At 39.4% G+C, this 57,671-nt stretch carries 49 protein-coding genes and 2 rRNA genes (1 of these 51 running past the window's edge); 35 read left to right on the forward strand and 16 right to left on the reverse strand.

Annotated features, from left to right (window positions below; genetic code table 11):
* Window positions 1-138: 138 nt before the first annotated feature.
* Window positions 139-250, forward strand: a 5S ribosomal RNA gene (rrf, locus tag HDF25_RS00005).
* 59 nt (window positions 251-309) lie between these two features.
* On the opposite strand, the gene HDF25_RS00010 is transcribed toward rrf (HDF25_RS00005), so the two are convergent.
* Complete coding sequence (locus HDF25_RS00010) at window positions 310-1,575, reverse strand: retropepsin-like aspartic protease (protein WP_184621468.1); 1,266 nt, start codon at window positions 1,573-1,575, stop codon at window positions 310-312.
* A gap of 262 nt (window positions 1,576-1,837) precedes the next feature.
* Here HDF25_RS00010 and rrf (HDF25_RS00015) point away from each other — a divergent pair.
* The 19 genes from rrf (HDF25_RS00015) to HDF25_RS00105 all read left to right on the forward strand — a co-directional run bounded on the left by rrf (HDF25_RS00015) (window position 1,838) and on the right by HDF25_RS00105 (window position 22,703).
* Window positions 1,838-1,949 (forward strand): 5S ribosomal RNA (gene rrf / locus HDF25_RS00015).
* A 181-nt stretch (window positions 1,950-2,130) separates the two neighbouring features.
* The gene (gap, locus tag HDF25_RS00020) at window positions 2,131-3,123 is read left to right on the forward strand and encodes a type I glyceraldehyde-3-phosphate dehydrogenase (protein WP_184621477.1); all 993 of its coding nucleotides are present in this window, start codon (window positions 2,131-2,133) and stop codon (window positions 3,121-3,123) included.
* The gene (locus HDF25_RS00025) at window positions 3,116-3,547 is read left to right on the forward strand and encodes a GNAT family N-acetyltransferase (protein ID WP_184621479.1); all 432 of its coding nucleotides are present in this window, start codon (window positions 3,116-3,118) and stop codon (window positions 3,545-3,547) included. Before gap (HDF25_RS00020) ends, HDF25_RS00025 begins: the two co-directional genes overlap by 8 nt.
* 119 nt (window positions 3,548-3,666) lie before the next feature.
* On the forward strand, window positions 3,667-4,860 hold the full coding sequence (locus tag HDF25_RS00030; RefSeq protein ID WP_184621481.1) for a phosphoglycerate kinase: 1,194 nt from the start codon (window positions 3,667-3,669) through the stop codon (window positions 4,858-4,860).
* A 192-nt stretch (window positions 4,861-5,052) separates the two neighbouring features.
* Complete coding sequence (gene mraZ, locus HDF25_RS00035) at window positions 5,053-5,520, forward strand: division/cell wall cluster transcriptional repressor MraZ (protein ID WP_184621483.1); 468 nt, start codon at window positions 5,053-5,055, stop codon at window positions 5,518-5,520.
* Window positions 5,510-6,415 (forward strand): 16S rRNA (cytosine(1402)-N(4))-methyltransferase RsmH, encoded by a 906-nt coding sequence (gene rsmH, locus HDF25_RS00040; protein ID WP_184621485.1) that lies wholly within the window; start codon window positions 5,510-5,512, stop codon window positions 6,413-6,415. Before mraZ ends, rsmH begins: the two co-directional genes overlap by 11 nt.
* Complete coding sequence (locus tag HDF25_RS00045; protein ID WP_184621487.1) at window positions 6,412-6,834, forward strand: FtsL-like putative cell division protein; 423 nt, start codon at window positions 6,412-6,414, stop codon at window positions 6,832-6,834. Before rsmH ends, HDF25_RS00045 begins: the two co-directional genes overlap by 4 nt.
* Window positions 6,824-8,923, forward strand: coding sequence for a penicillin-binding protein (locus HDF25_RS00050; protein ID WP_184622583.1), 2,100 nt, complete (start codon window positions 6,824-6,826; stop codon window positions 8,921-8,923). The genes HDF25_RS00045 and HDF25_RS00050 overlap by 11 nt, the downstream gene beginning before the upstream one ends.
* A gap of 1 nt (window position 8,924) precedes the next feature.
* The gene (locus HDF25_RS00055) at window positions 8,925-10,382 is read left to right on the forward strand and encodes a UDP-N-acetylmuramoyl-L-alanyl-D-glutamate--2,6-diaminopimelate ligase (protein ID WP_184621489.1); all 1,458 of its coding nucleotides are present in this window, start codon (window positions 8,925-8,927) and stop codon (window positions 10,380-10,382) included.
* On the forward strand, window positions 10,382-11,629 hold the full coding sequence (gene mraY / locus HDF25_RS00060; RefSeq protein ID WP_184621491.1) for a phospho-N-acetylmuramoyl-pentapeptide-transferase: 1,248 nt from the start codon (window positions 10,382-10,384) through the stop codon (window positions 11,627-11,629). The genes HDF25_RS00055 and mraY overlap by 1 nt, the downstream gene beginning before the upstream one ends.
* Window positions 11,629-12,972 (forward strand): UDP-N-acetylmuramoyl-L-alanine--D-glutamate ligase, encoded by a 1,344-nt coding sequence (gene murD / locus HDF25_RS00065; RefSeq protein ID WP_184621493.1) that lies wholly within the window; start codon window positions 11,629-11,631, stop codon window positions 12,970-12,972. The genes mraY and murD overlap by 1 nt, the downstream gene beginning before the upstream one ends.
* A gap of 2 nt (window positions 12,973-12,974) precedes the next feature.
* Entirely contained in the window at window positions 12,975-14,183 is a 1,209-nt protein-coding gene (locus HDF25_RS00070; RefSeq protein ID WP_184621495.1) for an FtsW/RodA/SpoVE family cell cycle protein, read from the forward strand.
* 10 nt (window positions 14,184-14,193) lie between these two features.
* On the forward strand, window positions 14,194-15,306 hold the full coding sequence (gene murG / locus HDF25_RS00075) for an undecaprenyldiphospho-muramoylpentapeptide beta-N-acetylglucosaminyltransferase (protein WP_184621497.1): 1,113 nt from the start codon (window positions 14,194-14,196) through the stop codon (window positions 15,304-15,306).
* Window positions 15,306-16,661, forward strand: coding sequence for a UDP-N-acetylmuramate--L-alanine ligase (gene murC, locus HDF25_RS00080; protein ID WP_184621499.1), 1,356 nt, complete (start codon window positions 15,306-15,308; stop codon window positions 16,659-16,661). Before murG ends, murC begins: the two co-directional genes overlap by 1 nt.
* Entirely contained in the window at window positions 16,654-17,658 is a 1,005-nt protein-coding gene (locus HDF25_RS00085) for a cell division protein FtsQ/DivIB (RefSeq protein WP_184621501.1), read from the forward strand. The genes murC and HDF25_RS00085 overlap by 8 nt, the downstream gene beginning before the upstream one ends.
* A gap of 65 nt (window positions 17,659-17,723) precedes the next feature.
* Window positions 17,724-19,085, forward strand: a complete 1,362-nt coding sequence (gene ftsA, locus HDF25_RS00090; protein ID WP_184621502.1) for a cell division protein FtsA — start codon at window positions 17,724-17,726, stop codon at window positions 19,083-19,085.
* A 129-nt stretch (window positions 19,086-19,214) separates the two neighbouring features.
* A complete protein-coding gene (gene ftsZ, locus HDF25_RS00095; protein WP_184621504.1) occupies window positions 19,215-20,849 on the forward strand; it encodes a cell division protein FtsZ in 1,635 nt (544 codons plus the stop codon).
* 170 nt (window positions 20,850-21,019) lie between these two features.
* Complete coding sequence (locus HDF25_RS00100; RefSeq protein ID WP_184621506.1) at window positions 21,020-22,261, forward strand: aminotransferase class I/II-fold pyridoxal phosphate-dependent enzyme; 1,242 nt, start codon at window positions 21,020-21,022, stop codon at window positions 22,259-22,261.
* A gap of 262 nt (window positions 22,262-22,523) precedes the next feature.
* Window positions 22,524-22,703 (forward strand): histone H1, encoded by a 180-nt coding sequence (locus HDF25_RS00105; protein ID WP_184621508.1) that lies wholly within the window; start codon window positions 22,524-22,526, stop codon window positions 22,701-22,703.
* Window positions 22,704-22,755: 52 nt separating this feature from the next.
* Here HDF25_RS00105 and dapA read toward each other — a convergent pair whose 3' ends face one another.
* The 3 genes from dapA to HDF25_RS00120 all read right to left on the reverse strand — a co-directional run bounded on the left by dapA (window position 22,756) and on the right by HDF25_RS00120 (window position 26,440).
* On the reverse strand, window positions 22,756-23,637 hold the full coding sequence (gene dapA, locus HDF25_RS00110) for a 4-hydroxy-tetrahydrodipicolinate synthase (protein WP_184621510.1): 882 nt from the start codon (window positions 23,635-23,637) through the stop codon (window positions 22,756-22,758).
* Window positions 23,638-23,641: 4 nt separating this feature from the next.
* Window positions 23,642-25,660 carry an NAD-dependent DNA ligase LigA gene (gene ligA / locus HDF25_RS00115; RefSeq protein ID WP_184621512.1) on the reverse strand — a complete coding sequence of 673 codons (2,019 nt, stop codon included), beginning with the start codon at window positions 25,658-25,660 and terminating at the stop codon, window positions 23,642-23,644.
* A gap of 90 nt (window positions 25,661-25,750) precedes the next feature.
* Window positions 25,751-26,440, reverse strand: coding sequence for a hypothetical protein (locus HDF25_RS00120; protein ID WP_184621514.1), 690 nt, complete (start codon window positions 26,438-26,440; stop codon window positions 25,751-25,753).
* A 181-nt stretch (window positions 26,441-26,621) separates the two neighbouring features.
* Here HDF25_RS00120 and tyrS point away from each other — a divergent pair, with 181 nt between their 5' ends.
* Window positions 26,622-27,908 carry a tyrosine--tRNA ligase gene (gene tyrS / locus HDF25_RS00125; protein ID WP_184621517.1) on the forward strand — a complete coding sequence of 429 codons (1,287 nt, stop codon included), beginning with the start codon at window positions 26,622-26,624 and terminating at the stop codon, window positions 27,906-27,908.
* Window positions 27,909-27,911: 3 nt separating this feature from the next.
* Here tyrS and HDF25_RS00130 read toward each other — a convergent pair whose 3' ends face one another.
* The 3 genes from HDF25_RS00130 to HDF25_RS00140 are packed head-to-tail and all read right to left on the reverse strand — an operon-like array spanning window position 27,912 to window position 31,718.
* Window positions 27,912-28,895: an acyl transferase gene (locus HDF25_RS00130; RefSeq protein ID WP_317618177.1), complete on the reverse strand. Its 984-nt coding sequence runs from the start codon at window positions 28,893-28,895 to the stop codon at window positions 27,912-27,914.
* 30 nt (window positions 28,896-28,925) lie between these two features.
* Window positions 28,926-29,276, reverse strand: a complete 351-nt coding sequence (locus tag HDF25_RS00135; protein ID WP_184621521.1) for a hypothetical protein — start codon at window positions 29,274-29,276, stop codon at window positions 28,926-28,928.
* A gap of 3 nt (window positions 29,277-29,279) precedes the next feature.
* Complete coding sequence (locus tag HDF25_RS00140; RefSeq protein ID WP_184621523.1) at window positions 29,280-31,718, reverse strand: penicillin acylase family protein; 2,439 nt, start codon at window positions 31,716-31,718, stop codon at window positions 29,280-29,282.
* Window positions 31,719-32,012: 294 nt separating this feature from the next.
* Between HDF25_RS00140 and HDF25_RS00145 the strand changes: the two genes are divergently transcribed.
* The 3 genes from HDF25_RS00145 to HDF25_RS00155 all read left to right on the forward strand — a co-directional run bounded on the left by HDF25_RS00145 (window position 32,013) and on the right by HDF25_RS00155 (window position 37,044).
* Complete coding sequence (locus HDF25_RS00145) at window positions 32,013-34,484, forward strand: glycoside hydrolase family 31 protein (protein ID WP_184621525.1); 2,472 nt, start codon at window positions 32,013-32,015, stop codon at window positions 34,482-34,484.
* A 66-nt stretch (window positions 34,485-34,550) separates the two neighbouring features.
* Window positions 34,551-36,512 carry a 1,4-alpha-glucan branching protein GlgB gene (gene glgB / locus HDF25_RS00150; RefSeq protein WP_184621527.1) on the forward strand — a complete coding sequence of 654 codons (1,962 nt, stop codon included), beginning with the start codon at window positions 34,551-34,553 and terminating at the stop codon, window positions 36,510-36,512.
* 4 nt (window positions 36,513-36,516) lie between these two features.
* Window positions 36,517-37,044 carry a GNAT family N-acetyltransferase gene (locus tag HDF25_RS00155; RefSeq protein ID WP_184621530.1) on the forward strand — a complete coding sequence of 176 codons (528 nt, stop codon included), beginning with the start codon at window positions 36,517-36,519 and terminating at the stop codon, window positions 37,042-37,044.
* Here HDF25_RS00155 and HDF25_RS00160 read toward each other — a convergent pair.
* The 3 genes from HDF25_RS00160 to HDF25_RS00170 all read right to left on the reverse strand — a co-directional run bounded on the left by HDF25_RS00160 (window position 37,010) and on the right by HDF25_RS00170 (window position 40,932).
* A complete protein-coding gene (locus HDF25_RS00160) occupies window positions 37,010-38,107 on the reverse strand; it encodes a PepSY-associated TM helix domain-containing protein (protein ID WP_184621532.1) in 1,098 nt (365 codons plus the stop codon). The genes HDF25_RS00155 and HDF25_RS00160 overlap by 35 nt on opposite strands.
* A complete protein-coding gene (locus tag HDF25_RS00165; protein ID WP_184621534.1) occupies window positions 38,104-40,467 on the reverse strand; it encodes a TonB-dependent receptor in 2,364 nt (787 codons plus the stop codon). Before HDF25_RS00165 ends, HDF25_RS00160 begins: the two co-directional genes overlap by 4 nt.
* A 147-nt stretch (window positions 40,468-40,614) precedes the next feature.
* Window positions 40,615-40,932 carry a hypothetical protein gene (locus HDF25_RS00170; protein ID WP_184621536.1) on the reverse strand — a complete coding sequence of 106 codons (318 nt, stop codon included), beginning with the start codon at window positions 40,930-40,932 and terminating at the stop codon, window positions 40,615-40,617.
* A gap of 203 nt (window positions 40,933-41,135) precedes the next feature.
* Here HDF25_RS00170 and HDF25_RS00175 point away from each other — a divergent pair, with 203 nt between their 5' ends.
* The 5 genes from HDF25_RS00175 to HDF25_RS00195 all read left to right on the forward strand — a co-directional run bounded on the left by HDF25_RS00175 (window position 41,136) and on the right by HDF25_RS00195 (window position 45,061).
* On the forward strand, window positions 41,136-42,134 hold the full coding sequence (locus HDF25_RS00175; protein ID WP_184621538.1) for a hypothetical protein: 999 nt from the start codon (window positions 41,136-41,138) through the stop codon (window positions 42,132-42,134).
* 32 nt (window positions 42,135-42,166) lie between these two features.
* Window positions 42,167-43,225, forward strand: coding sequence for a sensor histidine kinase (locus tag HDF25_RS00180; protein ID WP_184621540.1), 1,059 nt, complete (start codon window positions 42,167-42,169; stop codon window positions 43,223-43,225).
* Entirely contained in the window at window positions 43,197-43,961 is a 765-nt protein-coding gene (locus HDF25_RS00185) for a LytR/AlgR family response regulator transcription factor (RefSeq protein WP_260409291.1), read from the forward strand. Before HDF25_RS00180 ends, HDF25_RS00185 begins: the two co-directional genes overlap by 29 nt.
* A 169-nt stretch (window positions 43,962-44,130) precedes the next feature.
* Window positions 44,131-44,376 (forward strand): hypothetical protein, encoded by a 246-nt coding sequence (locus HDF25_RS00190; protein ID WP_184621542.1) that lies wholly within the window; start codon window positions 44,131-44,133, stop codon window positions 44,374-44,376.
* A gap of 67 nt (window positions 44,377-44,443) precedes the next feature.
* On the forward strand, window positions 44,444-45,061 hold the full coding sequence (locus HDF25_RS00195; protein WP_184621544.1) for a DUF5025 domain-containing protein: 618 nt from the start codon (window positions 44,444-44,446) through the stop codon (window positions 45,059-45,061).
* Between the two features lie 66 nt (window positions 45,062-45,127).
* Here HDF25_RS00195 and gap (HDF25_RS00200) read toward each other — a convergent pair whose 3' ends face one another.
* The 3 genes from gap (HDF25_RS00200) to pfkA are packed head-to-tail and all read right to left on the reverse strand — an operon-like array spanning window position 45,128 to window position 47,965.
* On the reverse strand, window positions 45,128-46,129 hold the full coding sequence (gene gap, locus HDF25_RS00200) for a type I glyceraldehyde-3-phosphate dehydrogenase (protein ID WP_184621546.1): 1,002 nt from the start codon (window positions 46,127-46,129) through the stop codon (window positions 45,128-45,130).
* 5 nt (window positions 46,130-46,134) lie between these two features.
* Complete coding sequence (locus HDF25_RS00205; RefSeq protein WP_184621548.1) at window positions 46,135-46,977, reverse strand: hypothetical protein; 843 nt, start codon at window positions 46,975-46,977, stop codon at window positions 46,135-46,137.
* A gap of 1 nt (window position 46,978) precedes the next feature.
* Complete coding sequence (pfkA, locus tag HDF25_RS00210; protein WP_184621550.1) at window positions 46,979-47,965, reverse strand: 6-phosphofructokinase; 987 nt, start codon at window positions 47,963-47,965, stop codon at window positions 46,979-46,981.
* Between the two features lie 117 nt (window positions 47,966-48,082).
* On the opposite strand from pfkA, the gene HDF25_RS00215 reads away from it, so the two are divergent.
* Window positions 48,083-48,772: an NUDIX hydrolase gene (locus HDF25_RS00215; protein ID WP_184621552.1), complete on the forward strand. Its 690-nt coding sequence runs from the start codon at window positions 48,083-48,085 to the stop codon at window positions 48,770-48,772.
* A 57-nt stretch (window positions 48,773-48,829) separates the two neighbouring features.
* On the opposite strand, the gene HDF25_RS00220 is transcribed toward HDF25_RS00215, so the two are convergent.
* Window positions 48,830-49,696, reverse strand: a complete 867-nt coding sequence (locus HDF25_RS00220; RefSeq protein ID WP_184621554.1) for an N-acetylglucosamine kinase — start codon at window positions 49,694-49,696, stop codon at window positions 48,830-48,832.
* Window positions 49,697-50,290: 594 nt separating this feature from the next.
* Here HDF25_RS00220 and HDF25_RS00225 point away from each other — a divergent pair.
* The 3 genes from HDF25_RS00225 to HDF25_RS00235 are packed head-to-tail and all read left to right on the forward strand — an operon-like array spanning window position 50,291 to window position 53,415.
* Window positions 50,291-51,331 carry a threonine aldolase family protein gene (locus HDF25_RS00225; RefSeq protein WP_184621556.1) on the forward strand — a complete coding sequence of 347 codons (1,041 nt, stop codon included), beginning with the start codon at window positions 50,291-50,293 and terminating at the stop codon, window positions 51,329-51,331.
* Between the two features lie 8 nt (window positions 51,332-51,339).
* Window positions 51,340-52,824, forward strand: coding sequence for an acetyl-CoA carboxylase biotin carboxylase subunit (gene accC / locus HDF25_RS00230; protein ID WP_184621559.1), 1,485 nt, complete (start codon window positions 51,340-51,342; stop codon window positions 52,822-52,824).
* A gap of 6 nt (window positions 52,825-52,830) precedes the next feature.
* Entirely contained in the window at window positions 52,831-53,415 is a 585-nt protein-coding gene (locus tag HDF25_RS00235) for a riboflavin synthase (RefSeq protein WP_184621561.1), read from the forward strand.
* Window positions 53,416-53,423: 8 nt separating this feature from the next.
* On the opposite strand, the gene HDF25_RS00240 is transcribed toward HDF25_RS00235, so the two are convergent.
* Window positions 53,424-54,572: a tetratricopeptide repeat protein gene (locus HDF25_RS00240; RefSeq protein ID WP_184621563.1), complete on the reverse strand. Its 1,149-nt coding sequence runs from the start codon at window positions 54,570-54,572 to the stop codon at window positions 53,424-53,426.
* Window positions 54,573-54,737: 165 nt separating this feature from the next.
* On the opposite strand from HDF25_RS00240, the gene HDF25_RS00245 reads away from it, so the two are divergent.
* The gene (locus HDF25_RS00245; protein WP_184621565.1) at window positions 54,738-55,040 is read left to right on the forward strand and encodes a hypothetical protein; all 303 of its coding nucleotides are present in this window, start codon (window positions 54,738-54,740) and stop codon (window positions 55,038-55,040) included.
* Window positions 55,041-55,087: 47 nt separating this feature from the next.
* On the opposite strand, the gene HDF25_RS00250 is transcribed toward HDF25_RS00245, so the two are convergent.
* Window positions 55,088-56,854 carry a histidine kinase N-terminal 7TM domain-containing protein gene (locus HDF25_RS00250; RefSeq protein WP_184621567.1) on the reverse strand — a complete coding sequence of 589 codons (1,767 nt, stop codon included), beginning with the start codon at window positions 56,852-56,854 and terminating at the stop codon, window positions 55,088-55,090.
* Between the two features lie 229 nt (window positions 56,855-57,083).
* Here HDF25_RS00250 and HDF25_RS00255 point away from each other — a divergent pair, with 229 nt between their 5' ends.
* Window positions 57,084-57,671 carry the 5' portion of a porin family protein gene (locus HDF25_RS00255; protein WP_184621569.1) on the forward strand. Its footprint extends 3 nt past the window's final position, so only the first 588 of its 591 coding nucleotides appear in the window; the start codon lies at window positions 57,084-57,086; its stop codon lies off the right edge, out of view.

Consider the following 57,671-nt stretch of genomic DNA (forward strand, 5'->3'; position numbering starts at 1 on the left):
GAGCAATAAACTGTTGTTTGTTCTTCATACTAACTTCTTTCAATAATATGTCATCGTTTGACAGGGCAGGCTCAGGATGAGCAAAGCCATCAGACAAATTACAATACTGATCAATGCAATAACAATTGATAAAGACATTTAGGTGCCTATATCGGTGGTGTCCACCTCTTCCCATTCCGAACAGAGAAGTTAAGCCCACCAGAGCCGATGGTACTGCGGTAACACGTGGGAGAGTAGGTCGGTGCCAAATCTTAAAGAAAGCCTGTAGGAAACTACAGGCTTTTCTTGTTTATAACCTTTTTGGAAATCTCAGATCCGTTTTTTAAGTCTCAGCAGGATAATATGTTTCTCATTATCTCTAAGGAATTCCATTAATATCTGTTTTCCATCGTGATCTTTAAGTAGTTCAGTCAGGTCATTTAAAGTATACTGCTGGATATTGTTGAAATTAATGCCGACAATCTCATCATTGGGCTGTAATCCGGCTTCATCTCCCGGTGATCCTTCCTCTATTCTGCCGATATAATACCTGTTTTTTATCCCCTGCACCACATAAATTTCCAGACCAGACATATCGTGTTCAAATTTTACCTCCTGATCACTGGTTCTTTTAAGGTACATTGCACTGTTTGGATAATCGAAAGTAACCAGGAAATGCCGCAGTACATCTGCTCCTAAGCTTCCATTCCGGGATTTTCCTTCAAGTGTTGAACGCTCAATGTTGAAATCAGGAAAGCCAGCCAGGACGTCGTGAAAACTATACTCGCCAAGACTGAGTGTAGGTATTCTTCCCATTACGCCATTGATAATACCATTAATTCCAACACCCAGGTTAGCAGGAATCGTGGTTGCAGGTAAAGGAAAAGGATCATTGCCCAATGACTCCATCATCAGAGGATGACTCGAGCCATTATCAATCAGCAGATCAACTTTTATCTTTCCTAACCCGGCAGTTTCTATTTCAGTGTTCAGATAAGGTTTTCCATTTACAATCTGGATGGGAATTTTACTACCCTTACGTTCTGTTTTTTTGTCAGGATCATAAAAAGTAAGCCTACCGGCGTAATAATTAATTTTTACCACGAAACTATTGAAGAAATAATAGCCCATAATACCATGGATTTTGATACCAAGGTAGCTGGACAAATCGAAGATATCCTTTTTGAATATAGCAGTAGGGATATTCTTAATGGTGGCTTTACCAATTCGAGCTGTGATATCCCTGGTTACTACAGCTTCTATATTATCTCCAAAACCATAACCCTGTACTTTGACTGTCTGATAATTCTTGAGTGTCAGCGTCTGGAGAAAGGTCGTATCGGTTATAATCATTTGTGCTACGCCTGTATCCAGCAAAAAATTATAAGGTCCCTTACCATTGATATAGACAGGAATAACTATCAGATTTTTGACCATCGTGAAGCCAATGGTTTGCTTTTTCCGGTTTCCGCCAAAGTCAAATAATTGGGCTGAGACACGACCTGGAAACAAAAAGAGGAGCAATAGCACAAACAGCGCTCCGCGAAGTGAAAAATAAGGATGGTGAATTGGCTTGGAGAGGCGTAGGATCATCATAATCAGGGTTGTAATTTCCAATATGATATACCCTTTGAAAAGTATAAGACGAATACGTCCCCTGAAAATCTGGGGCGTTAGACTTAATCGTAAGAAGTATATTTGGTTAGAAACTCTTTATATTAAATGTACAAAAAAATATTGTTAAGCGAATGCTAAAATAATATGGGATATATAACCTGAATACCGGATTTTTAGCTATATTTGTATCATCAAAACGATATAAAAACACTTTACATGGTATTGTAAAGTTTCAAAATATTCAGGTGCCTATATCGGTGGTGTCCACCTCTTCCCATTCCGAACAGAGAAGTTAAGCCCACCAGAGCCGATGGTACTGCGGTAACACGTGGGAGAGTAGGTCGGTGCCAGATCTTAAAGAAAGCCTGTAGGAAACTACAGGCTTTTTCTATTTAAAACCCTGTCATTCAATCCTTCTGTAATTTGACGTAAAACAATCAAATATCATAGGCTAACTCTGAAGAATATAGCTAGTTTTGTGCCGTCGATTCAAAACAAAATGGATCCGGCATGATAAACAATAGATATAAACAGATGAAATTAGCAATTAATGGATTTGGTCGGATAGGCCGTATTTTTTTGCGTGCGGCACTCGAGAAAAATATCAATGTAGTAGCCATTAATGATCTTGGTGATCCGGGAACTTTAGCACATCTTTTTAAATACGATACTGTTCACCGGGGTTTTAAAGGTGAAGTTACTTTTGATCAGGAAGCACTGATTATCAATGGGAAACGTATCCGGGTTTATAAAGAGCCCCATCCAGAGAATTTACCCTGGAAGGATATGGAAATTGATGTTGTACTGGAATCTACAGGTAAGTTTACTTCCAGAAAAGGTGCTGGACAACATTTGCTGGCAGGTGCAAAACAAGTATTGATTTCTGCGCCGGCGGATAAAGATATTCCTATGTTTCTATTGGGGGTTAATGATTCTACGATTGATTTAAGTGCAGAAATCATTTCTAATGCTTCCTGTACAACGAATAATGTAGCACCTATGGTAAAGATCCTCGATGATAAGTGGGGGATTCTGGACGGTTATATTACGACCGTGCATTCCATGACCGGAGACCAGAACCTGCATGATGCACCTCATAAAGATTTAAGAAGGGCAAGAGCAGCTTCAGCTTCTATTATACCGACCAGTACGGGAGCTGCAAAGGCTATCACTAATATATTTCCCCATCTGGACGGAAAATTAGGTGGAGCAGGTATCAGGGTTCCTGTACTCAATGGATCACTGACTGATTTTACCTGTATCCTGAAAGAAAAAGCTACCATAGAAGAAATTAATGCTGCTTTTAAAGCTGCTGCTGAAAACGAAATGAAAGAAGTACTGGAATACACTGAGGATCCGATTGTATCCGTGGATATTCTGGATAACACGCATTCCTGTATTTTTGATGCCCAACTAACCTCTATAGTGGGAGATTTGGTTAAAGTGGTAGGCTGGTATGATAATGAATCCGGATATTCAGCAAGATTAGTAGATTTGGTACTTAAAATTTCGGCCCGTTATGATTAGAAGAATTTCCGCTGAACAGACGCTGCCTCTACGCAGTGCTGTGCTAAGGAACAATATGTCCTTCGCTCAATGCGTTTTTCCTACAGACGATATCGCGGGTGTTTTTCACTTGGGCTATTTTGTAAATGAAGAGCTGGTTTGTATCGGAACTTTTTTTCCTGAAGATTATAAAGAAATGGGACCGGGTGGGTTCAGGTTACGCGGAATGGCTACTGATCCGGCTTATGCAGGTAAAGGATTTGGCGGCGAACTGATAAAATTTTGCTTTAATGAACTCAGATCAGTACAGGCTGCTTATATTTGGTGTAATGCAAGGAGTGCTGCTGTAGGTTTTTACAACAGGCTGGGATTTGAAGTTATTTCTGAAGAATTTGAGATTCACGGAGTTGGGCCACATTATGATATGTATTATCAGTTAAACTAAGCTCCATAGCTGCCAGAATAAAGGTTCCGGAGAAATTAAATATACATGAACGGCTCTGGTTCATTCCCGTTAACCGGAATGGTACAGACCTGATTTAACACCTAAAAACAAAATATAAAATGAAGACAATTGACCAATGTGATTTCAAGGATAAAAAGGCTTTAGTACGGGTAGATTTTAATGTGCCTTTAGATAAAGACTTCAATATCACAGATGATAAAAGGATGCGTGCGGCATTACCAACAATCAATAAAATTTTGAATGATGGCGGATCCGTGATTTTAATGTCACATTTAGGCCGTCCGAAAGGAGGTCCGGAAAATCAATTTTCACTGAAACATATCTTAGGTGATTTGTCAAGAATGCTTGATCTTGAAGTGAAATTTGCGGATGATTGTATAGGTGAATCTGCTGTTGATAAAGCGAAAAACCTGGTTCCCGGACAAGTTTTATTACTGGAAAACCTTCGTTTCTACAAAGAAGAAGAAAAAGGAGATAAAGAATTTGCAGCTAAACTGGCAAAATTAGGAGATGTTTATGTAAACGATGCTTTTGGTACAGCTCACCGTGCACATGCTTCAACTTCTATCATCGCAGAGTTTTTCCCTACAGAAAAATACTTTGGTTACCTAATGGCAGAAGAACTGAAAAATGCAGAGAAAATCAATCATCATGCTGAAAAACCATTCACTGCAATTATGGGTGGAGCTAAAGTATCTGATAAGATTTTACTAATTGAAAGTTTACTGGAAAAAGTTGACAATCTGATTATTGGTGGTGGTATGGCTTATACCTTCAGCAAGGCACAGGGAGGCGAAATTGGTACTTCTTTACTTGAAGCAGACCGTATGGAGCTTTGTCTGCAATTACTGGAAAAAGCAAAATCTAAAGGAGTGAATATTTTGCTGCCTTTAGATACTGTTATCGCTGATAAATTTGATAATAATGCGGCAAAGAAAAATGTAGATGCTGGTCATATCCCTGCTGACTGGATGGGCCTGGATATTGGTCCTAAGTCTGTTGAGCTTTTTTCTGATGTCATTAAAAAATCAAAAACCTTATTATGGAATGGTCCGATGGGTGTTTTTGAAATGGCTAATTTCGAACAGGGAACACGCGCAATTGCAGATGCTGTTGTAGCTGCTACAAAAGAAAACGGAGCTTTCTCTTTAATTGGTGGAGGTGACTCTGCAGCAGCTATTGCTAAATTTAATCTGGAAGATCAGGTGAGTTACGTTTCTACAGGTGGTGGTGCTTTACTGGAATATATGGAAGGTAAAGAACTACCTGGTGTAAAGGCTATTAACGATTAAGCTACGAAAACAACAAAAATAGTATAAAGGATTTTGTTCCTTTCAGAAGGCCGCTTGAAAAAGCGGCCTTTTTGCGTATCTGGTGGTGAAATGTGGGGGTAAATATATGTTGAAAACTTTTTTGTGGTAGATTGTGGTAAAAAGTGGTAGAAGTGTCTATTTTTACACTACATAAAATGTGTAGATACTAGAATGGTTCAACTACTGGGAGAATTTGATTGTAAATTGGATACGAAAGGCCGTATGATGGTCCCGTCGAATCTAAAAAAACAATTGCCAAACGTTGAGCAAGAGGGACTTGTGATAAACAGGGGCTTCGAAAAACATTTAGTGATCTATCCAAAAAAAGTATGGGAAGGTATAGTAGAGGAGCTGAGTAAACTGAACCAGTACGAGAAGAAAACGAGAGAGTTTATCCGGTTTTTTACTCGCGGTGCGACAGAATTGACGCTTGACGCTTCCGGAAGGGTTAATCTTCCGAAGTCATTATTGGAATTTGCGGGTATAGATGGAGAAGTAATCCTGTCTTGTCAGTTTGATAAAATAGAACTCTGGTCTAAAGCTGCATACGATAATTTACTGGATAGTGAGCCTGAGGATTTTGCGAATCTGGCTGAAGAAGTGATGGGAAATAAAAACAGGGGGGAAGATGGAAAATAATTATCATGTACCGGTACTTTTGAAAGAATGTATTGATGGTTTGAATATCAAACCGAATGGTGTATATGTCGATGTTACTTTTGGCGGAGGTGGCCATTCAAGAGAAATCTTGTCTAAGCTGGGAAAAGACGGTGTGCTTATCGCCTTTGATCAGGACCCTGATGCGCAAAGAAATAAGATCAATGACCCTCGCTTTGTATTTGTTGATCAGAATTTTGCTTTCCTGAAAAATAATCTTCGTCTGTTGGGCTACAAACAGGTAGATGGCATCCTGGCCGACCTGGGTGTTTCATCTCATCAGTTTAATGAGCCTGAGCGTGGTTTTTCGACAAGATTTGAATCTTCTCTGGATATGCGTATGGATAAACAGGGTAAGCTTACTGCTGCCGATGTTTTGAATACTTATACTGAAGATAAACTGCATAAAATATTTGGGATTTATGGTGAGGTGAAGAATGCGAAATCATTAGCCAGAGCTATAGTTACTTTCCGCGCAGGACAGCCTATTGTGACGCTTGCAGATTTTAAAACTGCTGCCGGTGCACATATCCCTAAAGGAAAAGAGAATAAATACATGGCACAGGTATTCCAGGCGTTGCGCATCGAGGTTAATGCCGAGATCGAGGTGCTGGAAAGCTTTTTATTACAGACTGCTGAAGTGTTAAGTCCCGGAGGCAGGTTAGTTGTGATGTCTTACCATTCGCTGGAAGACAGGCCTGTGAAGAATTTTATTGCAAAGGGTAAGATCAGGGGAGAAGCGGATAAAGACTTTTTTGGTAATGAAGAAAAACCATATAAAGTAATTACCCGTAAAGCTGTGATTGCTGAAGAGGATGAGCTGGAAAGAAACAGCAGGTCCAGAAGTGCGAAATTGAGAATTGGAGAAAAGATATGAACAACCAGTTCAGGGAAGAGTTAGAGGAAGAAGAGGAATTACCAGAAGAACCGGTAATCCGCTTAAAAAAGCCTAAAAAAGAAAAGGAGTCTGAAAATGCTAATCTTTTCTTCAAAAAGCTTTTTACAGAAGGGGTAGTGACCAAAGAAGCCGCTACCGCTATGTTGCCTTTTCTGATTTTTCTGTCGCTGTTAACGATGCTTTATATCGCGAACAGCCACATGGCGGTTAAGAATATCAGAGATATAGATAAATTAAATAAAGAAGTAAAAGAGCTGAGCTGGGAGTATAAATCGCTTAAGGCAGATTTGATGTTCAAAAGCAAGTTAACAGAAGTAGCTAAAAAAGTAGATACGTTAGGTATTAAGGAGTTGACAGAACCTCCTCATAAAATTATCATAAATAATGATGAACATTAGAGCTAACATATTATTACGTGTTTATCTGTCCTTCGGGCTGATTGTACTGCTTGCCGTGGCAGTATTAGTCAGGTTATGCGATGTACAATTTGTAGAGGGGCATAAATGGCGTGCCATGGCCGATAGTCTCTCTACAAAGTATATCAATGTAGATGCAGCACGTGGTAATATTTATTCTAATGATGGAAGCCTGCTGGCTACCTCGGTACCAGAGTACGAACTGCGTATGGATTTGTATGCTGGTGGGATAAGTGATAACAAAGTTTTTTATGGTAAGGTGGATTCACTGGCCATGAAACTTTCTCAGTTCTTTACAGATAAAACACCAAAAGAATACTCGCGTATTCTTCGTTCTGCAAGAGCTGATAGTGTCAGATATTTATTGATTAAACGTAAAGTAAATTACCAGGACCTGAAAGCTATCCGGAAATTTCCATTGTTTAATATCGGGAAATACAGTGGCGGGTTGATGGCTATTCAGCAGAATAAAAGAATTTTGCCATTTAAATCTCTGGCAGCAAGAACAATCGGATATAAAAATGAGAATGTATCCAATGGTGTAGGACTGGAAGGTGCCTATGGCAATTATATTAATGGTGAAAGTGGAAAAAGGTTAGTACAGCGAATTGCCGGTGGTGTCTGGATGCCTGTAAATGATGAGGCTGAAATTGCACCAAAAGAAGGTGCTGATATTATTTCTACCATAGATATCAATATGCAGGACCTTGCACAAAGTGCACTGGAAAAACAGCTGATCAAAAGTGATGCTGATCACGGTACAGTGATTCTGATGGAAGTGGAAACAGGAGAAGTGAGAGCTGTAGCGAATTATACCAGAGAAAGTGAAGGTGTATATAAAGAGATGTTCAACTATGCGATCGGCGGAAGCCAGGATCCTGGTTCAACTTTCAAACTGGCCTCTTATATGGCATTGCTGGAAGATAAAAAAGTAGATACCAATACGATGGTCGAAACCGGAAATGGTGAATTCAGGGTTTTTAATCATACCATCAGGGATTCGCACGGGGGCATTGGGAACGTAACGGTGAAAAAGGCCTTTGAAATGTCTGCCAATACTGCGGTCGCAAAACTGGTCTATAACCATTATAAAGATAACCCGGCACAGTTTACGGATCATTTATACCGGATCCATATGAATGAGCGGCTGAAATTACAGATTCCCGGGGAAACCAAACCGGTCATTAAAAATCCCAGTTATAAATCCTGGAGTGGTTTAACCTTGGCACAGATGGCTTATGGTTACGAAATGCAGATAACCCCTCTGCAAATTTTGTCGTTTTATAACGCCATTGCAAATGACGGGAAATACATTTCACCGATTTTTGTAAAAGAAATCAGGAGACTGGGAAACCCTGTTGAACAGTTTCAGGCCAGGGTGATCAGTGAAAAAGTATGCTCAGAGGTAACAGTGAAAAAATTACAGGCTATGCTGGAAGGTGTGGTTACTGAAGGTACGGGTAAACTGATGGGTTCTCCTTTTTATCGCGTTGCCGGTAAAACGGGTACTGCACAGGTAGCCGATGGTAATAAAGGATACAAAGCCAAGAGAAGTTATCAGGCTTCTTTTTGTGGGTACTTTCCGGCTGATAAACCCAAGTATTCTATCATGGTGTCCATCAACGGGCCTAAAAATGGATATTATGGGGCTACGGTAGCCGGACCGGTATTTAAAGAAATAGCAGACCGTATTTATGCGAGTGATATGCAGATGTACAATAATGTAACAGATCATCTGGTAGGGAATACAAAAAGTCCGGAAGCGAAGGCCGGACAGAGTAAAGCGGTAAAGAGTGTTTATAATGCCCTGGGTATAAAAGCCCTTTATGCTGCTAAATCTGACTATTTCAATAGTGTGGATACCAGCAACGGAGTTGTTTATGAAGAGTACAATTCTGTCAAAGGTATGATGCCGAACGTAAATGGAATGGGCCTGAAAGATGCACTTTATCTTTTAGGGAATGCAGGGTTAAAGACTCAGGTTAAGGGAAGTGGAAAAGTAGTAAGCCAGTCGATTCCTTCAGGAATGAAGATTGGAAGAGGATTATTGGTACAATTAGAATTGAAATAAGATGCAATTGCAGGATATTTTATATGGAGTAGCGATTAAGAACCTGGTTGGAAAAACCAACAGGGTAATTAGTGCGCTTACGTTTGATTCACGTGAGGTAGAGAAAGGTGCGGTATTTTTTGCCGTAAGGGGGACTTTATCAGATGGACATACTTTTATTAATCAGACAATTGCCGCAGGAGCAACAGTGATTATTTGTGAAGAGTTACCAGCAGAAATTAATGCGGATGTGACTTATATCGAAGTAGAGAATACAGCAGTAGCTTTAGGGATTATGGCTTCCAATTATTACGGAAACCCTTCTTCAGGTTTGAAACTCGTGGGGGTTACCGGAACAAACGGAAAAACAACCATAGCCACTATCTTATTTAAATTATTCAGAGGGCTGGGTTTTCATACCGGACTGATCTCGACTGTACAAAATCAGGTCAATGAAGAGATCATTCCTGCTACACATACTACACCAAATCCACTGGCTTTAAACAAGCTCTTGAAACATATGGTTGAACTGGGCTGTACTTACTGTTTTATGGAAGTAAGTTCGCACGCAGTTGTACAACATAGAATAGAAGGATTGACTTTTGCAGGAGGTGTTTTCTCTAACATCACGCATGATCATCTTGATTTTCACAAAACTTTCGATAATTATATCAAGGCTAAAAAAGGATTTTTTGACGAGCTTCCGAAAGGGGCTTTTGCCCTGACCAATGCTGACGACAAAAATGGTCTGGTGATGCTGCAGAATACGAAGGCATCCAAAAAGACTTATGCATTGAAACAACTGGCCGATTATAAAGTGAGCATTATCGAAAACAGGTTCAGTGGATTAAATCTGGAAATAGATCATACAGACGTATTCTTCAAGCTTGTGGGCTCATTTAATGCCTACAATCTGGCAGCTGTATATGGCACAGCGATGTTACTGGGACAGGATAAACTGGATGTGCTGACCCTGTTGAGTAACCTGACAGGAGCAGAAGGACGGTTTGAAGAAGTTGCCAATTCAAAACAGATTATTGGCCTGGTAGATTATGCACACACGCCAGATGCTGTTCAAAATGTATTGAGTACTATTCACGATATCAGAAAAGGTACCGAACAGGTAATTACGGTAATAGGTTGCGGAGGGGACAGAGATAAAACCAAGCGCCCTGTAATGGCCCAGGTAGCCTGCGACTGGAGCGATAAGGTAATTCTGACTTCGGATAATCCGAGAACGGAAGATCCGCATCAGATTCTGGCCGATATGGAGGCTGGTGTATCACCTACTAACAGAAGAAAAACATTAACCATTGCCGATAGAAAAGAGGCGATAAAAACTGCCTGTCATTTAGCCAGACCAGGGGATATTATCCTGATTGCAGGTAAAGGACATGAAAAATACCAGGAAATCAATGGAGTAAGGTATCATTTTGATGATAAAGAAGTGTTAATGGAACAATTAAACTTAATCAGCTAATGTTATACTATCTGTTTGAATATTTAAATGCTCATTATGAATTCCCTGGATTAAGGTTATTCCAGTACATTACTTTCCGTACTGCACTGGCGATTATCATTTCTTTGATTATTACCACTGTATACGGCAGAAGGATTATTAACTATCTGCATAAAATGCAGGTGGGTGAAACAGTGAGAAACCTGGGGCTGGAAGGACAAATGCAGAAACAGGGAACGCCGACTATGGGTGGTATCATGATTCTGATGGGTATCCTGATCCCTACTTTATTGCTGGCTAACCTGACCAATGTCTACGTATTACTGATGATCGTAACTACGGTCTGGATGGGAGCGGTGGGTTTTGTAGATGATTATATCAAGGTTTTTAAAAAGAATAAAGAAGGACTTGCCGGAAGATTTAAAATTGTAGGACAGGTTGGTCTTGCGCTGATTATTGGCTGGACGATGTATTTTAATCCAAACATAGTCGTGAGACAAACAGTTGATGAAACTGCCATGAGTAAAAATACAGCACCCATGGTCCTGAGACAAAAAGGAGAGAAGTTCTATTATACACAGGATGTTAAATCAACGATTACCAATATCCCTTTCTATAAGAATAATGAGTTTGATTATGCCAAAGTTCTTAAATTTTTAGGGCCTGGTTATGAGAAATATGCAGTTTTTGTTTTTATCCTTTTCGTTGTAATTATTATTACTTCAGTATCAAACGGGGCAAATCTGACTGATGGGATTGACGGACTGGCTACGGGTACGTCCGCAATTATAGGAATTACCCTCGGTTTATTAGCATATGTATCGGGTAACACGGTTATTGCTGATTATCTGAATATATTATATATCCCCAATTCCGGAGAGCTGATGATTTTTGCGGGTGCATTTGTAGGGGCCTGTGTAGGTTTCCTATGGTATAATTCGTACCCGGCTCAGGTATTTATGGGAGATACCGGAAGTCTGGCTATCGGTGGAATTATTGCTGCACTGGCTATCATGATCAGAAAAGAGTTACTGATCCCGATTTTATGCGGGGTATTCCTGATCGAAGTGATGTCGGTAATGATCCAGGTAACTGTTTTTAAATATACCAAAAAACGATTTGGGGAGGGCAGAAGGGTATTCCTGATGTCTCCGCTGCATCATCATTATCAGAAAAAAGGATATCACGAAGCTAAGATCGTTACGCGTTTCTGGATCATCGGAATTTTACTGGCTATTATTACCATAATCACTTTAAAACTGAGATAATGGAAAAACAGAGAATAGTTATACTTGGAGCTGGAGAAAGCGGTGTAGGTGCAGCAATACTGGCGCAAAAGCAGGGTTTTGATGTTTTTGTTTCAGATTTTGGTGCAATCGCTGACCGTTATAAAGAAACACTGGTTACCTTAAATATCGCATTCGAAGAGAAACAGCATACCGTAGCGGAAATTATTAATGCCACCGAAGTTATTAAAAGTCCGGGGATTGCCGATTCAGTTTCGATCATCAGGGAGCTTAAAAAGAAAAATATTCCGGTAATCTCAGAAATTGAGTTTGCCAAACGGTACACGACAGCAAAAACGGTCTGTATTACAGGTTCTAACGGTAAAACGACAACGACCATGCTGACGTACCATATTTTGAAGAAGGCAGGTTTAAACGTGGGCCTTGCGGGGAATATAGGACATAGTTTTGCTGCACAGGTAGCAACCGAGGAATTTGACTGGTATGTACTGGAGATATCCAGCTTTATGCTGGATGATATGTATAAATTCAGGGCTGATATCGCTGTGCTTTTAAATATTACGCCTGACCATCTGGACAGGTATGATTACAAAATGACAAATTATGCAGCATCAAAAATGCGCATTACACAGAATCAGAGGCCGGAAGATCATTTTATCTACTGTGCGGATGATGCTGAAACCCTGAATGCTTTAAAAGGTGTTAAGGTAAATTCACAGCGGTGCCCATTCTCTATCCGTAAAAAGGTAGATGGAGGGGCTTACCTTGAAGGCAACAATATTCATATCAATATAAATCCAAAAGATCAACTAACCATGTCTATATCAGAGTTAGCCTTACAGGGCAAGCATAATATCTACAACTCTATGGCTTCGGGCATAGTCGCTAAAGTACTGGATATCCGCAATGCGACTATCCGTGAGAGTATGGGGGATATTAAAAACATTGAACACAGGTTGGAGCATGTGGCGAAGATTTCGGGTGTGGATTATATCAATGATTCAAAAGCCACCAATGTGAATTCGACCTGGTATGCACTGGAAAGTGTGAATACAGATGTTATCCTGATTATGGGTGGGGTTGATAAAGGAAATGATTATGATATGTTAAAAGACCTGGTTAAGCAAAAAGTGAAAGCTATTGTTTGCCTGGGCAAAAATAATAAAAGGATTCACGAAGCTTTTGAAGACGATGTAGAGATAATAGTCAATACATTTTCGGCACACGAAGCGGTACAGGTAGCTTATCATCTGGCGACTAAAGGAAATACAGTTCTTTTGTCACCGGCCTGTGCAAGTTTTGATTTGTTCAAAAACTATGAAGATCGTGGTAACCAGTTTAAAATGGCTGTAAAAGAATTATAAAAATGGGTACAGTACAGGCGCTTTTAGAAAAAACCAAAGGGGACCGCTGGATATGGCTGATCATTATCCTGCTCTCTTTGATTTCTATTTTCGCCGTTTATAGTGCAACGGGTACGCTGGCTTATAAACAGGGGAAAACAGTAGAGAAAATATTACTCACCAAACACTTGATTTTTGTGGTGATGGGGATTGGTATGATCTATATTGCGCATTTAGTTGATTATAAATACTATGCGGGAATTTCTAAAATCCTGATGATTATTACCATACCCCTTTTGTTTTATACATTGGTTTTTGGGGCGAGTCTGAATGATGCTTCGCGCTGGGTAAAAATCCCTATTATCGGGTTGACCTTCCAGACTTCCGATTTAGCCAAATTGTCACTGATTACGTTTTTAGCGCGGATGCTGACCAAAAAGCAAGAGAACATTAAGGATGTGAAGACCTCTTTTATCCCGATTATGGGCTCTGTTTGTGTGGTTTTCGTTTTAATTGCACTGGCCAATTTATCTACAGCACTGATGTTGTTTGGGGTAAGTATCCTGCTGCTGATTATCGGAAGGATCAGTATCAAACAGATCATGATTGTTTGTGCGGGTGGTTTTGTACTGCTGATGTTTGTGTTTTTCCTCGGACCAAGAAGGGAGACTTATAAATCACGTATCAATTCTTACCTGCATCCGGAGAAACAACATTCTGATAAAACATTCCAGGCCGACCAGTCAAAGATTGCGCTGGCAACGGGCGGGCTTTTTGGCAAGGGACCAGGGAACAGTACGCAACGTAACTTTTTACCTCACCCTTACTCGGATTTTATATTTGCCATCATTGTTGAAGAATACGGTTTATTCGGAGCGATGATCATTATTATTTTGTACCTGGTACTACTATACAGGTGTGTCAGGATTGTCACGCAGAGCCCGAAAGCTTTTGGGGCATTGCTGGCGGCAGGTTTAAGTTTTAGTTTGACTATACAGGCCTTTGCAAATATGGCAGTAGCTGTTGGTCTTGGACCAGTAACCGGAGTTCCGCTTCCACTGGTAAGTATGGGGGGGACTTCGATGATCTTTACCAGTATCGCTTTCGGAATCATCCTCAGTGTGAGCAGGGATGTGGAAGAGAATGGTAAAAGGGCATTGAATGATGAAACAATTAAATCGGAAAAAAATACTAAAAAAGTAATTGTAGGTGAGTTACCGGCAATGACATAAAATATAAAGGATGAATCCAACAAAAATAATTATTTCAGGTGGCGGTACTGGCGGACATATTTTTCCGGCTATTGCTATTGCTAATGCGCTGAGGCGCATAGAGCCGGGCTGTGAAATATTATTTGTAGGTGCTGCAGGTAGAATGGAAATGGAAAAGGTTCCCGCTGCCGGTTACAAAATTGTAGGGTTGAACATCAGTGGGATACAAAGAGGTTCAATACTCAAAAACCTGACTTTACCCTTCAAATTGGTTGACAGTATGAAGAAGGCATTGAACCTGATTTCTACTTTCCAGCCCGATGTAGTGGTTGGGGTAGGAGGTTATGCTTCAGGACCTGTTTTATTTGCTGCTTCCTGGAAAAAGGTTCCGTACCTGATTCAGGAGCAGAATTCCTATGCCGGGATGACGAATAAAAAACTGGGCAAAAATGCTTCTAAAATTTGTGTTGCTTTTGATGGAATGGAACAGTTCTTTCCAGCCGACAGAATTTTAAAAACGGGCAACCCGGTAAGAAAAGAAGTAGTGGATATTTATAATAAGCGTTTTCACGGATCGGAATTGCTTAAGCTGGACCCGCTCAAGAAAACTGTCCTGGTAACAGGCGGAAGTCTGGGCGCAGCTACATTGAATAAAAGTATAGAAAAACATTTGCAGGATTTTATTGACCAGGATGTACAGCTGATCTGGCAAACAGGAAAATATTATTATGCAGGGATCATGGAGCGTCTGGGAGCTAATTATCATCCGAACATCCGCATACTTGAATTTTTGAATCAGATGGACCTGGCTTATGCAGCAGCTGATGTCATTATTTCAAGAGCTGGTGCAGGGACAATTGCAGAACTTTGTCTGATTAAAAAACCGGTTATCCTGGTGCCTTCTCCGAATGTCGCAGAAGACCATCAGACTAAGAATGCCATGGCCCTGGTTCACAAAAATGCAGCAATACTGATTAGTGACCGTGCTGCAGAAGATACATTGGTTCGGGCAGCGCTGGAATTATTAAATGATAAAAACCGATGTGAACAGCTTGCAGAGAACATCGGAAAAATGGCCTTGCCTGAAGCAGATGAGCTGATAGCAAGAGAAGTATTTTATTTAGCAGGAAAGAGAGATATATAATGGAACTGGAATTAATCAAACGCGTTTATTTTATTGGTGCCGGTGGTATCGGAATGAGTGCGCTTGCGCGTTACTTTAAAAAACGCGGCTGCCTGGTTGGCGGATATGATAAAACCAGGACGGTATTAACAACTACATTGGAAGCTGAAGGTATACTGATTTCTTATGCAGATGAGCTGAGCACGCTGCCTGCAGGATTTGAAGTGCATGCTGAAGATACACTGATTGTATATACACCCGCTATACCTGCTGATTCGGTACTGCTGAATTATTTCAGAAATAACGGATTTAATTTACAAAAACGCTCGCAGGTGCTGGGGATTATCAGTAAAGGGCAATTTTGTATTGCAGTTGCCGGTACACATGGTAAAACAACAACTTCATCCATTATTGCGCATATACTGACCAATACTGGTTATGGATGTACTGCTTTCCTGGGGGGGATTACGACAAACTATCAGAGTAACTTCCTGCTGGGTGATAATAATGTAGTGGTGGTGGAAGCTGATGAATATGATCGTTCTTTCCTGACGCTTCATCCGGATATTGCAGTAATTACTTCGATGGATGCAGATCACCTGGATATTTATGGTGATGCAGCACATTTACAGGAATCTTTCCATTTGTTTGCCAGACAACAGAAAGATGGAGGTACTTTATTCTTTAAAGAGGGATTACCGATTACTGAGGGGATAAGTTATGGTGCAGGTACTGATGCTGTAGTACAAGCTTTAAATATCAGGGTAGAAGAAGGGAATTTTGTGTTTGACTATCAGGATGACCAGGTTAATATCAGCAATATAGCATTGATGCTGCCTGGAAAACACAATGTCGAAAACACAACTGTCGCTATTGCTGCTGCTTTGAAGCTGGGTATTGATCCTGAGCAAATAAAGATAGCTATTGCTGCCTTTAAAGGGGTTAAAAGAAGATTTGAATATATCGTTCGTGAGGACAAACATATTTATATAGATGATTACGCACATCATCCGGAAGAATTACGTGCCTGTTTTGATGCTGTCAGACAGTTGTATCCGGATAAAAAAATGACTGTTGTTTTTCAACCACATCTGTTTAGTCGTACACGTGACTTTGCAGATGGGTTTGCTGAGGTTTTAAGTACTGTGGATGAATTGCTGCTACTGGATATATATCCGGCAAGAGAACTGCCTATGGAAGGTATAGATGCTGCATTCCTGCTGAACAAAATCACTTTGAAAAACAGCAATGTATACAAAAAAGAAGATGTACTCACACATATTCAGCAAATTCAGCCGGAATTGCTGATTACTGTGGGTGCCGGAGATATAGATACTTTAATACAACCGTTAAAAAATATTTTAACCAATGCTTAAAAGGATCAACTGGAAACTGCTGTTTAAATGTTTTGCCTGGATAGTTTGTCTGGTCGGAATAGTTACCCTTATGAGCTTTGTATCGGTAAAGAAACATACAGTGAAGGTTACGAATATTAAAATTCTTATTCCTGGAGCAGATAATTTTATCGAGAGAGAAGAAATTGATGCGATATTGAAACAGAGTGAGGGCCAGTTGATTGGCCGTAAACTGGAGGAGATCAATTTGCATGATATTGAGACTAAAATCAAGGCAAATCCTTACATCGCACTGTCTACTGTTTATGCCGATATGGATGGGGTAATTCATATAGAAATTAATCAGAGACAACCTTTATTAAGAATAATCAGCTCTAGTGGACAAGATTTTTATATTGATAAAAATGGATTGAAAATGCCTGTGTCTCCGAACTTTACGGCAAATGTAGTGGTGGCAAACGGACATATTCTGGAACACTTTAGCGGCAGGGTGGATACCTTGATTACCAAGATGGCAATGGATCTGTATAAAACGGCATTGTTTTTGAAAAAGGACACGCTTTGGGATTCACAGATTGAACAGATATTTGTTAATGATAAGGATGATATAGAATTGATACCCAGGGTAGGTAATCAGCGTATCATTTTAGGTAATGCGGATTCTCTTCAGACGAAAATGACCAACCTGCTGACTTTTTATAAAGAAGCAATGCCAAAGGTAGGCTGGGACACTTATAAAACTATAAACATTAAATACACCAATCAGGTTGTTTGTGAAAAAAACAAACCAGATTCTATTGTGGGATCTGTGTCCAGGTCTAAAGTAACCAAGCCGACTATTGCTTCTGCAAAGAAAGTAATGGACTCGCTGGTAAAGGCTGAAATAGCAGCCGAACTGAAGAATAATCCAGAAGAAAATGTAGTACGTAAAGTGCCGGAGAAAAAGAATAATCCTCCGGTCAGAAAAATTATACCAAAAGTAGCTAAACCGGTAAAATCTGCGGTGAAGCAGCCTTAAAACCAAAATATTAACAGATACCAGAAAAACAAAATAGTATATAATTCGACAAATAAGATATAGTTATGGGCAAAGAGAAAACCACCGTTCAGTCTCCGATAGTAGTGGGGCTGGACATCGGTACCACAAAAATCTGTGTGATAGTTGGTCGCAGAACACAGCATGGCAAGATTGAGGTTTTGGGTATTGGGAAAGCAGAATCGGCGGGCGTAACCCGTGGTGTGGTTTCCAACATTCAAAAAACTGTACAGGGTATTTCACAAGCTGTTGAGCTGGCCAGTGGTCAGTCTAACGTGGAAGTACGTGTCGTAAACGTAGGTATTGCTGGTCAGCATATCAAAAGTTTACAGCACCGTGGAATCCTGACAAGAAGAGAACTGAATAATGAGATCAGTAAAAAAGATCTGGATAAGTTAATTGATGATATGTTCAAACTGGTTATGCCCCCGGGAGAAGAAATCATTCATGTACTGCCCCAGGAGTTTACTGTCGATAATGAACCAGGTGTAAAAGATCCGATTGGTATGGCAGGTGTTCGTTTAGAAGCGAATTTCCATATTATTTCTGGTCAGGTAACAGCTGTGAAAAATATTATGAGATGTGTGACCAACGCAGGTTTACAAACTCAGGAATTAATTTTAGAACCACTGGCTTCTTCAGAATCTGTATTGAGCGACGAAGAAAAAGAAGCCGGTATTGCTTTAGTTGATATTGGTGGTGGTACTACTGATATTGCTATTTTCCACGAAGGTATTATCCGTCATACGGCAGTTATTCCTTTTGGTGGAAATAGTGTAACTGAAGATATTCGTGAAGGTTGTTCAGTGATGAGAAATCAGGCTGAACTTTTGAAAACACGTTTCGGTTCTGCTTTAGCTGAAGAAAATAAAGAAAATGAAATTATTTGTGTTCCTGGTCTTCGTGGCAGGGAGCCTAAAGAAATTTCCGTAAAAAACCTAGCTTATGTGATCCAGGCCCGTATGGAAGAAATCATTGAGCATGTTTATTACGAGATTAAATCTTCTGGTTATGAGAAAAAACTGATTGGTGGTGTAGTGATTACCGGCGGTGGAGCGTTATTAAAACATCTTTCTCAGCTGGTAGAATATGTTACAGGACTGGATTGTCGTGTAGGTTATCCGAACGAACATTTGTCGAAGTACGAGGATATGCCTAAAACTATTTATGATGACTTGAAAAGCCCGATGTACGCGACCAGTGTCGGCCTGCTGATTAAAGGAATCCAGAAAGCTGAAGAACTGATTGAAGAACTGAAACAGCCAGGTGTGTATGTCGAAAGACCTGCAGCTGTAAAGGATAAAGTTAAGCGTCCGGGTGGTGGACTTTTTGATAAATTATTAGCAAAAACTAAGGATTTTATCAAGGACGACATGAACGTAAGTGATGAGGATTATATAAAACCGTAGTATTTATCCACAATGGACGATTTTTCCACATTCTAAACACTTGTGGAAAACGTGTGTTGAAAAAGTGTTAATATTACAATGAGAGATGAACAGGTAAAACCAATTTTTAAGTAACTGATTCATAAATATATGTATTTTGAAATGTTAAAAGATAAGTCATCAATCATCAAGGTAATTGGTGTTGGTGGCGGTGGTGGTAATGCGGTTAACCATATGTACCGTCAAGGAATAGCAGGTGTAGACTTTATAATCTGTAATACTGATGCGCAGGCATTGGAGTTCAGCCCTATACCTAATAAAGTACAGCTAGGTGCAAGTTTAACCGAAGGAATGGGTGCAGGCTCAATTCCGGAAGTGGGAAAAAATTCGGCTATTGAAAATATAGACGATATCAAAAGCATGTTAGGCAGTACGACAAAAATGCTGTTTATTACTGCGGGTATGGGTGGTGGAACAGGAACTGGTGCCAGTCCGATCATTGCTCAGGCAGCGAAGGAACTGGACATTTTAACTGTTGCTATTATTACCACTCCTTTCTCTTTCGAAGGTAAAAGACGTAAAATGCAGGCCGAAGATGGTCTGGATGAATTAAAGAAATACGTAGATTCTTACCTGGTAATTTCAAATGATCGTTTACGTGAAATATTCGGTAACCTGACGCTGGGCTCTGCTTTCGCACAGGCGGATGATATTTTAACTACAGCAGCAAAAGGTATTGCTGAGATTATAACTGTTCCGGGATATATCAACGTGGATTTTAAGGATGTACGTACGGTAATGAAGGACAGTGGTGTTTCTATCATGGGTAGTTTTGCCTGTGAAGGAGAGAACAGAGCGCTGAATGCCGTAGAAGGTGCATTGGCTTCTCCATTGTTGAAAGACAATGAGATTGAAGGTGCAAGATACATCCTGCTGAACATCAGTTCTGGTTTACAGGAAGTAACCATGGATGAAGTAGCTATTATTACGGATTATATCCAGGATAAAGCTGGTTTATCTGCAGATCTGATCTGGGGTAACTGTATTGATGAAAACCTGGGTGAAAAGCTCTCAGTAACGATTATTGCAACTGGTTTCCAGACCACAGAACAACGTGCTCAGGATAAAAAGAATGTAAAGAAAATTTCTTTGCTGACTCCGGAAGAAGCGCCATTGGTAAAACCATTGGAACCTGTAAACTCATTCATTGAGCCAAAGGCAGGTGCTTACACGAATGAGCCGGTGATGAAACTGAAAGACGACATTAAACAGTCGGATCTTTTCGGTGACATGTACAGTGGCAATAAAAACAGAAAAGAAGATTCTGATAATGGAATCATCAGACATACACTGGTAGAGGAAGAAAACCTGCAGGCCAAAAATGAGCAGGAATCGGGAATCGATTTTGAATTGAAGGTATCAGAAACTGATTTTGTTTTTGAAACACCAAAATCAGGATATAATGAACAGGCTGCCTTACCACAACAGGAAGAGATAGTAGAACCTGGATTGGATGATGATAAAAATGATGAGTCAATTGAAGATCAGCTGAAAAAATCAAAAGAGCGGATCATGAGACTGAAAGATCTGAGTATGAAATTGCGTACAACCAATGGATTACAGGAACTGGAAAATGAACCTGCTTATAAACGTAAACAAACACAATTACAGCAGGTGCAGCACTCTTCTGAATCGCAGGTATCGAGGTTTACACTGAGCAATGATGAAGAAGGTGGTACTGAAATCAGACCTAATAATTCCTTCCTTCACGATAACGTTGATTAATTAATCTATATAAGATATGTAAAAAGCCTTAACAATTTGTTGTTAAGGCTTTTTTGGCATAATAATCGTAGGTATGCCAAAAAGATTGCCGCTTTTTGGCCAATCTTGTAATTGAGCCGTAGAAAGCTTAAATTTGCACAAAATAATAAGACAACTTAAATACAGATACATTGGATATTTTTGAAAAGATAGCAAAGCATATGGGCCCGCTTGGGCAACACCAAAAATGGTCGCATGGATATTTCTCCTTTCCGAAACTGGAAGGCCCCATCGCGCCGCATATGAATTTCCGGGGTAAAGAACACTTAGTCTGGAGCTTAAATAATTATCTTGGATTAGCTAACCATCCTGAAGTAAGAGAAGCTGATTTAAAAGGAGCTACAGATTTTGGTATGGCTTATCCTATGGGAGCCAGAATGATGTCCGGAAATTCCAAGTACCATGAGCAGCTGGAACAGGAACTTGCAGAATTTGTAGGGAAACCTGATGCATTTCTGCTGAATTATGGTTACCAGGGCATGTTATCTATTATTGACTGTCTGGTAGACAGAAATGATGTAATCGTTTATGATGGTGAATCTCATGCCTGTATTATCGATGGTTTACGTCTTCATCTGGGTAAACGTTTTGTTTATAAACATAATGATATTGAAAGTGCCCGTAAACAACTGGAACGTGCTACCAAACTGGTAGAAAGTTCTGGCGGAGGGATCCTTGTAATTACTGAGGGGGTTTTCGGTATGTCTGGTGCACAGGGGAAATTAAAAGAACTGATTGAACTGAAAAAAGATTTCAATTTCCGTTTGTTAATTGATGATGCACATGGGTTTGGTACGATGGGTAAGACTGGTGCCGGAACACATGAGGAGCAGGATTGTATCGAAGGAGTAGATATCTATTTCGGAACATTTGCCAAGTCAATGGCCGGAATTGGTGCTTTCGTAGCTTCAACAGAAGAAATAACTAATTTCTTCAGATATAATATGCGTTCTCAGACTTTTGCCAAGGCCTTACCGATGCCAATGGTAATCGGCTTGCTGAAGCGTCTGGAATTGTTGAAAAACAATCCGGAGCTGAGAGAGAAATTATGGAACATTGCAACGACGCTTCAAAAAGGATTAAGAGACCGCGGATTTGATCTGGGTATTACTAATACCATGGTTACTCCGGTATTCCTGAAAGGTGAGCTATTACAGGCTACTGCACTGACGATGGACCTTAGAGAGAACTATAGTATCTTTTGTTCAATTGTAGTGTATCCGGTTATTCCTAAGGGATTAATTGAATTGAGACTGATACCGACAGCTATGCATACTTTAGAAGATGTTCAACGTACACTGGAAGCTTTTAGCGAAGTAGCGGATAAGTTGAAAAGCGGTTATTATAATGATAATAAATTCAACCCTGAATAGGTAAAATATTGAAAAATAAAAAGGCCCTTTACAGTTGTGTAAAGGGCCTTTTTATTTTTTCTTGTTTTATTATTTATCTGTGTTTCAGTTAAATAAGTTTTGTTTTTAGCTTTATTTGTGAATAACCTTGTTTTTTGTGGATAAAAACACGGTTTTATCGTTTTTAATTATTATAGTAATTTTTCATTTATTAGAATAAACCGCTTACATTAGTAATTGAGTATTAATCAAACCTAAAAATAAACCAAAAAGGTAATTAGAAATGAAAAAATTCGAAGAGTTAAAAAAGCTTGTGGCCACATTAGAAGCTGATGCAGACAAGTTTTACAACAAAGCCAACAGTGCAGCTGGAACACGTGTACGTAAAGGTATGCAGGATCTTAAAAATTTAGCTCAGACTATACGTTTAGAGATCCAGGAAACGAAGAACAAAGAGGCTTAACCAGATTTCCTGATTTTATTTATAGCGCCCCGGTAATACCGGGGCGTTTTTTTTAGCTGTTGATCAGCTGAATTTGTGCACTGATTAACTGTGTAAGACGGTCAGAAGCTGCTACAAGTGGTAAACGTACCTCATCCCCACAAACACCAAAATGTTTTAGTGCAGCTTTAATACCTGCAGGGTTACCTTCTTCAAAGGCTAAACGGGTAAACTCAACGGTTTTCAGATGAAGCACCTGAGCAGCCTTAAAATCACCTTTCAGACACAATCTGATCATTTCAGAGAATACCAGTGGAATAGCATTTCCAACAACGGAAATTACACCTACAGCACCCAATGAAATCATAGGAAGCGCTACAGGATCATCACCTGAAATCAGCATGAAGTCTGCTGGTTTATCTCTCATAATCTGATTAAACTGATCAAAATTGCCAGAAGCTTCTTTTGTTCCGATAATGTTTTTGAAGTCTGTTGCCAGACGACATGTAGTTTCTGCACTTACATTACTGGCTGTACGGCCAGGAACATTATAAAGCAGTACTGGTAAATCTGTTGATTCGCTGATTGCTTTATAGTGCTGATATATTCCTTCCTGTGTAGGTTTATTATAATATGGGCTTGCCGATAGTATAGCGTCATAACCCAGACTGTCAAAATCTTTGATTGCTGCTGTTACTTCAGCGGTGTAGTTTCCACCGATACCGGCAATAAGTGGTAATCTGCCATTGTTTATTTCTGCTGTAAATGCCCAGATCTTCTTCTTCTCGTCCTTATTAAGTGTTGCTGTTTCACCTGTAGTACCTAACGATACCAGGTATTCTACCTTCCCGTCGATCTGATAGTTGATCAGTTTTTTTAAACCGTCATAATCTACCGATCCGTCTGCGTTAAATGGTGTAACAAGGGCTACACCGGTTCCATGAAATTTGTTCATTTTTTTAATCTTTATTCAACATCTCTAATAAGTCGTTCTCTGAAATCAGGGGAACATTCAACTTTTGGGCTTTCTCTAATTTGGATGGCCCCATATTATCACCTGCCAGCAGGTAATTCAGTTTAGCGGAAATACTGCTTAATATTTTCCCACCATTATTTTCTATCATTACTTTGAGCTCCTCTCTGCTGTATTGCTCAAAAACCCCCGAAATTACGAATGTTTTTCCAGTTAAACGGTCACTGTCAAGTGTAATTACTGTATCTATAGTTTCAAATTGTAATCCGTAGGATTTCAGTAAGTTAATTTGATCTAAATGAGCTTCTTTGCTGAAATATTCAGTAATACTCTCCGCAATACGTTGCCCGATTTCGTCAATGGCTGTTAGTTCTTCCTGCGTAGCAGCAATTAAGCGATCAATACTTCCTGTTCCCTTAGCCAGTTTACGGGCTACAGTTTCTCCAACATACCTTATCCCCAAACCAAAAAGAACTTTTTCAAAGGGCATTTGTTTGGATAGTTCTATGCCTTTCAGCATATTTTCTATAGACCGTTCTCCAAATCTTTCAATGTTCTTCAGCTCTTCGGCTTTATCTTTCAGCGTATATAAATCACTGATATGGCCCAGCAGTCCTCTATGGTAAAATGATTCAATTGTTTCATCACCCAGTCCATCTATATTCATCGCTTTCCTGGAAATGAAATGCTGTATTTTACCGACGATCTGGGGACGGCAGCCTTCATCATTGGGACAATAAAAAGCAACTTCGCCTTCTTTACGGATTAAGGTAGTACTGCACTCAGGGCAAATTACCGGGTAAATAACTCTTTGTGCTCCGGCTTGTCTCTTGTCGAAGTTTACGTTAATAATCTTGGGGATAATCTCACCGCCTTTTTCTACGAATACACTGTCTCCGACGTGCAGATCGAGTCTTTCGATCTCATTGGCATTATGTAGCGTAGCACGTTTAACTGTTGTTCCTGCTAACTGTACGGGCTTTAGATTGGCTACGGGTGTAACTGCACCTGTACGGCCTACCTGATAACTCACGCTTTCCAGAATTGTCTCTACTTCTTCTGCTTTGTATTTATAGGAAATTGCCCAGCGAGGTGATTTGGCAGTGAAACCCAATTCCTGCTGCTGGGTGAAACTATTCACTTTAATTACAATTCCGTCGATATCATAACTGAGTTTAAAACGCTCGTTTTCCCAGTAGTGGACAAATTCGAGCACATCATCAATGTTATTGCTGAGTTTAGTATGCTCAGAAACGTGGAAACCCCATTGGTTAAGGGCCTGAAGACTTTCCCAATGCGTTTTAAAGTATTCTTTTTCAGTATTGAGTGAGTAGAAAAAGGCATCCAGAGGTCTTTTGGCTACTTCTTTGGAATCCTGCATTTTTATAGTACCTGAAGCAAAATTCCGGGGATTAGCATAAGATACTTCTCCCAGTTCTTCTCTTTCTTGATTCAATCTTTCAAAAGCTGCACGGTGCATCAGAATTTCTCCTCTGATTTCAAATAATGGTGGCGCACCAGCGTTTTTTAGATGATGGGGAATATTACTGATTGTTTTTACGTTTTCTGTAACGTCATCTCCTTTGGTACCGTCGCCACGGGTAACGGCTCTTAACAGTTTATTATCCTGATAAGTTAAACTGATAGAAAGCCCGTCAAATTTTAGTTCGCATACGTATTCAAAATTATCTCCGATTGATTTTTTAATGCGTTCATCAAAATCACGTAAATCTTCTTCATTATAGGTATTACCTAATGACAGCATCGGCCATCTGTGTTTTACCGTCACGAAATTTTTGGTGATAAATCCACCTACTTTCAGGGTAGGGGAATCCGGATCCGCGAACTCCGGATATTCTTTTTCCAACCTGGTAAGCTCTTCCAGTTTCTTGTCAAATTCGTAATCGGCAATAGTAGGCATTGCCAATACGTAATAATTATAACTGTGCTGGTTAAGTTCTTTAACCAATGCATCTATAGTGTCTTTAATAGTGGATTCCGACATAAGGCGAAGGTACTAAATCACCACAATATTTGCCTTGTCTCGCTTAAAAAATAGCCTTAAACAGGTTTACCTGAAAAATCCAAACGGAACTTAGAAGGACTGTAGATCCAGCTCCAGTTCAATCTGGTCAAATATCTTTAAGAAGCCCTGCTGGTTCAGCTGTTCTTTGAATTCCTCCAGTTTAAGTGTCAGCAGCTGTAGCTGTGCTTCCGTAAAAGGATTGAGCCATAAACGCATACAGATCCGGTTCAGGGCATAGGTGATATGCTCGATTTTCTCATAGCTAAAAAGGTATTCACTGGAGATGAATTTATCCAGAAAATGATCAAAACGGCCCTGATCTGGTAATCCGGCAAACTTCAGGAAACCAGCCAGGGATTGGGTATGTGCAGCACTAAGCTGACGATAGAATTGTGAAGTGTCTACAAAATCCTGGGTTAACAGAAGGTGATCGAGGATAAGCTCCAGTCCGATATGGGCCAGAAAGAAAGGCTTGACCGGACCGGTTTGTAAAGCAGGTAGAATCAGTTGTTTCAGGTTAGCCGTCTGCTCTTTAAAAAAGTCTGAGGAATGGAATATACGGTCTACCTCAAGATGTCTTTTCCAGCCTCTCAGTAAATCGGCATAATCGGGGACATCCCTGAACAGGTACTCGTCTTTTTGTGGGTTCAGGTTCCAGTCTTTATCCGCATTTTTAATCAGATCAGGCAATACCACACCCATCACCACATACGCACTGGAATTTTGCCGCTCAAAATAAAAATGGGAAAGAAAGTTCATGGGCTTAAAATAAAGTTTTTCAATATGATTTCGCCTGGAAAATCTGTTGTTTACAATATAACTATAAACTTAGAGCCTGTTTAACATTCGTCAAATAATTTGTTTAATCATTTTGAATTGACAGTTTTAAACAGGCTCTAAATTTAAACTGTTTGTTATCTTTGCCAAAAAGTATAGAACGATGACCAATTTTGTTGAAGAATTAAGATGGAGAGGCATGTTACACGATATCATGCCCAATGCAGAAGATAAATTAAATGAAGGTATGTGTTCAGGATATATCGGCTTTGACCCTACAGCAGATTCTTTACATGTTGGTCACCTGACTCAGATCATGACCCTGATTCATTTCCAGCGTGCGGGTCATAAACCTTATGCACTGGTAGGTGGTGCAACTGGTATGGTGGGCGACCCTTCCGGTAAATCTGAAGAAAGAAATTTATTGACAGAAGAAGCATTAGCACATAATCTGGACGGAATCAAGAAACAGTTAAATCAGTTTCTGAATTTCAGTGAAGGAGGTAATGGTGCTGTGATGGTTAATAATGCTGACTGGTTTAAAGGCTTTAGTTTTCTTGATTTTATCAGGGATGTGGGTAAACACATTACTGTGAATTATATGATGGCTAAGGACAGTGTCAGAAAACGTCTGGAAGGTGATACTGGAATGTCTTTTACCGAATTCAGCTACCAGCTGATCCAGGGATACGATTTTTACTATTTATGGAAGAATAACAACTGTACGATACAGATGGGTGGTTCGGATCAATGGGGTAACATTGTAACAGGGACAGAGTTTATCAGAAGAAAGGACAGAGGTACCGCTTACGGACTGACTACACAACTGATCAAAAAAGCCGATGGAACAAAGTTTGGAAAAACTGAAAGTGGAGCAATCTGGTTAGATCCGGAAAAAACTTCACCTTATAAATATTACCAGTTCTGGTTGAACGCTACAGATTCTGATGCGAGATCATGGATCCGTATCTTCACGCTAATGACTCAGGAAGAACTGGAAAAGCTGGAAGCTGAACATGATGCTGCACCGCATCTGAGAATCTTACAGAAAGCCCTGGCGACTGATATTACAGTTAGAACGCATTCTGAAGCTGCTTTGGAAACGGCCCTGAAAACTTCAGAGTTTTTATTTGGTAATGGTTCTTTATCCTTTTTAGAGAGTCTTAGTCCTGCACATATCCTCGAAATATTTGAAGGTGTGCCGCAATTTACGATCAGCCGTGAAGAATTAGCTGCTGGTTTGGATGTAGCAACTTTACTGGCAGAGAAAACAACTGTTTTCCCATCGAAAGGTGAGGTGAAGAAAACTATCCAGGGTGGTGGATTAAGTATTAACAAAGAGAAAGTAGCTGAGGTTACTGCACATTATACTGCAAGCAACCTCATTAATGATCAATATATAATCGTTCAGAAAGGTAAAAAGAACTATTTCCTGCTGATCGCGGAATAATTTTTACTGTACCAGCAGGTTACAACCTCTGATGTCTGCATTGTCAAAACGGCCAAGTACTTCAAAGGAACCGCCTGGCAATAAACGACCCAGATCCTGGGTAGCAATGAATGAACAGGAGTTGATATTGGCCAGATCAATAATATTGATACCTCCTGTCTGAGTAGAATTGAGGAGTGTTAGGGGATCGTTAGTGTCCCTTAACACAATCTTCATCCAGTTTGGACAATCAAATACACCATTACCTGAAGAATAAGCCTGTGAAAGCAACTCTGTCATTCCGTATTCACTGTGAATGGCTTCTACACCAAATCCGTTTTTGAGTATTGCGTGTAACTCTTCTCTGACCATTTCTTTTCTCTTACCCTTCATTCCGCCGGTTTCCATGACAATCAGGTCGGGGAAATCAAGCTGATAAAGCTCGAGGAAGTCGAGTAGGGCATAAGTTACACCGATGAGTATAGTTTTCTGTCCTGCGGTTTTTAAAGCATTTAATTTCTGATAAAGCTCTTCATGGTTGTGAAGAAAGTAACCGCTGTCAGGATGTTTACTCTGATTGAGCAGAGAATCAATCATATAAATTAATGAAGAGCCATCTCTTTCCAGATAGGACGGTAGCAATGCCAGTAAACAAGTGTTTTCAATCTGTCCGTAAAATTGAGTAAAGGCCTTATTGAAACTGTCCTCATATACTTTCAGGTCAGTAACCAGGTGACGGCTCTGAATCTGACCCGTGGTGCCGGAACTGCTGAAAACCACTTCTGCCGGGTCGGTATTGCTGACCACACTATGGCTTTTGAAAAAACTAATCGGCAAATATGGAATATCGGCCACATGAGTAATCTGTGCTGCCTTTACACCAAGATTAGTGATAAACTGATGATAGGGCATACAAGCTGCTGCCTGATGTTTGAATACTGCCAGTGCAGTCTCATTAAATTGTTTCTCGTCGCGGATAGAAAAAAGCTGAGGAATTAAAGTTTTCACACCGCAAAAATACATAAACAGGTTCTAATTTCAGGTGTTCGATTTTTTGACTAGTACGGCTTTTCTGAAATGATACCCGCAGTAACCACTTATTGCAGCTACAAATCCGCCCAGAACAACAGAGATTAATAATATCAGCCACCAGGCATGGAGTGTAAACATTTCAGCAACACGCGAAACCAGCAGGTTATGGTTTGGCAGGCTTTTGTACAGGGCCATACCAGTCCATAAAAGTACAATAGCAAAAAAAGGTTGCCATATGGAAACTTTTGCCGTTTTACCAATCAGCCCGCAGGTGGCGAACGAAATGATTACAATAACCCACCAGGGTAAAATCAGCTGTAACAGAAAAGAGGCTATGAGTATAACTAAAAAGACCATGTGTTATTTCTTTGAGATTTTTAAATGTTGGAGAACTTTAGCGCTGGTATCATCGGCAGATTGCATCAGATAGAGATCGTATAATTTACCGTCTGCCCAGGTATCAATCATATTGTCATAAAAGAAACTGCCGGGATTACCAGACTGGCCACCAGGATATACGCCATGTCCCTTTGGTGTTTTTCCTAATTCAACTATCATTCTCCAGGAAGGGCCATTTGTTTCACCAAGCGCATCGATCGTACTCTTGGCACCTCCGATCATTAATGTTTTAGAACCCATTCCGGGGATATTAGCCAAATGTGGTACATGGGTTTGTTTTACATTAGCCCAGCGCCAGTTTTTACCAATTGGTCCATTTTTTTTCTCCAGGCTGTCGCAGGCATATTTAAAAGCTTCATTGACCAGGTCATTTAAAGTTTCTTTCTGTGGAGTATTCACATTATCGAACCATTTAGAACCGGGATCTTTTAAAATCAGTTCTGTAGTCCTGTCTTTTGAAGGATAACGCATAGGAACGGAAGCTATTGTAAAATCATCATCCCATATATCAAAGAACAGGCGTTTAGTCCAGAGATCGAAAATACTCGCCCCGACAGATTTTGCGGAGAAAAACTTATTCCATTTACCGGTAATTTCCAGCGCTTCTTTCTGAGTTGCATTTAGTTTAGCAGGATCAACTCTGGAAACAAGAGCAACCAGCAGATCTTGTGCAAGAATGCTATAGCTGTCACTCTGCATTATCCGGATACTATCTGCGGTCGCTTTCTGCATAACCTTAAGCCTGTCATTAATCCTTTTGCCTCTTTCATAAGACCCGAATTCCCAGTTGATATAATAAGGATAAGTTGGGTCTGTAGAAGATTGATTCGCTGAGCTTACAAAGTTTCTTTCGGGGTTTTTGACAGTTGGGTTCTGATCAGCAGGGATCCAGCCCTGCCAGTCGTTTTTCGGGTCGGAGCCATCCAGGATGAATTTGCCCTGATCTTTCCATTTTAATGGAAATTTTCCGTTTGCAGTAATAGCAATATCATTTGCAGAGGAGGCAAAGATGAAATTTTGCGCAGGTGCGCTGTAATAAGTCAGGGCTTTGCGGTAATCATCATAGTTTTTAGCCCGGTTCAGTTTATAGAAAGTCATGAGCTCATTTGATTTATCATGGGCGATCCAGCGAAGTGCATTACCCAGTGGGACATTGTCGGCCATTTTAAGTTTCTCTGGTTTATGAAAGTAAACCACTGGTCCATGATGGGTATAAAAGACAGTATCGACTTCAGTTTTAGCCCCTCTGATTTTTATAGTCTCTAATCTGATCTTTGTATTTTTCCAGGTTTTATTATAGAAATACTGTTTATGTGTATCATCTTTAAATCTGATCTGATAGAAATCAAGGATATCTGCAGCCACATTGGTTACCCCCCAGGCAATATCTTTATTAAACCCGATAGTGATACCCGGAGCACCCGGCAGGGAAACACCATAGGCATTTAATCCCGGGGCATTTAATTGTATCTGGTACCAGATAGAAGGTAAAGTTAAATTCAGATGTGGATCATTGGCCAGAATTGGATAACCTGAAGCAGTTTTTGCACCTGATAATGCCCAGTTGTTACTACCAATTCCGTCTTCGAGTTCTTTAGTCTTCACTTTACCAGTAGTCATCTCAGTATAGGATTGCGGAGTTGGTGGAACGGGTAGCGGTTTGAAATTCCATTTGGTTCCCACAGGAATAATCGGGTCTTCCCGGAAAGGGTAATCGGGAAACAGATCTGCAGTTACTCCGGGGCCATATTTCTTTAAAATATTACTCATGTAAAACTCATCCGAACCCATAGCCAGTACTGCTGACATTTGTTTGAGCAGCAGGGCACATTTAAGGGGTGTCCAGTCTTCGGGTACAAAATCCAGTATTTTATACTCTAAAGGAAGTTGTGAACTGGAAAGGGAGTGGATATAATCATTGATCCCGTCTGTATAAGCCATAATCATGGCTTTTGATTTAGGATCTTCCATCATGCCTCTCAGTGAGTTTTCTGCACCATAAACCATCCCCATCCGACGCTGGTACCTGTCAAGTTCAATAGCTTTTGCGCCTACTACTTCTGATAATCTTCCGGCAGCATAACGGGTTTGAAATTCCATTTGCCATAAACGGTTCATTGCAGTAATATAACCCTGGGCATAATAAACGTCATGGTCATTTTTAGCGAAAATATGAGGAATCATGCGGTCATCAAAAATTACATCTACAGTTTCTTCTGTCCGTTTGAGCTTGAGAGAGCTTTGTTGTGCAACACTCATTCTCTCCGCATTTTGCCAGAAACCGGTAAATGGATTGAGAAACTTTAAGAGTGGAGGCAGGGAACCAAATTTGGTATTTAAACCAAAGGCCAGGAGTACAGGTATAATGATGCAAATGACTGCTTTAAGTTTATTCCTCATATAGGGACTAATTACCAGTTAATGGATAGTTCAGAATTTTGGTATTGTATGGCAATTTAATATAAAACTGTATTGATTACTAATCTTAATAAGATTTATGTTTTTTTGCAGACAACAGAATCAGCTTTGTTTAACAAAAAGCTAAATAGATTCAGCAAAGCGAATTAAGAATGAATAATTAAATTTCTGTTTCAATAATTAGCTGAAAAATCTTGTGTTTTGGCATAATAATTAACACTTTAGCTTTGTCAATCAGACAATCAATATAGACAAATAGATTACGGGAACCTTTTTATGGAAGAAACAGCAGAACCAGGAAACGAATTAAAGGACAACGAGAATATTAAAGAAATAGTCGAAACGACTATTCAGCATTTAAACAATCCGGTACTCGCTTTAAAACCGATTGTTAAAAAATATCTTACCCAAGTTCAGGAAGTACGTAAAGAAGGCAACAAATTTTTCTTCTCAGATGGAGAAGCGAGTGTAGAAGTCAGGGTAGTCAGTAATGAGATTATCCGGGTAAGGCTTGCTCCCCACAGTGTTTTTCTGGAAGAGTTTTCCTATGCTGTTCCTGTTGTAGACCAGAAAGTCAGTACTTTTAGTCTGGAAGAACAGGAAGATTGTTATGCCATTTCAACCAATACGATTACCTGTAAAATCAGGAAAGCGGATTTTCATATCTCTTTTACTGAGAATCTCTCTCAGCTGGTCATGAGTGAAGATGCCTCACCGATGCACTGGGAAGAAAATGCTGATTTTGGTGGTTATTATGTTTTTGCTACTAAAAAATGTTATCCGGAGGAGAATTTCTTTGGACTTGGTGATAAATCTGGTAATATGAACCTGCGTGGACGTCATTTCCAAAACTGGAATACAGATGCCTATTCTTTTAGCTGGGATCAGGACCCTTTGTACAGAACTATTCCTTTTTATACGGGCGTTCATCAGAAATCTGCCTATGGTATTTTCTTCGATAACACCTTCCGTTCTTATTTTGATTTCGGAAAAGAGGATAATGATAAAACAAGCTTCTGGGCTGATGGAGGTGAATTGCAATATTATTACATCCACGGTCCGCATATGATGGACGTTATCAAACGTTATCAAAGCCTGACCGGAACACATCCTATGCCTCCCAAATGGGCTTTGGGTTATCACCAGTGTCGCTGGAGTTATTATCCGGAGACTAAAGTCAAAGCTGTGGCCGAAGGGTTCCGCTCAAGAGAGATCCCTTGCGATGCCATTTATTTTGATATCGATTATATGGATGGCTACCGTTGTTTTACCTGGAATAAAAAGCATTTTCCAGATCCGCGTAAAATGATCAAGGAGCTTGCTGATGATGGGTTTAAAACCGTTGTCATGATTGATCCGGGAATTAAAGTGGATGATAATTACTGGGTATTTAAAGAAGGTAAAGAAAATAATTACTTCTGCAGAAGGAGTGATGATTATTTTATGGAAGGTCACGTATGGCCTGGCAGGTGCCAGTTCCCTGATTTTACCAACCCTATAGTCAGGGAGTGGTGGGGCGGACTTTATAAAGAACTGGTAGATATGGGAGTTGCCGGCGTTTGGAATGATATGAACGAACCTGCAGTTTTTGGTGCAGGAACTTTTCCGAACGATGTACGTCATAATTTTGACGGACACAGGGGATCACACCGTAAAGCTCATAATATTTACGGGATGCAAATGGTACGTTCTACTTATGACGGATTGAAAAAGCTAATGCGTAATAAGCGTCCGTTTACGATTACCCGTGCCGGATATGCCGGAATGCAGCGTTATGGTTGTGTCTGGACCGGTGATAATGTAGCCAGCTGGGAGCATTTGAAAATCGGAAATATACAATGTCAGCGGATGTCTGTATCTGGAGTCCCATTTTGTGGAACGGATATAGGTGGTTTCAGCGGGGAACCTGATGGTGAACTTTTTACACGCTGGATACAGCTGGGTACATTTTCACCTTTCATGCGTGCCCACTCGGCAGGTGATACAGCCGAAAGAGAGCCCTGGAGTTTTGGGGAGCCTTATACAGCTATTAACCGTAAATTCATTGAACTCAGGTACAAGCTGATGCCTTATCTGTATTCGGTGTTCTGGGAACATCATCGTTATGGATTTCCAATCTTAAGACCATTGGTTATGCTGGAGCAGGAAATTGTAAGTAACCACTTCAGACAGGACGAGTTTGCTTTTGGAGACAAAATTCTGGTATGTCCGATTTTAGAACAGGGTGCGGTTTCCAGAACTGTTTATTTACCAAGAGGGCAATGGTATAACTTCTGGACGCATGAATTGCTGAACGGAGAAAATGAACATTTAATAGACGCACCTTTAGAAGATATGCCTATCTTCATCAAAGCAGGAGCTGTCATCCCGGAATATCCGGTTATGCAATATGTAGGGGAGAAGAATGTGGATGAGGTGTTGTTAAATATCTATTATGCGAATTATGAAGTGAACTCTTTTTTCTTTGAAGACCACGGGGATACTTTCGCTTATGAACAGGATATTTATTCAGAAAAGAAATTTACGGTTAAAGGAAATGACCGGAGATTACTGATCCAGCAAAAACTGGAAGGTTTATATACGCCTAATTACGAAACATATAATTGTAACCTGATTGGTATTCCTTTTGGTGTAAAGAAAGTGATTATAGATGGGGTAGAAACCAAGGATTACCAGACAGATGATAGAAATTGTTTGCGTTTTAAAACGAATAAAAACTTTGCTGTAATACAGATTCAGGGGGAATAGCGATTGTTTTTCTGCTGAGGAGTTTTAAACAGGTGCTAACATTAAAAGATATAATCCCTTAAAATAATGGCTAAAACAATCCAGGGTAAACCTGTTCAAGAATTTATTGCTGTACCTACGGAAGCTCCTGTCTGGATTTTTAGTTTACTGACCGATTTTGATGTTGCTTTATTTATTTCAGGCAAACATTTTCGGCTGTATGAGAAGATGGGAGCACATCTTTTAGCTGTAAATAACACTGAAGGAACTTATTTCTCAGTCTGGGCACCCAATGCCCGGGATGTCTGTGTAAGTGGTGACTTTAACCAATGGAACAGTGTTTCACACCGGCTCTATAAACGGCTGGATGAATCTGGGATCTGGGAAGGTTTCATTCCTGGTCTGGGGAAGGGGACGGTCTATAAATATTTTATAAAGGGGGCCGACGGAAAGGATTATGAAAAAGGTGATCCTTTTGCAACCAGATGGGAGCATCCTCCAAGAACAGCTTCTGTAGTCTGGGATACTATTTATAAATGGAAGGATAAATCCTGGTTGAAAAAACGTCCGGAATTAAATGCACTTAATCAGCCAATGTCAGTTTATGAAGTGCACCTGGGATCATGGCAGCGGGATCCGGCAGAACCTGAACGTATTTTAACTTATAAAGAAATTGCAAATACACTGGTTCCTTATGTGGTAGAAATGGGTTTTACACACGTAGAACTGATGCCTATCATGGAATATCCCTATTTTCCTTCATGGGGATACCAGATTACGGGTTATTTTGCGGCGAGCTCCAGACATGGTACTCCACAGGAGTTAATGTACCTGATTGAACAATTGCATCAGCATGATATTGCTGTAATCCTGGATTGGGTGCCCTCACATTTCCCGGGAGATGCCCATGGTTTGTTTCATTTTGACGGAACTCATTTATATGAGCATGCCGATATGCGTAAGGGATTTCATCCTGACTGGAAATCGTATATATTTAATTACGACAGAAATGAAGTCAGATCTTTTCTGATCAGTAATGCCATGTATTGGCTGGATCAGTTCCATGCAGACGGATTAAGAGTTGATGCAGTAGCGTCTATGTTATATTTTGATTTTTCGAGAAAAGCGGGGGATGCGGCAACCAACGAATTTGGTGGTTCAGAGAACCTGGGGGCAATTCAGTTTCTAAAAGACCTGAATGAATCCATTTATACTAATTTTAAAGGTGTACAGACCATTGCTGAAGAAAGCAGCACTTATCCTGGTGTAACGCATCCGGTAGCTGATGGCGGACTTGGTTTTGGCATGAAGTGGATGATGGGATGGATGAATGATACACTTAAGTATTTTAAAACAGATCCTATCGACAGAAAGTATAATCATCATCAGCTTACTTTTAGTATTACCTATGCATTCTCGGAAAGGTTTATGCTTCCTTTTTCTCATGATGAAGTCGTTCATGGCAAATCGTCTATGATTTATAAAATGCCGGGTGATGAATGGCGAAAACACGCAAACCTGAGACTCTTGTATGCCTATATGTTTACGCAACCAGGAACTAAACTTCTTTTTATGGGAAATGAGTTTGCGCAGAATGGGGAGTGGAATTTTACCAGGTCCCTGGAATGGGATTTATTGCAGTATAAATCTCATCGGGGAATGCAGACTTATGTAAAGGCGCTGAACAAATTATACCGTTCTGAACCTGCCTTATATGATTTCAGTTTTTCCGGGGAAGGATTTGAATGGATCAGTGCAGATGACAGGGATCATTCTATTTATGTTTACACCAGAAAAGGACATCTGGCAAAAGATACGCTGATTATTATTCTGAATATGACACCTGTGTACAGGCAAAACTATAGAATCGGTTTGCCGTTTAAGGCTTCCTGGAAGGAGATCTTTAACAGTGATGATGCTGAGTTTTTTGGCAGTGGTAAACAGAATCAGGGGACTTTTAAGCCTGAAGCAATAAATGCTGACGGTAGAGATTACTCCATTACAATTAACATTGCACCCTTAGGAGCAATGGTGCTGAAAACTGTATAACAGGATGGGAATCTGGATAGAAACAGAAAGATTAATACTCAGGGAATACGTTGTATCCGACTGGGAAGCAGTTCATGAATATGCAAAACAGGAGGATATTCTCATTTATGAGAACTGGGGACCCAATAGTGAAGCCGATACCAAAGAATTTATTGAGAATGTGATCAAATCTAAAAAGGCAATTCCAAGAGTTAGTTTTGAACTGGCAATTGTATTCAAAAAAGAAGACAAGCTTATTGGAGGTTGTGGTTTTAGATTTGATACGAAGGAAGAGCATAAGGGAAATCTGGGTTATATCATTAATCCTTTATATTGGAGAGCCGGATACGCAGTAGAAGCAACCAAGGCTTTAATCCAGTATGCAAGGGCAGAATTAGAAGTGAAAACTATCAATGCTACCTGTGATGTACTGAATATTGCTTCTCAGGCAGTTCTGAAGCATTGTGGATTTTCCCGGATCGGGTTAATCAGGAAAGATATTGAAATGAAAGGAAGAGTCAGGGACACTTTTGTTTTCTCCACCAAAGCATAAAACCAGTAATTGATAATAAGCCGGGAAGCAGACCTATTAAAACATATAATATTTTAACAGGAATACCGCCGAAATTGCCAGTATGTAATGGGAAAAATGTAGTTTCTGTTTTATCCAGCAGGCTTTTTTCACTGAATTTACTTACAGTAGTCAGCTGACCGGACTTAGCATCAAATGAAACTGAATTTCCGCCTTGAAACAACGGATGCTGATCCTTTAAGGAACCGCTTACTTTGAAATCACTACCTGGCTGCGTGGGCAGGTAAACACTAAACGGAATTAAATCTGGCATTTTTTTATAAGCTTTAATTAAAAGTCCTTCCAATGATTGCTGAACTAAGGTATTTGGCGGACATGGGATAGTTTGTTTTTCCCAATAGGTTTTATCAAACGCAAACATATTCATCCAGAAACCTGTGAAGAAAATAATCAGATTAAAAGCAATGGCCCAGACACCAACTATACGATGGAAGCCTGAGGTTATCGTATTGCGGTTTTTCCATCTGATCCAAACCTGAAAAGTCAGTACTTTCCAGATGTATTTCCGGTAAATAATAATCCCTGTCAGGGTCGAGAGCAGCATTGTTATCCCAAATATAGTTGCCATTAACAGTCCTGGGAGTCCCAGCTGGAAACTCCAGTGGAACTGTATTAGCCAGTGTATAAAACCCGTGCTGAAATCCTTAAGGTTTCCATCTCTTATTACCTCTCCTGTGTAAGGATTCATACTGACCATTCCCAGGTCGTAGGTACTGATCTTACCGTCATTCTGATATAATCTGAATTCATAGGCCTTATCGGGGGCTGCATCTGGATTCAGCCAGACGATACCTTTTAAATTTGGATGGCTGCTGGTAATGCTGCGATAAAAGCTGTCCAGAGGCAAAGGTTTGCCTGTCGGGTTTACGGTTAGTAAATCGGCATGAACAGCCTGGTCTATTTCTTTTAAAAAGACAAGCGCTGATCCGCTTATACCTAATAACAGTAAAAACAGTCCTGTGATTAAACCCAGCCAGCTATGAATGGAAAAAACCAGTACACGTGTTAAATTTATCTTTTTCATCGGATCAGATAACTTATACCCAGTCTGTAATTCAGCGGATCTCCCAGACCACCGGTTACTGTACTGGATCTGCTGCCTGTGAAATAATGTTTATTAGTCAGGTTATAGGCATTTAACTGAATATTGTATTTGCCTCTCCGGTAGTTTAGGGCAGCATCATAGACAGTATAAGCAGGGAAGATAAAGTTTTGGTTAGTAATCAGGCCTACCTGATCACTAACATATCTTACACCGGCCGCAATACCTAATCCTTTAATTGCCCCATGGTTAAGATTGTATTTAAGCCATAAATTGGCCATATGTCTTGGTGCATTGTTAAAACGATCTCCTTTTTTGCCAAATGTGCTGGTGCTGAGTATGATATGGTTATTGTAGGCATAGCCAGCTATAATGTTGAAATTTTGCAGGGTACCCATTGCCGAGAACTCTATACCACTACTTTTTGTGCCCTTAAGGGCCTCCTGACGATGGGAGTTCTCTTCAGTAGGAGCGGAAGCGAGGATATTTGCATACCTGATCTGATAAACAGAAGCACTGGTAGAGAGGGAATTGTTGAAAAAATCTCCTTTATATCCGATCTCATATTGTGTGGCTTTCCGGGTAGGAAAGGGGCCTCCTGATAGTACATTGTTAGAAGTCTGAGGATTAAATGATTTTAGAAAACTGGCATATATGGCAATATTCGAAACAGGAGAATAAACCAGACTGGCGCGTGGAATTAATCCGGAGGCCTGTAGTTCATCCCCTTGTTTATTATCCCTGGCAGACAACGGGGTCTCTTTTGCATTATAAGAATCATAACGAAGAGAAACTAAAGCCTTTAATTTTTCACTCAGGCTCAGCTGGTCCTGTAGATAAATCCCAACCAGGTTGGTGATTCTTTTATTGTCATCAGATTCCTGAGCTTGAACAGATGCTGCGGGTGGATCATGACTATAATCGGGATTAAAAATAGAAATACGTGAAGCAGGTTTGTACTGATAGTCATTCTTGGTCCAGCCATAACGGTTATAATCTGCCCCGGTGATCAGATGGTGTCTGATTACCCCTGTTTTAAACTGATAGGATAAATAAGCGGTTGTCTGTAAACTAAAGCGGCTGGTTTCCCAGTCCTGGAAGCCACGGCTGATAGAGTCATTTCTTATTTTACCAACTGGAATATGATCTGTATAATCCAGTTTACTGTTTACGGTGCGGTGTACGGCTGTTAATTTCAGATTCTCATTAAACTGGTGGTTATAAGTTAGTGTTGCAGAGATATTATCTGTTTTCCCATAATCAGTAGGACTTTGTATCGTCAGATTGGATGGATAATAATTGAAATCAAAGGTTCCGTCAGGGTTTGTGCGGATATAACTTCCGTTATCATATTGCTGGTTAGTTTTCTGGTGTGCGTAATTGATCTCCAGATTTAAATCTGACTGGTTGGAGAATAAGTATGTGAGGGATGGGGCGATAAAAATATTTTCTTTTTCCTGATAGTTCCGGAAACTCCTGGATTTATCATAACCGATAATTGCACGGTAAAGTAGTTTTTTGTTTTTAGATAAAGGGCCTGTTAGATCTACTGATAAGCGTCTGAAGTTCCAGCTGCCCATAGCTACTTCAAATTCATATCTTTTTGCAGTCAGTGGTTTTTTAGTTACAAAATTAACTACTCCCCCTGGCGATCCTTCACTGAACAGGGCGCCTGAAGGTCCGCGAAGCAGTTCAACGCTTTCGATATTGTAAAGGAGCGGTTGCTGACTCCACAGGTATAAACTGCCTCTTATTCCATTATACAATAGAAAACTTGCGTCTGTTGGAGAGTAGGCCGTGAAACCACGGATACTAAATGAGCCATTTCCGTTATTGGCTTTCATCCCGGTAAAGGTATTGGAGATCTCGTTCAGGGTAAAGGCTTGTTTATCTTTGATGACCTGGCTGGAAATAACCTGAACTGCCTGAGGGGTAGTCAACAGAGGGATATCCATTCTGGTAGAAGTATTAGAATTCTTTACCTTATAGTGATTTTTGACTACATGGATACTGACTTCATTCAATTCCTGTTTGCTTTTAGACAGTTGAAAATTGAGATGTAGTTTTTTTCCGGCTTCGATAACCAGGTTCTGTCGGTTGGCTGTATAACCAATATTGGAGACGTTTAATATATAAGTTCCAGCAGGAATATGGTGGAAACTGAAATTTCCGTTTGCATCTGTTACTGTTTTTATTTTTGTGTTTTGAAGGACGACATTTGCACCGGGAATAGGTTCGTTGTCGAAAGAAATAATTGTACCATGTATAGAACCGGTAGGTAACTGGGCATATAACCTGTTGCTGAACAGGCATAGCAATAGAAGGAAAATATTGATTTTCATTAAAATATCTTGTGATGAAGGTTAGGCAACCCAGGTTGCTGATAATTTTAGCCATAGCGGCATCATAGGAATACCCTGCAAGGCGCAATAGGACGCTAAGCTTTACAGACCATTCAATTAAACGGCCTTCAGGTAAATGAATTAAAATTAAGCGATCTGAGCCTGTGGTGGCTTAAAGATATCGTTATAGGATGGCGAAGGTCTGAAACGCAGGTAAAAGCTATTAAAGCTAGCTTTCTGAAGAGCTGAGAGACAGCTAGCCAGTTTAAGTCTGTGTAATTTGCAGAAAAATAACACATTGGTGCTTTCCTGATTCTGATCTCTTTGTTTTTGTTCGTTTTCTTCGGCCTGTTTTAATTTTTTAGCCAGGATACATCTGCCATTACAATGCATCTCAGGCTTGTTTTTATTCTCACATAAGACAGAGGAGATATATTGCTCATTCAGCTTAAAAGAAATCGTCACCAGCCTCTTGTTAAAGGATTGCACGGCAATGATAAGGAGTAATAAAATGCAGACTGATCTTCTCAATGAATAGGGGCTGAATATTTTGCAAATATAGGATTTTTTTTGCGGGGGGAGATTTTCGGGTATGATCTTGTCCGTTTCGGGGGTAAAATACTTTAAGTCTGGAGGCTGAAGCTGCATTTTCGTGAAAAATTATTCAGATGAAAATTCTATTTGTATTGTTGTTCTTTCAGATTGCGGTTTCTGCTAATGCACAGGATTCACTTATGAAAAGTAAAACCATACCAGAAAGCTATCCTGCTTTAAAGTATGTCACTATTCAGAAGGACTATTTTGGAGATTCAGATTATCATTTGTATTCTAAAGGAAATGACTCGCAGCAAGAAGGGGAGTTCTCAGGAAACAGGTTGAGAATAAATGTTTTGGTACCGGTTTATTCGAAGCAGAGACTTTCTTTATCTGCGGGGATGGTTTATACAAGAGAATCGGTTTCTTATTATCGTAAAACAACGAACGAGAGTTATGGAAAGGGAGAGTTTGCAAAAAATGATTTTGATGCCTTGTTCTCGGCTAAATACAGAGGGGTTTTATGGAATAAGCCATTTGTTTTGGGGGGGACAGTCATTCTGGGGAGTACTGATTTTTTTGATGTTAAAAAATTAAGCGGGCTGGTATCTGCTTTTTTGGTTCTGAAAGCAAATGCAAATACAATTTCCTCTGTGGGGATCTTTGCTAACCTGGATAAGGCAGCAATTTTTCCTGCCTTCCCGGTTTATACTTACTGGCACAGGGTTCCGGGTACTTTCTGGGAGATAGATATGATCCTTCCGCAAAAAATAATCTTTAGAAGATCCGGTGTATTAAATGGATGGGTGAGTGCGGGGGCAGAACTGGTTAACAGTTCTTTTTTTCTGAAACAAAATGCTGAGGGGGCTTATAGTGCTGGTAATTATGAATGGGTCTCGAATGAAATAAACAGCTATATCGGTTATGAGCATCTGTTGGGTAAAAACTTCTTGTTGGGCATAAAAGGAGGACACCGGAATTCAGTTACAACCCGTCTGACAAGAGTAAACGAGAATTCTAATAATTATAAATCCAGAACGAATATCAGTTCTTCTTTTTTGAGTATGAACCTGTCTTATGTAATACCAAATAATAAGACTAAAAAGACAGTGCCAACCAAAAATAAATTATAGATCATCTTTCGCTCCTGACTATATTTGCTTGTATGAAAACGAAGCTGCCTATTAAACATTTATTAAAAGTGAGCTGTTGTTTTCCACTCGCTATTACGATATTCTTATTTAGCTCTGCCTTTATGGAGGGAGACACAGTTCAGGGGGCATTCATCAGATCGGTTATATCTTGTGTGCTGATTATTTTAATGAGCCTGGGGAATGTTGGTTTATTACTGCTGCTGAAAAAAAAGAGCTATCTGGAAGACCGCAGGGTGATTTATGCCCTGAGTTTCATCATGAGTACTTTAGTGATGTGGCTGATGTATTTTTTTGAGTTATATCTGATCCGGCTGGGGATGACCACTAAAACATTGGGAATAAGGGTGAACGGAAACATTATTTATCTTTATTTATGTTTACAGGGAATATTCATGAATAGTATTGTGTTGCTGCTTCAGAATTTTATCCTGGTTCAGGAGGCAAATAACAAAGCGCAGCTGGAGAATTCGTTGTTAAATACTGCGAGGTCAGAAGCAGCTTATCAATTGTTACAGCAGCAGATTCAACCTCATTTTCTGTTTAATGCACTTAATATTCTCAAATCTCTGATTAAAAAGAGTCCCGAACTGGCTGAGGATTATCTGCTGCGGTTATCAGATTTTTTAAGAGTATCAGTATCCGGAAATAAACGTGCAGTTGGGACACTCTATGAAGAGATGAAGCTGGGAATTGATTATCTGGAGATGCAAAAGGTAAGATTTGGTGAGGCTCTGAGTTTTTCTTTTGATATAACTGATGCGGAGCAATCAGAAGGTGGGTTACCGGTATTCTCATTACAGCCTCTGCTTGAGAATGCAATTAAACATAATGAATTGACTGAAGCTGCTCCTCTCCATATTGAAGTGAAAAAAGACGGTGACTGGATAACTGTGATTAATAACATTCAGTTAAGATCAGTAACTGAATACTCTACAGGAAGCGGATTGGCAAATCTTGCAGAGCGATATAAGTTATTATCTGGGGATGAGATTGAAATCATGGATAATGGTTCTGTTTTTTCTGTAGGCCTAAAAATTTTAAATGATGAAAATCGTAATCATAGAGGATGAAAAGTTAACAGCAGAAGATCTGGTTGATGTGATTCTGAAATTAGAACCCGATGCGCAGCTGGTCGCTTGTCTGAAGTCAGTTAAGGAGGCTGTTGCTTATTTCGAAAAATCGCCTTCACCAGATCTGATTTTTAGTGATATTCAGCTGGGAGATGGATTGAGTTTTGACATTTTTAAAATGGTCAGTATTTCAGCCCCTATAATTTTTTGTACTGCTTATGATGAATATGCTTTAAATGCCTTCAAAACAAATGGGATAGATTATATACTGAAACCATTTACTACTCTATCTGTTGCGCAGGCTTTAAACAAATACCATTCTTTAAGAAAAGGATTTATCAATGAGCGTGTATCTTATCATGAGATTTTTGACCTTTTTGTAAGTAAGATACCGCAAAAAACGGCCTCAGTACTGGTGAGTTATAAGGATAAAATCATTCCGGTGAAAACTGCTGATATTGCACTGTTCTATATAGAATCTGATGAAACAAGGCTGTTTACTTTTGAACATAAGACCTATCTGTTGAACAAGAACCTGGAAGAGCTGGAAAGGTTAACCGGAGATGATTTTTTCAGAGTAAACCGGCAGTGTCTGGTGAATAGAAAAGCTGTAAGGGATGCTGCTCATTTCTTTTCCCGTAAACTGGTGATTAATCTCTCTGTCCCTTTTAAAGATAACATTACGATCAGTAAAGAAAAGACTCCTCAGTTTCTGGATTGGCTGGCAAGAAGTTAGCTGAAACATCCCGGATCCGTTTACCGGTAATTTTCTGCCGTTCATCCCTACTTTTGTCCGTTTTGCATTGGATGTACTTTTATAAGCCGGAAAGATCTGCCATCTTTAATCAAATCATTGGAAATACCAGCAGATGGTTTTCCAGCCTATCCGGGAATATTAATTGTAAATGATGAACATAATTATTTTTAAAACATCGGTGCAGGACTATGAAGACCTGGTTTGTGTGGAACCTGCTTTAAATTCTTTTCTGGGAGAAAGAAACTGGTCATTTGATCTGGAGGATGAAGATAAAATCCTAAGGGTAGTGAGTCCGGAGTTATGCACTGTTGCTGTTGAACAGTTGCTTATTGAATATGGGTTCTTATGTATTGAATTACCCTATTCGCTGGATGAGTTTAATCCGAAAATTTAGCCGGTCATCGCTTTTGATTATTTTTATTAACAATAAGTTATTATATTCGCAATATAACGCCTATTGTATGAAAATTATCTGCTTCAAATCGAAAACAACGTTTTCTCTTTTATTAGCGGCTGGTTTGCTATCTTTTTCCTGTTCAAAAGACAAGAATATAATTGAAAAACCTATCCAGAAAGAATATACGCAGCATTTTGAGGCTATTATAGCCGGAAAATCTATTGCAGTAGAAAATACAATAAGTAAAGACAGGGATGTACTCAGCGGTCAGTGGACCGGGATAGGGTTGAGTGATGGCTCCGAAAAATCATTATATAATGTCCTGGTCAGGTTACCCAAAGGACTTCTGGATAACGATCTTGAACCAGTCCTGAGATTTCAGGTTGATAACATCAAAGTTGGTTATTTTAATATCACCGGTGTGAATGACAGATATGAAAATCTGGAAGGATCACATATCGTGCTTTCTGCATGGGGAAAAAACGGTAATGGTGATGATGCGATAGTTTATACTGCGAATCCGGATATGAAACCTTTTAGTTTGGAAATTACACGATATGAATACCTGAGTGGAAGTGCAATTCCTATTGTAGGTGGAAAACTCAGTGGTGTATTGTATAATGAAGAAGATGTACGGGATTCTATCACCATCCGGAATGGGGTGTTTGAAGTTCGTTATTAATAAAAAAAGGATGCCCTATCCGGAACATCCCTTTTCTAACCAAATATAAACCTGTATGAACAGGATTTATTTTAGGTTTCCGTAGTATTCTACAAATTTAGCTAATGCTGAAGAATAACCCCACTCGTTATCGTACCATGAAACTACTTTTACGAAGTTGTCATTTAATGCGATACCTGCATTTGCATCAAAAATTGAAGCGTGGTCATCACCGATAAAATCAGATGAAACAACTTCATCTTCAGTATATCCCAGAACTCCTTTTAATTCACCTTCAGATGCTGCTTTCATCGCATCTTTAATTTGCTGATAAGTAGCTGGTTTTTCTAAACGAACTGTTAAATCTACTACTGAAACGTCAGCAACCGGTACGCGGAAAGCCATACCTGTCAATTTACCTTTAAGCTCAGGAATAACTTTCGTTACTGCTTTAGCAGCACCTGTAGCAGAAGGAATGATGTTAGAGAAACCACCACGTCCACCTCTCCAGTCTTTCGCAGAAGGACCATCAACAGTTTTTTGTGTTGCAGTAACTGCATGTACAGTGCTCATCAGTCCTTCAGCAATACCCCAGTTATCGTGTAATACTTTAGCTATTGGTGCAAGACAGTTAGTTGTACAAGATGCATTTGAAACAACAGTCTGATCTGCTGTTAATTTATGATGATTTACACCCATTACGTAAGTCGGGATAGAATCATCTTTAGCCGGAGCCGAAAGAACTACTCTTTTTGCACCTGCAGTAAGGTGTTTCTCTGCATCAGCCTGAGTTAAAAATAACCCTGTTGATTCAATTACAGTTTCTACACCAACTTCATTCCATTTTAAGTTAGCCGGATCTCTTTCAGCTGTGATACGGATGGTTTTTCCGTTAACGACTAAATGTCCGTTAACTACTTCAATAGTTCCGTCAAAACGACCATGTGTAGTGTCATATTTCAACATATAGGCCATGTAATCCGGCTCTACAAGATCATTTATGGCAACTACATCTAAACCTCTTTTTAATGCAGCTCTGAAAACTAATCTTCCGATACGGCCAAAACCGTTTATTCCAATCTTTGTCATTATTATTAATTTGAATAGTAATTAAGTAAATTATATATTGGTTCTTTGGTAATTGTGGTAATTTCAAAACCATTTTTCTTTGCTATAGTGCGTAGACGGTCCTGAAAGTTCCCTGCCACTATTCCTACAAAATGAACTTCTTCCTCAGGATGAAGTTTAATGGTAGGTAGCAGGTAGGTATTGATATAACGCTGAAAAGCGTCATCTATGACTTGCTGAATGTATTCATGTTCCCTGTTTTCTATAAAAAACTCGAGAAAAGAACTCAGGAACTGCTGGGCCATTGTTTTTTTGTAAACTTTATCCAGGATCTCCGATCTGTTCAGGTCATATTTTTTACTGAATTTTTTCATCAGGTCGGCCGGTAGTTTTTCCTGCAGATAATGTTTCAGGATAATTTTTCCCAGGTAAGTTGCTGAACCTTCGTCACTCAGAATAAAACCAAGGCCAAAGTTATTGGGCTCGGGTTTAGTACCATCAAAATAGGCACAGTTAGCCCCGCTTCCTAAAATACTTACAATTCCGGTTTTATTAAAACAGGCTGCTATTGCAGCGCCATATAGGTCGTCCTGAACAGTAATTTTACTGTGTTTGAAGAATAAGCCCAATGAAGCAGTTAACTCGTTCCTGCGCTCTAATGAGGTCGCTCCTGCAGCAAATACGTGGATCTTCTTAATCTGTTCTGCATGGTTGATTAAAATAGTTTTTCTGTTTAGTTGTTGCAGTAAAGATTTCTGATCTACGAAAAATGGGTTAATACCAGGCATACTGCATTCGGCAATTGTCTTACCGTCTTTAGCTATCTTCCATAGTGCAGTCTTTGATCCGCTGTATACTACCGCTATCATGTTAAATGGATAAAACTTTAGTCATTTCCAATAAGTCGCTTTCTAATTTAAAACTATGCTCTGTCAATGCCTCGTCCAAACTGGTTAATTTGATCTCGTTTCCTCTCAAACCAACCATTTGCTGTGTACTGCCTTTGAGTAATTCATTTACAGCTGCGTAACCTAAACGGCTTCCCAGGATTCTGTCAAAACTACTTGGACTACCACCACGTTGCAAGTGCCCTAATATAGTGACCTTTGTGTCATAATGGTTGAATTTTTCTTTCACATGTTTCGCGATGTCATAAGCACCCCCTTGTTTATGGCCTTCAGACACAATGACAATGCTGGAAGATTTTTTGGTAGCTGCACCAGCTTCCAGTTGTTTGATCAGCTCATCCAGACTGGTTGCCTTTTCCGGTAGTAATACGGCCTCAGCTCCACAGGCAATTGCGCTTCTCAGGGCAATACATCCTGAATCTCTCCCCATTACTTCAACAAAAAACAAACGATCATGTGAATCAGCAGTATCTCTGATCTTATCTATAGCTTCAATAACGGTGTTAATGGCTGTATCATAGCCTAGGGTGAAATCTGAACCGTATAAATCGTTATCGATTGTACCGGGAATGGCAATGACGTTGATCTGATGTCTCTGTGCAAAGCGGCGGGCACCGGTAAATGTACCATCTCCTCCGATTACGACCAGGGCATCAATATCATGTAACTTCAGATTTTCATAAGCAAGGTCCATGCCCTCCTCTGTTTTAAACTCTAAACAACGGGCTGTTTTTAGTACGGTTCCGCCCAAATGGATAATATTGCTCACGGAGCGGGCATCCATTGGAATAATATTGTTAGTTATTAATCCCTGATAACCTTGCAAAACTCCAAACATATTTATACCATTGTAAATACCGGTACGTACAACTGCTCTGATGCATGCGTTCATTCCGGGAGCGTCACCCCCAGATGTCAATACGGCGATATTTTTGATATTTGGTTTCATGTGTTTATATTACGAATATACCGTGTAGATATTACACTAAGTAATTTATTTTGATTTATTTTATGTAAATCGCAAACAAGTATATTAATTTGCTTTAGTTTTTAAAAATTTAATGTTTTGAAAGAAGTCTTACCACAGCTTAATTCCACCTTCTCCATAGATTGTGTTTTATTCGGATTTGATGAAGGAGAATTAAAAGTTCTGCTGATTGAAAGGAATGAAGAACCTTTTAAAGATTGGTGGGCACTTCCCGGATATCTGGTGAATGAAAACGAGAGTCTGGATCAGTCTGCCGCACGTATCTTACACGAGCTTACAGGGATAGAGAATGTCTATATGGAGCAATTCTACACTTTTGGTGACGTAGGCCGTCACCCTCAGGGAAGAATTATTTCAGTAGCTTATTATGCAATGTTGCGATTAGGGGGGGATAAAGCCCTTAAACCAATCAGCAATTATGCTAAACAGGCACACTGGATTAATGTCAAAGAGTTGCCTCCGCTGGCTTTTGACCATCAGAAAATCTTTGATCAGGGACTGGAAAAAATTAAAAGAAGGATTAAACATCAGCCAATTGCATTTGAATTGCTTCCGGAGAAATTTACACTTACACAATTGCAAAATGTGTATGAGGTTATTTTGGGTAAAAAACTGGATAAGCGGAATTTCAGGAAAAAGATGCTGAGTTTTAACGTACTGAAAGATTTAAATGAGAAACAGAAGGGAGTTTCTTTCAGGGCAGCTACACTTTATCGTTTCGATAAAAGAAAATACGGAAAGTTATTTGGCAAAGAAATATCATTCTAAATATTCATCCACAAAAAATCCGGTAGTAATTACTACCGGATTTTTTGTGGATTATTTTTACAGGCTTACTTTTCTCGCAGGCTGCATATGATAATCTACAAGATCATCTATAGGAGAGCGGATGATCTTACCTACACCCATTTCATATCTGTCAGCAACAATGCTCAGAATATCTCTGAAGCTGTATCCAACCGAACCTACACAGTTCAAGGAATAATCTTTATAGTTCGGGTAATGAATTACCAGATTCTCAAAAAATGCCGTGAAAGCATATTCAACTGTTGAGAATGCATAATCTTCGTAGTTGTCTTTGAAGTCGTACAGGAATTTACTGAAACCGGCACAAAAACGGTTTGGAAGTGGTTTGTTGTAGATATGATCGAAGATGTCTTCGTTTGTTAAAGCAAAGTTGTCATAGAAACTCTCGCGTAATCCTTTAGGCATATAACCCTTCATGTAATCACCAAGGATACGTTTACCTATAAAGCATCCGCTACCCTCATCTCCAAGAAAATAACCCAGAGAATCAATGTTCAGAGAAATATCATTTCCATTATAAAGACAAGAGTTAGTTCCTGTACCTAATATAGCTGCAAAACCTGGCTCATCACCAAGCAATGCTCTGCAGGAAGCCAGTAAGTCATGACCGATAAAGATCGCTGCATTGACGAAAACCTGACCCATGGCATCAGCCACGATTTTTTTAAGCGCGTCGGTTGAACAACCGGCACCATAGTAATATACTTCTGTTAATTTGTCTGCCTCTAAATGATCTGGTAAAGACTTTTTTAAAGATTCAACAATGTAATCTGTACGGGAAAAATACGGATTATAACCTTCGGTATTAAAATGAATTTTTCTACCAGCTTCATTAATTAAACACCAATTGGTTTTGGTTGAACCACCATCTGCAATAACTATCATCTTAATTTGTTTTTTGGGGGGTAAAAGTAAATATTCCTGACATTTTCAAAAGTTTTTTTTATTGAAGTATATATTGTTTTTTAATGGTAATGAATCTATCATGATTTTATTTTCATTTCGTTGTGTGATTTGAAAAATCATGATGGTTCCATTTTTAGGTTTTTTTTAACGGTCCTGTATGATGCATGCTGCCGGCTCAGTTTTTTTACCAGATATCTGCATTTATATTAGTACTTATTGTTTAATGTTGCTGTTAATTCTAGTGTTTAGCTCTTGTTTTATTTGTTAATTTAACTGATGTTCTTTTTTATGTTTATCATAAACGTCAGATATACAGTTAGTAAGATGACAGGTTTTAGATATTGTTAAATTAACACTAAGATAAAATTACACTAGTTATTTTAAATTCCAAATTTTAATATTTTATTACACTTTATTATTGCTAGAATATTCTTCAAATATACTCAAACATTAAATTTTAAAATACTCATAACTAGGTATCAGAGAATTTAATATGGTATTTCTGGCAGCGGCGAATAAAAATGCTTTGATGTACGCTGTATTTATGATAATTTCACCTTTAATGATAAAAGTATGCAAAAGAAAATAGATTTTAGAAGTGATACGGTGACCCTGCCAACTGAAGGAATGATTAATGCGATGATGACGGCCAGGGTTGGGGATGATGTGTATGGAGAAGACGAAACGGTAACTGAACTTGAGCATAAATTATCCGGACTTTTTAATATGGAAGCTGGTTTGTTTTGTCCTTCTGGTACAATGACTAATCAGATAGCAATCAAATGTTTTACACGGCCGATGGACGAAGTAATTTGCGATCAGACTGCCCATGTATACCGTTATGAAGGCGGAGGTATTGCTTTTCATTCTTCAGCATCAGTCAGATTACTGAATGGTCCCAGAGGGATATTAAGTCCTGGACTAATAGCCCCGGAAATCAATGAAGATAATATTCATTATCCTAATTCCAGTCTTGTCGTGTTGGAAAACACAGTTAATAAGGGGGGAGGAGCCTGTTATACACTGGAGCAGATTGAACCCATTCATGCATTGTGTAAGCGTAATGGACTGAAGCTCCATCTGGATGGGGCAAGAATTTTTAATGCATTGGTGAAAACAGGGGATTCTGCAGGTAATTATGGTCAGTATTTTGACGGTATTTCTGTTTGTCTTTCCAAAGGTCTGGGGGCACCGGTAGGTTCGGTTCTACTGGGCTCGGGGGAAACAATTCATCAGGCAAGAAAGATCAGGAAAGCTTTCGGAGGAGGAATGAGGCAGGCTGGTTTTCTGGCAGCAGCTGGTATATATGCACTGGATCATCATATAACCCGGCTTTCGGAAGATCATTTTCATGCACAATTGCTGGCTGATGCTTTGGCAAATGTTAGCTTTGTTTCAGAGGTAATGCCAGTAGAAACGAATATTGTTATTTTTAAAATGGCTGAGGGATATACTGCCGGAAGTGTATTGAAAAGTCTTGCCGGGCAAGGAATTTTATGTGGTGCTACCGGGCCTGATACCCTTAGATTTGTTACACATTTAAATGTGAGCGCTGATCAGATCACTCAGGCTATTGAGCTTATTACAAGGCTGAAACCTGTTAAAGATTATTAAAAAATATTATGAAGAAACTTTTGGTTGCCAACAGAGGGGAGATAGCTTTGCGTATCATGCGTTCTGCAAAAGAGATGGGAATTCTGACTGTGGCTGTATTTTCGGAAGCTGACAGAGAAGCTCTTCATGTACGTTATGCGGATGAGGCTATTTTAATAGGCCCTGCACCAGCAAATCAGTCTTACCTGGTAGGGGAAAAAATTATTGAGGCTTGCCGGATAACGGGGGCAGAGGCAATACACCCAGGTTATGGTTTTTTATCTGAGAATGCGGCCTTCGCGAGAATGGTAAAGGAAGCGGGATTAATTCTGATTGGACCTTCGCCGGAAGCTATGGCGGTTATGGGAAATAAGTTATCAGCAAAAGCTGCAGCGCTTAAATATCAGATTCCAATGGTTCCGGGAACAGAAGAGGCTATCACGGATGTAGAAGAAGCAAAACGCAGGGCCCAGGAAGTTGGCTTTCCTATTCTGATTAAAGCTGCTGCGGGTGGTGGTGGAAAGGGGATGAGGATCGTGGAAGAACCCGGGGCTTTCGAAGAGCAGATGCAGCTGGCAGTCAGTGAGGCTAAATCAGCATTTGGTGATGGAGCGGTTTTTATAGAAAGATATGTTTCTTCACCCAGACATATAGAAATACAGGTTCTTGGTGATAATTATGGAAATATCGTCCATCTTTTTGAAAGAGAATGTTCTATTCAGAGAAGACATCAGAAGGTCATTGAAGAAGCTCCTTCCAGTGTATTAAGTCCTGAGATCAGAGAGAAGATGGGAAAATGTGCAGTTGATGTTGCCCGGTCTGTTAATTATACGGGAGCCGGGACAGTCGAGTTCATCCTGGATGAAAATCTGGATTTCTTTTTTCTTGAAATGAATACCCGTTTACAGGTTGAACATCCGGTTACTGAACTGATCACGGGGCTGGATCTTGTTAAAGAGCAGATTAAAATTGCCAGAGGAGAAAAACTGGGCTACAGCCAGGAAGATTTAAAAATTAACGGACATGCTATCGAATTAAGGGTATATGCAGAAGACCCAAAACATAATTTTCTTCCTGATATCGGTACATTGAAAACTTACCGGACACCTAAGGGGAACGGGGTAAGAGTGGATGATGGTTTTGAACAGGGAATGGAAATACCTGTATATTATGACCCTATGATTGCTAAACTGATAACTTACGGTGCTGATCGTTCTGAGGCTATTTCCAGAATGCTCAGGGCAATTTCAGAATATGACATTACGGGCATTCAAACTACACTGAACTTTGGTAAATTTGTCATGGAACATGAAGCATTTACTTCTGGAAATTTTAATACACATTTCGTAGGTAAATATTTCAATCCGGAAAATAAGGAAAATACAGATGAAGACGAAGCGCTGATGGCAGCAATAGTCGCATTAAGAAATTTAAAGAAAAAAAATAATGCTGTTGTGATTGAAACGACGGCAGGTACATCAGGTAACTGGCTTAAAAACCGGAAAAAATATTAAAGAATTATGTTTACAGGTATTATTGAGACACTAGGAACGGTTAAAGAGATTAACGGAGAAGGAACAAATCTTCATTTTACTATTGAATCTGATCTGAGCAATGAATTGAAGATTGACCAGAGTGTATCCCACAATGGAGTATGTTTAACAGTAGTGGCGCTGACTGATACTACACATACGGTTACAGCGATTCAGGAGACTCTGGAAAAGAGTAATATGCAGTACCTGAATCAGGGGATGATTGTGAACCTGGAAAGATGTATGCAAATGAATGGAAGACTTGATGGGCATATTGTTCAGGGGCATGTTGACCAGACTGCTGTTTGTGTACTGAGACAAGAGTTAGACGGGAGCTGGGAATACCGGTTTAAATATGACAGCAGTAATGGTAACGTAACAGTAGAAAAGGGATCTGTTTGTGTGAATGGAATCAGTCTGACTGTGGTTAATTCTACAGTTGATGAATTCTCTGTATTTATCATCCCATATACTTTTGAACATACGAATATGCAGGAGGTAAATGTTGGAGATACGGTAAATTTAGAATTTGATATAATTGGTAAATATGTAGCACGTTTACTCCATCAATAACCATTGGGTTATTGATGGAGTAAAACCAATCGCTGTTTGATATAATCAAGTACTTCTCTGTACTTTTCAGGATCAGGGTTGCTGTTTAAGAATTTTTTATAATATTTGACAGCAACCTTTTTATTGTTCAGTTTTCCATCATTCAATAAAGCGAGATTGTAGTAGACTTCTCCTTTATTCTCAAAACCCAGGCTCTTCTGATAACTCTGACCGGCCTTTTTTAACTGTTCAGTTTTTTCATAAACTTCCCCCAGGATTTTATAGTAATTAGACATATAAGGGGAGATCCCCTCTTTGATTGATTTAGTCATGTAATCAGCTGCATGTGGATAGTCTTTTAATTCGCGATAGCATAAGGCTGTATAATATAGGGTAGATTCATTTTGCTGTTCCATATGTTCAATGGTCTTGAATAACCGGAGTGACTTGTCGTATGATTTTGATGCAAAATATATTTTACCCATATTATTCAAAACGTAACTGGAGCTATCTCCATAAGCCATTAGCGTTTCTCCTGTAAGAATTGCTTCATCCATTTTTTTTAAAGCAAGGCAAACGGGGAGTTTTGCTTTTAATAGGATCATATTGGCTGTATCTGCAGCTAAAGCGGGCTTCAATACCAGATAAGCAGAATCGTTCTTTTTGGTGAGATTGAAGCTATTAGCCAGGTCGAAAGCAACATCAGGATCGGCAGGGGCCAGTGCATTTGCCTTTTTTAAATAAAGCTGTTTTTCCGGGCTCATCGGATTGGGCACTATTGAAGCAAGCTGTTTGTATACATTAAAATTCATACTGTCCAGCTTAATGATCTCCAGATAATACCTTTTCGCTTTATTATCATCGCCTCTGCGCCTTCCGATACTGGCCAGATTAAACAAAACCGGCAAACTCGCTGGCTGAAGGGCATATAATTTCATGTAATTCTTTTCTGCAAGAGGTAAATTCCCTGCCATCATACTGGTATAAGCCAGCTGCGAAATTTCTTTTGGATCTTTTGAATTCTCACCATAAAGGGTCTGCAGATACATAGCAGCGTCCTTGAAACGTTGATTTTGATAATATTCTAAAAGTTTTTCCTTGTCCAGAATATTTCCGGACTGAGCGAAACCTGTCAGGGTATAACAGCAAAAACAGCTTAAAAGAATCAATAATTTCATAGCGTTAAATCTTTATAACTAATATATTAGTTATAAAGATTTAATCCTAGTCATAAATTATTTTATTTGGGAACATAACTCTGAAAATTCCTTAAAATCGAATCTCTGGCAAGGTAATTGGTTGATTATGAATATAAATGTTTGATAAAAATAAATTTTAATCATATGGATACTTTAAAGAAGTTTGAGTTGATGGAGAAGATTGTAAGAGAGTTAGAGGATTTACAACACTCACAACAGGCAATTATTCAAAAGATAGGAAAAATTGAAGTTGATAATATTGAACTGAGTGATAAGAAACTAGATAAAGATTTGCCAGATATGCATCAACGTGTTGCTGATAACCTGGATACAATTGTTGAGATATTAGCTTATTTCGCTGATAAAACTCAGAATTTCGGGAGCAAAAATAATGTCGATGCCTTAAAAGAGAAACAAATTATAAATGAGGCTACTGGAAATAGCTAAAGAACAGATTTACATTTTATAAAGAAAGCCCTGTTTATAGGGCTTTCTTATGCCGGAGATCTTGGGATTTGCAAAATAAACCGGGTTCCTGAACCGGGTTCACTTTCTACAGTAATAGTACCTTCATTCCTCTCCATAAAGTCCCAGCAGACCATCAGCCCGATTCCTGTGCCTTTCTCATTTTGTGTTCCTCTGCTGGAGAAGTTTTCGCCTTTAAAAAGTTTCTGCAGGTTTTCGGGTGAAATACCCACACCATTGTCCTCAATATGCAGTTCAACATATTCTTTGCTCAGATCAAAAGCAGAGATTTTGATCTGGCCATTTTTATGACAGAACTTAATTGCATTAATTATCAGGTTCCTGATGACAATCTGCATCATCAGCAGATCAGCAAAAGCTTCCAGGTCATCTGGTAAAGTCAGGCTGATAGCTATGTCTTTTCCTGCAGCGGCTTTGAGGTGATAGTTTACTTCAGAATTAATCAGACTTCTTAAATCAAAGAAATCTTTATTGATCCCATAACCTTTCAGCTGGCTTCTTGACCAGTGCAGTATATTTTCTAATAAATCAGTCGTATAGGAGATGTCTTTAGTTAGGGTAGGGGAAAGAAATTTGAATTCTTCCGGACTTATGGTGTCATCTGAAGTCATTTTTAGTACTTCCGCCAGGTTCAGTAAAGGGCCTCTGAGATCATGTGCCATTATGGAAAATATTCTGTCCTTTAACTGGTTTAGCTTTTGTAGTTCTTCGGTTTGCCGGATAGATTTTAAGGCTTCCTGTCTGACATTGGTTAAATCCTGAAGTTTAATGATAGTGGCATTACGGTTAAGTTTGTTCTCATTCATAAAACAGATGTCCGCTTCCAGATCGAAAACGCCATTGGCCGTATGAACAAGCAATTCAATTTTTCCAGATTCCTGCTGATTCAGTAAATCGAGTAATTCTGGCTGATACTGAAGTAAATCATTAATGTCTTTACCTATGATTTTATCAGATTGATATACACTAATATATTTTTTAAATGCTGAGTTATAATCTATAACCCGGTTACGATGATCCAGTACAATGAAACCATCCCGCATCAGCTCTAAAACTTTTTCTCTGGCAATAGGAAGAACATTGAATATTTTAAACCTGTATATGGCCATAAATATCAGAATTGTAGAGATCAAAAAAGCGAATGGGGTAATATCCAGGTTAGGTATGGGTCTTAATCTAATCAGATAGGAGAAATTGGCAATCCAGGGAATAATTGAGGCAGCCAGAATTATCTGGTTCTGTTTTTTATAGATCCGGTCAGAGATCCTGAATTTCTGAACGAGGAAATAGGTCCCTGCAAACAACAGGATGTAAAAGTACACGATGAAAAAATAGAAGCCAATTCCTGGAGCAATCTTCAGCATTGGAAAACTTCCGCTTTGATCGAGACTGAGTTGCTTATAATGGAGATGATGAAATTTGTTGGTCCAGACCAGTAGTAAAGTGAGTACAGGCATAACAGTAATCAGGAGCTTATTCCTTGTTTTCTTTAACCATTTTTCTTTTCCTGCCAGATCTATACAGAACAGAAACCAGGTTAATGGCACTGACACAATACCTATGTATTCAATATTAATCAGCACCTTCATCTGATCAAGCGTTGTACTCGCTAATTCAAAGCCATAGGCTAAAGACCAGATAGAAGTAGATAACATCAGATAACCAACCCAGCTAACTGTTCCTTTTTCATTATTAAGGATGTAACCGGATAGTAAAAACGTCATACTGCCAGAGATAATCAGGCTCAGTGCATAGAGATTGAAAGCAAAATTCATTAGGAAACGGATTGCTAATTGTGTTAAGAGGTCAAAGCAAATCTATGAAATAAGCCTAGATTAATTTAAATTGGCTTAATTTAGTTTGGAATAAAAATATTCCTAATTTTACTCCACATAAAATAACAAATGTAACCCAGTTGTAGAACTGCCAGAATTATGTTTCTTTAAATTTTAAATTAAAGGAATAAGCTCAAACAGAATTATGACTATAAAAAAACAAGAACTTATGAAAAAAATTATTTTATTCTCCATGTTTATCTGCTTTAGTGGTTTGGCCTTCGGACAGATACTACCGAGTTTCCAGTTTGGTATTAAAGGAGGAGCCAATCTATCTAAATTCAGCACTACCAATACTTTTGGAAGTGATAACTCAGCAGGTTATTACGCTGGAGTCTGGGCAAGAATAGGCGCAGCAGGCATACATTTTCAACCAGAGCTTTATTTGTCTGGTAAAAATGCCAAAATGGTGAGTACCGCAGACGGAACAGAAAATAAAGTGAAATTCACAAGTCTTGATGTGCCTTTACTGATTGGTACTAAAATCGGTGCTGCTGGTGTAGGAATACGTTTAAATACTGGTCCTGTAGTTTCATTTATTCTGGATGATAAACAATCTGCCGGAAGTGCTGTGGGGAAAGTTTTCAACGGAGACTTCAAAAAACAGAATTTCGCATGGCAGTTTGGAGCCGGTTTAGATGTAGGTAAAATTGGTGTAGACCTGAGATATGAGGCAGGTATTTCCAAATTAGGAAAAACAGGCTATGATGGTCAGCGGTTAAACTTGTTCACCTTAGGACTGGCACTTAAACTTTTC

It is taken from the genome of Pedobacter cryoconitis (genome assembly GCF_014207135.1).
Lineage (GTDB): Bacteria > Bacteroidota > Bacteroidia > Sphingobacteriales > Sphingobacteriaceae > Pedobacter > Pedobacter cryoconitis_D.

What these genes read in the sequence shown, in the direction of transcription:
- HDF25_RS00010 (WP_184621468.1), bottom strand. Translation starts at nt 1,575, where the DNA reads ATGATGATCCTACGCCTCTCCAAGCCAATTCACCATCCTTATTTTTCA.
- gap (WP_184621477.1), top strand. Translation starts at nt 2,131, where the DNA reads ATGAAATTAGCAATTAATGGATTTGGTCGGATAGGCCGTATTTTTTTG.
- HDF25_RS00025 (WP_184621479.1), top strand. Translation starts at nt 3,116, where the DNA reads ATGATTAGAAGAATTTCCGCTGAACAGACGCTGCCTCTACGCAGTGCT.
- HDF25_RS00030 (WP_184621481.1), top strand. Translation starts at nt 3,667, where the DNA reads ATGAAGACAATTGACCAATGTGATTTCAAGGATAAAAAGGCTTTAGTA.
- mraZ (WP_184621483.1), top strand. Translation starts at nt 5,053, where the DNA reads ATGGTTCAACTACTGGGAGAATTTGATTGTAAATTGGATACGAAAGGC.
- rsmH (WP_184621485.1), top strand. Translation starts at nt 5,510, where the DNA reads ATGGAAAATAATTATCATGTACCGGTACTTTTGAAAGAATGTATTGAT.
- HDF25_RS00045 (WP_184621487.1), top strand. Translation starts at nt 6,412, where the DNA reads ATGAACAACCAGTTCAGGGAAGAGTTAGAGGAAGAAGAGGAATTACCA.
- HDF25_RS00050 (WP_184622583.1), top strand. Translation starts at nt 6,824, where the DNA reads ATGAACATTAGAGCTAACATATTATTACGTGTTTATCTGTCCTTCGGG.
- HDF25_RS00055 (WP_184621489.1), top strand. Translation starts at nt 8,925, where the DNA reads ATGCAATTGCAGGATATTTTATATGGAGTAGCGATTAAGAACCTGGTT.
- mraY (WP_184621491.1), top strand. Translation starts at nt 10,382, where the DNA reads ATGTTATACTATCTGTTTGAATATTTAAATGCTCATTATGAATTCCCT.
- murD (WP_184621493.1), top strand. Translation starts at nt 11,629, where the DNA reads ATGGAAAAACAGAGAATAGTTATACTTGGAGCTGGAGAAAGCGGTGTA.
- HDF25_RS00070 (WP_184621495.1), top strand. Translation starts at nt 12,975, where the DNA reads ATGGGTACAGTACAGGCGCTTTTAGAAAAAACCAAAGGGGACCGCTGG.
- murG (WP_184621497.1), top strand. Translation starts at nt 14,194, where the DNA reads ATGAATCCAACAAAAATAATTATTTCAGGTGGCGGTACTGGCGGACAT.
- murC (WP_184621499.1), top strand. Translation starts at nt 15,306, where the DNA reads ATGGAACTGGAATTAATCAAACGCGTTTATTTTATTGGTGCCGGTGGT.
- HDF25_RS00085 (WP_184621501.1), top strand. Translation starts at nt 16,654, where the DNA reads ATGCTTAAAAGGATCAACTGGAAACTGCTGTTTAAATGTTTTGCCTGG.
- ftsA (WP_184621502.1), top strand. Translation starts at nt 17,724, where the DNA reads ATGGGCAAAGAGAAAACCACCGTTCAGTCTCCGATAGTAGTGGGGCTG.
- ftsZ (WP_184621504.1), top strand. Translation starts at nt 19,215, where the DNA reads ATGTATTTTGAAATGTTAAAAGATAAGTCATCAATCATCAAGGTAATT.
- HDF25_RS00105 (WP_184621508.1), top strand. Translation starts at nt 22,524, where the DNA reads ATGAAAAAATTCGAAGAGTTAAAAAAGCTTGTGGCCACATTAGAAGCT.
- dapA (WP_184621510.1), bottom strand. Translation starts at nt 23,637, where the DNA reads ATGAACAAATTTCATGGAACCGGTGTAGCCCTTGTTACACCATTTAAC.
- ligA (WP_184621512.1), bottom strand. Translation starts at nt 25,660, where the DNA reads ATGTCGGAATCCACTATTAAAGACACTATAGATGCATTGGTTAAAGAA.
- HDF25_RS00120 (WP_184621514.1), bottom strand. Translation starts at nt 26,440, where the DNA reads ATGAACTTTCTTTCCCATTTTTATTTTGAGCGGCAAAATTCCAGTGCG.
- tyrS (WP_184621517.1), top strand. Translation starts at nt 26,622, where the DNA reads ATGACCAATTTTGTTGAAGAATTAAGATGGAGAGGCATGTTACACGAT.
- HDF25_RS00135 (WP_184621521.1), bottom strand. Translation starts at nt 29,276, where the DNA reads ATGGTCTTTTTAGTTATACTCATAGCCTCTTTTCTGTTACAGCTGATT.
- HDF25_RS00140 (WP_184621523.1), bottom strand. Translation starts at nt 31,718, where the DNA reads ATGAGGAATAAACTTAAAGCAGTCATTTGCATCATTATACCTGTACTC.
- HDF25_RS00145 (WP_184621525.1), top strand. Translation starts at nt 32,013, where the DNA reads ATGGAAGAAACAGCAGAACCAGGAAACGAATTAAAGGACAACGAGAAT.
- glgB (WP_184621527.1), top strand. Translation starts at nt 34,551, where the DNA reads ATGGCTAAAACAATCCAGGGTAAACCTGTTCAAGAATTTATTGCTGTA.
- HDF25_RS00155 (WP_184621530.1), top strand. Translation starts at nt 36,517, where the DNA reads ATGGGAATCTGGATAGAAACAGAAAGATTAATACTCAGGGAATACGTT.
- HDF25_RS00160 (WP_184621532.1), bottom strand. Translation starts at nt 38,107, where the DNA reads ATGAAAAAGATAAATTTAACACGTGTACTGGTTTTTTCCATTCATAGC.
- HDF25_RS00165 (WP_184621534.1), bottom strand. Translation starts at nt 40,467, where the DNA reads ATGAAAATCAATATTTTCCTTCTATTGCTATGCCTGTTCAGCAACAGG.
- HDF25_RS00175 (WP_184621538.1), top strand. Translation starts at nt 41,136, where the DNA reads ATGAAAATTCTATTTGTATTGTTGTTCTTTCAGATTGCGGTTTCTGCT.
- HDF25_RS00180 (WP_184621540.1), top strand. Translation starts at nt 42,167, where the DNA reads ATGAAAACGAAGCTGCCTATTAAACATTTATTAAAAGTGAGCTGTTGT.
- HDF25_RS00185 (WP_260409291.1), top strand. Translation starts at nt 43,197, where the DNA reads ATGATGAAAATCGTAATCATAGAGGATGAAAAGTTAACAGCAGAAGAT.
- HDF25_RS00190 (WP_184621542.1), top strand. Translation starts at nt 44,131, where the DNA reads ATGATGAACATAATTATTTTTAAAACATCGGTGCAGGACTATGAAGAC.
- HDF25_RS00195 (WP_184621544.1), top strand. Translation starts at nt 44,444, where the DNA reads ATGAAAATTATCTGCTTCAAATCGAAAACAACGTTTTCTCTTTTATTA.
- gap (WP_184621546.1), bottom strand. Translation starts at nt 46,129, where the DNA reads ATGACAAAGATTGGAATAAACGGTTTTGGCCGTATCGGAAGATTAGTT.
- HDF25_RS00205 (WP_184621548.1), bottom strand. Translation starts at nt 46,977, where the DNA reads ATGATAGCGGTAGTATACAGCGGATCAAAGACTGCACTATGGAAGATA.
- pfkA (WP_184621550.1), bottom strand. Translation starts at nt 47,965, where the DNA reads ATGAAACCAAATATCAAAAATATCGCCGTATTGACATCTGGGGGTGAC.
- HDF25_RS00220 (WP_184621554.1), bottom strand. Translation starts at nt 49,696, where the DNA reads ATGATAGTTATTGCAGATGGTGGTTCAACCAAAACCAATTGGTGTTTA.
- HDF25_RS00225 (WP_184621556.1), top strand. Translation starts at nt 50,291, where the DNA reads ATGCAAAAGAAAATAGATTTTAGAAGTGATACGGTGACCCTGCCAACT.
- accC (WP_184621559.1), top strand. Translation starts at nt 51,340, where the DNA reads ATGAAGAAACTTTTGGTTGCCAACAGAGGGGAGATAGCTTTGCGTATC.
- HDF25_RS00235 (WP_184621561.1), top strand. Translation starts at nt 52,831, where the DNA reads ATGTTTACAGGTATTATTGAGACACTAGGAACGGTTAAAGAGATTAAC.
- HDF25_RS00240 (WP_184621563.1), bottom strand. Translation starts at nt 54,572, where the DNA reads ATGAAATTATTGATTCTTTTAAGCTGTTTTTGCTGTTATACCCTGACA.
- HDF25_RS00245 (WP_184621565.1), top strand. Translation starts at nt 54,738, where the DNA reads ATGGATACTTTAAAGAAGTTTGAGTTGATGGAGAAGATTGTAAGAGAG.
- HDF25_RS00250 (WP_184621567.1), bottom strand. Translation starts at nt 56,854, where the DNA reads ATGAATTTTGCTTTCAATCTCTATGCACTGAGCCTGATTATCTCTGGC.